This is a genomic window from Microcystis aeruginosa FD4 (assembly GCF_009792235.1).
In the GTDB taxonomy this organism is placed as follows: domain Bacteria; phylum Cyanobacteriota; class Cyanobacteriia; order Cyanobacteriales; family Microcystaceae; genus Microcystis; species Microcystis viridis.
In genome coordinates, this window is sequence record NZ_CP046973.1 from 3,679,323 (window position 1) to 3,736,993 (window position 57,671).

Genomic DNA, 57,671 nt, shown 5'->3' on the forward strand with positions numbered 1-57,671 from the left:
GTAATTAGGGTTTTTTCGATCGATAGTTGATTCATCCATGCCATCATCAAAATAGTTCCATCTTGGTAATCTTGAGCAATGGCAGGAATTAATCCCTGTTCGTTAAATTTTAAAGTTTTTATCCATAAATTATTCATAGTTTGTACTTTTTAATTTTTTGAGAACTAGCCAAGCATTCGTTTAGTTGTGTCACAATTTCCTCTTTATTTAAATTTCTGCCGATAAAAACTAACTGATTCTTAGGAGGTGTATCCCATTCTACCGCTTGCAGATCGTAACGAAGACCGCTCAGTTGAAAAATATGTTTTAAATCGCTTTGTTGAAACCAGAGAATCCCTTTAGCTCGAAAAACATTTATCGGCATTTTTTCCGTGAGAAAAGGCTCAAATTTATCTAGATTAAATGGTTTATCGCTAACAAAGGAGACAAAATTAAAGTCTTCAGGAGATTGGTTATCACTGGAGCTTTGGCGATTTTTTTGAAAGTCTCTAAACTGGTCTTTATACAATTCTTCTTTAGTTAAACCTAAATCTAATAGTAAACCCAAAGCAACCTTACCGTATTGACTTTGTAACAATCTTACCCCTTCTTTTTCTCGACGAATAAACTTTTCCAAGTCATCTAATTTGTTTTGATTAACCCGATCTATTTTATTGAGAATTACCACGTCACCATAACGAATTTGACTAAGGGCAATGTTACTATCAAAATGATCCGCAGTAAAGGTTTCAGAATCAACGAGGGTAATAATAGAATCTAAGCGAGTCAAATATTTTAATTCTGTGGCTAAAAAAGTCAGAATAATTGGTAGAGGATCGGCTAATCCTGTGGTTTCAATAATTAGATAGTCCACCGGAATTTCTTTTTCTAAGACCTGATAGACTGTCTCGATTAAACTATCATTAATCGTGCAACAAATACAGCCATTACTTAATTCTACCATATCTTCATCGATAGAAACAAGTAATTGAGAATCAATATTAATATCCCCAAACTCATTAACTAATACGGCAACTTTTAACCCTTCTTTATTGTCAAGAATATGATTTAGCAGGGTGGTTTTTCCACTACCCAAAAAACCAGTAATGATTGTGACGGGCATTCCCGATTTAGGTAAGCAAGGGAGAGAATCAGAGAGAGGAATTATCAAAGAACTCATGGCAGCTAACCCACTTGTAAGTTAATTAATTGGCAAAAAATAGGCTTTTCTCAACCCTGTTAAATTCGCACGGAAGGGATCGATATCCACTATTTGCTGGTTTATACAAAAGTTTCAGAGATTAGTTTTAGATAGGATCGCTGGTTGCATTTTTTCTAATAAATCTGCCAGCTTCATCGAACCTAAATCACCCCCTTGTCGAGTACGAATGCTTAGAGTTTCACTGCTAACTTCTCGTTTTCCAATCACAGCTAAGATAGGTATTTTTTCTAGTTCTCCTGTACGAATTTGTTTACCTAAACGCTCACCACTTTTATCGATTTCCACTCGATAACCAGCTTGTTTTAACCGCATTGCTACCTCTAAAGCATAATCCTGTTGTTCATCACTAACGGGTAATAAACGGACTTGAATAGGTGCTAACCAGAGAGGAAAATCTCCCGCATAATTCTCGATTAAAATACCAAAAAATCTTTCCAAAGAGCCAAAAATAGCCCGATGAATCATAATCGGTCTTTCCCGAGTACCATCCCTAGCGACATATTCCATATCAAAGCGTTCTGGCAAGTTAAAATCGACCTGAATCGTGGAACATTGCCACATTCTACCGATCGCATCTTGAATTTTTATATCAATTTTTGGACCATAAAAAGCCCCACCTCCCTGATCCTCAATATAATCCCACTTTTTAGCATTTAAGGCCTCAATTAAAGCCGAAGTTGCCAATTCCCATACAGCATCGGTTCCCACTGATTTACTGGGACGAGTCGATAAATTTACCTCATAATTAGTAAAGCCAAAATCGGAGAGAATTTTCTCGGTTAAATTTAAAACTCCTAGAATTTCTGCAGCAATTTGTTCGGGTAAACAAAAAATATGAGCATCATCTTGAGTAAAACCTCTTACCCGCATTAATCCATGTAAAACCCCCGATCGCTCGTAACGATAAACTGTTCCTAATTCTGCCCATCTTAGGGGAAATTCTCGATAGGAATGCAGGTCATTTTGATAGGTTAAAACATGAAAGGGACAATTCATCGGCTTAATTTGATAGCTTTGCTGTTCTAACTCGATCGCCTCAAACATATTGTCGCGATAAAAGTCCCAATGTCCAGAAGTTTTCCACAGATCTAAATTAGCCACATGGGGAGTATAAAGAAATTGATAACCGCTTCTAAATGAGCTTGGCGCCAATAATCTTCGATTAAATAACGCATTGTTGCACCCCGGGGATGCCAAAAAACTAAGCCGCCACCCGCATCTTCTTGGATGCTAAATAATTTTAATTGTTGTCCCAATTTGCGATGATCTCGTCGCTGCGCTTCTTCTTTTTGTTGGAGATAATTTTGTAATTCTGCGGGGGTTTGCCAAGCTGTGCCGTAAATTCGCTGTAATTGCGGCTGTTTTTCATCTCCTTGCCAATAAGCACCCGCTACACTCTCCAAGACGAAAGCATCTGGGTTAATTTCCCCCGTCGAGTTGAGATGGGGTCCCGCGCACAGATCCCACCAAAATTCTTCTGGGGGAGAAACAACCCCATCAATTAACGAGGGTTCTCGATCGCTCCGTCCTGCGTCCGGACTACCGATAAAATAACGGGTAATGGTTTCTTCTGGGGGAATTCTCTCTAAAATTAACTTTTTGTAGGGTTGATTAAGGCGCTCGATTTCTGCCGTAATTTCGCTTCTTTCCAGCACTTCTCGGATAATTGGCAGGTTTTTACCGATAATTCGCCCCATTTCTGCCGCTATTTTCTCCAAATCTTCGGGGGTAAAGGGTGTCGGGCGATCGAAATCGTAGTAGAATCCCGTTTCTGTCCAGGGACCAATAGCAACTTTGGTTTCAGGAAAGAGAGTTTGTACGGCCATCGCTAAGATATGGGCGCAAGTATGGCGTATTTTTACGATTTTTTGCGAATCTTCTTCGATAACGGGGCTTTCTGTCAGAGGATGCCTAATTTGATTGACCATTGCTAGTTACGATGATAATGATTATCATTTTAGCAGAGCAGGGCTGATGTCTGAGAGAAAAATGCACTCAAATCCTCTAGCGGTAAGCTCAATGCTGATAGCCTACCGCTAAAACTGGGCGTTTTGAAGTCTCCCTACTTTAAAAAGCAGGGACTACAGACGATATTCTCGACTTAACAGCCAGAATCAAGGTTATGATGACGATAACCTCCACAATGACCTTTACCTCTCCTGTGTCCTCTCTCGCACTCTGTTTCTTGAGCGAGTAGTGCTTCTATTTCTGCCAACAGTTGACGCACCGGTTGCCATTCTGCGCTATTGTTCTCCTGACATTTAACTTCCCACTCGGCGAGAATTTCTTCTAGGGATAGCGGCAAGTCTCTGGGAAAAAATACCTGTCCTTGGTCTAATTGCTGACTAAGGTTGAGTATTTGGTCTTTAAGAGCAATGGGAACCCGAATAGTCTGAGTTTCTCCATTTTGCCATGCTCTTTTACGTCCTGCGCCACCGCGCCATCCACCTCTTCCTGACATAATTCACGCTCCTTTCTAGATAATTTACCTGACTCCTTTAGCCTAGCACCCTTTTTTGATTTTGTGTCAATATCTATAAGCCATGTATATCAAGGGTTGAGTCCGTAATCATTCCCCCTATTTTTTAGATTAACCATACTCTGTTTAGATATACTCCATAGCCAGTAAAAAGTTGTCGTAATCAAGGGCAGAGAATTAACCCTATTTTCCTGAATTTCTGGCTCAAAATCCCGACAATCGATCGCCTCTTCCGAAAAGGCACGCATTGGATGGACCGCACATTTCAAGCGATAATCCCCAGTACAAAAAACACAGCGACTACAGGGAATCCGATGCAGCTTTTGCAACTGCCGGCACCCTTGGGCAACAGCAAGAAAAAGGGCAGTAAAAAAGAACAGCAGCGTTATCCAGATCGCGATCGGACACAAAAGCGGTATTAGCCTTAACATAAATCTCGATTTTTGTCAATTAAGAAATAATTACAGTTTGCTCAGAAAGAAATTCCTGTCGGATTAGAGATCGCCAGAAACTAAAAATCTCTTGACTGACGCTGTAGGGGTGGGAATAGTGGAAAAAATAACGCCCTTTGGGACAACTCCAAATGCGATCGCCTGACTTTAACCAGGGTTGCCATCCCTGCAATAAATGCCGATCAATTACCGTATCGATATCTCCCCCACAGACTAACAGGGGTACGGGAACTGTCCCGGGGGCGAAATGGGCATTCTGATAGAGATTATGGGGAGAAAGGGACAATAATAAATCCTCTTCCAAGAGATAGCGATATTCTTGGGTTACAGCGCAGGATTGATGACCAAAAAGATTGTGAACCGATTGATTGAGCAGAGTTTGACGGGAACAGGGGAATAATTTTGATAGCACATAATAATGAGCTTGCCAATCGATTGCCGGATAGACTCCCACAGAGAGCAAAGTTAAGGATTTTACCCTTTCTGGATAACGACGCGCGTACAGTAATCCTACTAATCCCCCCGTGCCGTGGCCGACTAAATGCAGCGGTCGATCGCATTGTTTCAGGTAATCTTGTAGTAATACCAAGGCAATATCAAGGGAAGCTGGCTCATCAAGAGATTGACAGTATTGCCAATCAGCGATCGCAACTTCCCGGGCTAAAAAATCCAACACCGGGCGATCAAAACGGCGAAAACTGGGGTTAACATTAATCCAAACTGCATCAGGTAATCGAGACATAAGAATCAAGGGGATGGGGAATGGGGAGATGGGGAAGCGGGGAAGTGGGGAAGTGGGGAGATGGGGAGATGGGAGAAAAAAGCTGTCTCCTGTCTCCTGTCTCCTGTCTCCTGTCTCCTGATGGCCAACTAAACGCCAAATTCGCGCTTAAGTCCCGCGACCCAAGTTTTGATCCGTTGTTCAGTTAAATCGGATTGATTGTCTTCATCCAGGGCTAAACCGACAAATTTGCCATTTTTTAAGGCTTTTGACTCGTTAAAGTCGTAACCGTCTGTGGGCCAATAACCGACGGTTTTACCCCCCAGGGAGGCGATTTTTTCTTCCAGTATCCCCAGAGCATCCTGAAAGTTATCCGCATAACCAATTTGATCTCCCGTCCCAAAGTAAGCGACTTTTTTGGAGGCGAAATCAATGTCATCCAATTCATCGTAAAAACCCTCCCAATCGCTTTGTAATTCGCCGATATTCCAGGTGGGACAACCGATAATCAGGGCATCGTAGGGGGCAAAATCCTCGGTAGATGCGGAGGAGATATCGTGTAATTCTACAATTGCCTCACCTCCAAATTCTTTCTGAATCATTTCCGCCACCGTTTCGGTTTTGCCGGTTTGCGTGCCAAAAAATAAGCCAATTTTTGCCATAAAATTTGTCCTTGTTGCGAAATAAGTGAGTTTAACTCTTAATTATCCTTGATAGGGAATAAAGCCCCTGATTACAGTTTTCTCCCTCTGAAACTGGCATTTCCTGCCGGCAAGAACTACAGTACCAATAAGAGCGAGAGCGTCCAATGTGATGCAGCAATTTGGTGTTACAACAGGCACAGTAAGGCATAAGGGACAGTTAGAAAGATTGATCAGCGGGGAAAATTAGGAAAATCGATAATTTATCCTAATCTTCCTTGAAAAAACTAGGCTTCTATCGCATTTAAGGCTTTTTCTACTCGTTTAAAGTCAAAACCCATCGCGCGTAAAGCGTGCCAGAGATGACCTTGTAAAAAGAAGAAAGCGAGGAAAAAGTGGGCATTAGCTAACCAACAGCGCGCCGTATGCACTCCAAAGGGCAATTTCACCGTGTCGGCAAAGTAGGGAGCAATTCCTAACTTCACTTCTAAAATTGGCCCGTAAAATTCGACTGGATAAGCGAGGGTATTTACCCCACAGAAATAGGCGGCCACGAAACCAGCGAGGGCAATTCCGCCCAAAGAATAGGATAAAATGGCTTCTCCAGAGAAAATCAGCACATTTCTCGCCCATTTGAGCGGGGAACGATAATATGCCAGATACCGCCCCCAATTAACATTAAACCGACGTAGATATGACCACCGACTAAATCTTCGAGATTGTCCACAGTAGCGAAGTGGGTTTGATAGCCATAGATGACCCAAGGATCGAGGGTTGGTTCACTAACGACTCGGACAGCGCCGATAGTTGCGTCGTATAATCCCCCCCAGTACATAGCTTTGGCCACTAATAATAATGCAGCTATACCTAAAAAGAGCAGGTGATGACCGAGAATAACTCCTAATTGTCGGGGTTCACTCCAATCGAAATGGAATTTTTTCCCCAGACCGGAGGAATCTTTCAGGGTTTCTGGGACTCTTAACAGGTGAAATAAGGCTCCTGCTCCCAAAACTGCCGAAGAAATCAGATGAATTGAGCCAATCACGAAAAAGGGATAGATATCGATGATTTGCCCCTTTTCTCCGACTCCAAAGCCTAAAGTGGCCAGGTGCGGCAGTAAAATTAAGCCCTGTTCTGCCATGGCTATATCGGGGCGATACTGGGAAATTTCAAATAAGGTGAAGGCTCCTGCCCAAAAAGCGATTAAAGCAGCTTGGGCAACGTGGGCAACGATAAATAAGCCTGATTTATCGGCAAAACGGGCATTTCCTGCCCACCAGTCGTACTCGATCTGAGGATTATCGTAGGTCTGCATGGCATCTTTTAACGAAAATAGAACCAAGCTTATTGATAATAATCTGCAATAAGCTTTAAATCTTAGTCTAGAATAATTCTCAATAAAGTCAAGTTAAGAATTGTTACAATTGCTCGACATCCTTTAATACATCAGTATTTTTAGACGGGCAAGCCTTTGAAAATCAAGGCTTTTCAGCATGAATCTTGGATCGCAGCTAGAGTAATCGCCTCAGATAATTGAGAATAATTATTAATTAGTTTTGAACGAGGACTAGAGGATAATTAGCTTGTCATCACTTAAACAAGCCTATAATTAGGCATTAAAGAGCATATTTAAGCTTATTTATGCTCTTTATTTCATTTTTAACCTGAAATCTCTTTTTTATTCGATAAAATACCCGCTGGTGCCCCTCGCCTCCCTGTCGGTTGTGGTAAGCTGTACTGAATTTAAACTGCGTCAGAGTCTCTGAGCGCCCATTTATAGGGATTGCCGTCTCTGGAGGTTCCTTTCTCTCCCTCCCCAGTTCTGAAAAGATACTTAATAGAGCCGTAGATTAATAGCATTGCCGTTAAAGTCATGGCCATAATTAGGGGGAGGATTTTGGCTAACCAGAAAGCCACGAAGATTATGCCGATTCCGTTGGCGAGTAAGATGGGTAAACGTGGCACTATGCCATGGTCAATAATTTTTTCTGTGCTTGGCTGCAGTTGAATCTTGGCTAAACAATGGAACCAAATTTGACTAACTAAAACTATTAAAGCTCCCCATCCTATCCAGAGGGCAGCCAGATAAAAGCCCGATAATTCTAAAACAATTGTACTAATTGTGACAATAAAAAAGCGATCGAGGCGAGGATCGCTGGTTTTTTGCTGAAATTGGGCAATTTCTGCCATATCTACTGCTGCCATGCGTGCCTGTTCCATACACATCCCTAGGGTACCTAGGGCAAGAATAGCAGCGGATAGGTTTTCTGGTGAGAAGATTTGGGAGATTATGCCTAAACTAGCCGGAAAAAACAGTAAAAAAAGGATCGTTCGTCTCATCTATTCGCGGTGGGGTCGGATTAAGATAAGAAATGCTCTTGACTTGATCATTTCTGTAATGTCTTGTTTGCCTCCTTTTCAAAATGCTCTCCTTCTCACCCAAGCTTTAACCCATCGTTCCTATGTCAATGAACAGTCGGAATTGACGGAAAATAACGAGCGCCTAGAATTTTTGGGCGATGCGATTTTGGCTTTTTTGGTGGGCGAACTATTGTATCAAAAATATCCCGCCATGAACGAGGCAGAATTAACCCGTTTGCGGTCAAATTTGGTCAAAGAAGAACAATTAGCGCAATTTGGCATTGAAATCGGCCTGGGGGAGTTAATGCGTTTGGGGAAGGGGGCAATTAAAGATCGGGGGCGATCAAATCCTACCCTATTAGCAGACAGTTTTGAAGCGATAATTGGGGCTTATTATCTAGATTCGGGGTTAAATGCGGTTAAAAACTATCTGCACCAGCTTTTTATCCCTGTTGCCTCTCATTTAGTCTCTCAACAATCGGAATCGCCATCTTTTATCGATGCCAAAAATCTCTTTCAACAGTGGGCGCTGGCTAATTTCGCCTCTAATCCAGAATATGCGATCATTGATGTTACAGGACCCCCCCACGCTAGGGAATTTACTGCCGAAGTGCGGGTTAATAACCTTCTCTACGGTACAGGTAAAGGTAAACGGAAACAGGATGCCACCAAAGCGGCTGCCGAAGATGCCTTAAAGCGCTGTCAATGGCAATAATAAATAGGGTTTGCAGCAAAAAGTTTTGCGTGGGGGCAGGGTGTGGGGTGTGGGGTGTGGGGTGTGGGGTGTGGGGTGTAGGGTTTTACCCATTTTCAGGGGGTCAATTACCTAATTTTCAGGGAAAAAGTCCCGGAATTTTCGCCCCGATCACTCCAATGGCTGGTACTTTTTGATGGGAAAAAAGTCTAAAATTCTTATCCAACAAAGTTTTTAGATTTATTGAGCAAATTCCACCTATCTTAGGGGCCACCAATTAACCTTATCTCTGGTGGCACTGTAAACTTCTTTTAAACCCTCGGCATCCAGTACCCGAATTAAATCCCCCGTTGATTCCGAGGCAATTAATCCCACGGTTTGTAATCCTTTTAATACCTGTTCGACGGTGCGTTGATTGAGTTGACAAGCGCGAGCAATCACATCGACGGATAAATCAAAAGTATAGATATTTTCCGTACTAGGTTGACTGCCTAATTCTCTTTCTTGATAGATTAAAGCTCTCAGTAAAGTGGCTACAGCTTGGGGTGGATAGCTACTGCAATTAAGCAAATGATACTCGAATTTTTGCTGTAATTCAAATAAAAAACAGTACCGTTGACGAAAACTTTCGTTATCGTTGTAAATCTTTTCTAGGGACGATAAGGGAATTTTCAGGACGTGGGTAGTTTTATAGGATTCCACCAAACAGGGAAAAGCGCGACTGGCTAAACCATAACTAAAGGGTAAACTCCTCATACCAAAACAGCCACCGGGGTAGGTAATGGCAATAATCCGGTCGAGGGGAGTGCTGCGGACGACGATTACACCCTCATCCAAAATCACATACAAAACATCTAGAAATTCATCGGGGAGAAAAGCCGTATAGACGGGACGATTGGAAAATAGCGTCTCTAACTTGAGATTGTCGGCATCGAGATACTGACTTAACCAAGCTTCCTCTAGTCCGCGAAAGAGAAAACTCTGGTTAATTAGTTGTTGTAGGAGGGTTGTTTTTTTGGCTTTGACGCTCTTGCCCATAGTCTCAAACCTAGATGTAGCACTGATTTTATCTTCTCACAGTTTCCCTTGTTATCGCCTTATTCCCAATTTGTTTTGTAAATGTATTGAAATTTGTTTTTCTATGCTGTAGGATTAAACTACACCTGAAAACAGATACAACCTCAGAGTAAAGCTTAGGAGCGCCGCCGATGCAGTCATCCCAGTCTTGTTTATCCCTACTCATGGCAACTGTCCTGACGGGAGGAATGCTGGTATCTTGCACCCCATCCCCCACCAATAGCGGCAATGACAGCCAAAAACCCGTGACTGTGACACTTGTTTCCTATGCTGTCACCCAAAGTGCCTACGAAAAAATCATTCCCAAATTTGTCGAGGAATGGCAACAAAAAACGGGGCAAAAAGTAACTTTTGAACAGAGTTATGGTGGTTCCGGTTCCCAAACTCGTGCCGTTATCGATGGTTTAGAAGCGGATGTGGTAGCGTTGGCTTTAGCTTTGGATACCAAGAAAATTGAGCAAGCGGGATTAATTCAACCCGGTTGGGAAAAAGAAGCTCCCAATGACTCTATTGTTCATAAATCTGTAGTGGCTTTTGTTCCTCGTGATGCCAATATTAAAATTAATAAATGGTCAGATTTAGCCAAGGATAATATTAAAGTTATTACCGCTAATCCCAAGACTTCTGGCGGAGCGCGCTGGAATTTTCTCGCTCTTTGGGGTTCGGTGACGCAAGCGGAAGGCAGTGAACAAGCGGCGCAAACTTTTGTCGAAAAAGTGTTTAAAAATGCGCCAGTTTTACCTAGAGATGCTCGTGAATCTAGTGATGTATTTTTTAAACAAGGCCAGGGAAATGTGCTAATTAATTACGAAAACGAGATGATTCTCGCTAACCAAAAAGGTGAGAAGTTAGCTTACACTGTTCCCACCGATTACAACATTTCTATTGATAATCCCGTGGCGGTTGTTGATGCCAATGTGGATAAAAAAGGTACGAGAAAAGTAGCCGAGGCTTTTGTGCAGTTTTTATTTACTCCCGCAGCACAAAGAGAATTTGCTCAGGTGGGTTTTCGTCCCGTTGAACCGACGGTAGTTAAAGAGTTTGAGAGTAAATTTCCTCAGATAAAAAATCTCTTTACTGTGCAGGATTTAGGCGGTTGGGATAAGGTACAAAAACAATTCTTTGATGATGGAGGCTTGTTCGATAAAATTCTGACTAAAGCTGGTAAATCTTAAAGGAGAAAAACCATGGATAATCAACCTCAATGGCAAACTATTAATCATCCCCAAAGTGACTTACATCTCGATCAATCTGGACTCGATCGCCCCACTTCCCGACGGATAAAAATTCGGATTCCTAAACAGTATATTAACGAGCCAATCATAGCACGTTTAGGGTCTTTTCCTGGTCTAAAAGTGAATATATTTTCTGCTTTATTAGCTGCCAATAATAATCAAGATGGCTGGTTCGATCTACAACTACAAGGCAACTGCCAAGGGATAGAAAATGCCCTTTCCTATCTGGCAGATTTAGATGTAGAAGTTTGGTATGATTCAGCACAAGTTCTTGAAGAAGCGGACAATTGGTAATCTCTAGCAATAATTAACAATGGCTAACCCACAATTATCTTTATCTCCCAGTCAACCCCACAAAAAAGTTTCTATTCCCTGGGTAATTACCATTAGTTATCTAGTGGTTTTATTGGTTTTACCGGCAGCGGCATTATTTGCTAAATCCCTAACTCTTGGTTTTGCCGAATTTTGGCGTGTTGCCACTTTACCGATTTCTTTATCCGCTTACCAAGTCACTTTTTTTACTTCCCTAATTGCTGGATTAATTGACGGAGTTTTTGGCACTATTATCGCTTGGGTATTGGTGCGTTATCGATTCCCCGGTAAAAAAATTGTCGATGCTTGTGTGGATTTGCCCTTTGCTTTACCCACTTCTGTTGCTGGTTTAGTCCTAGCCACAGTTTATAGTGATAACGGTTGGATCGGTCAATTTTTTGCCCCCTTTGGCATTAAGATATCTTTTACCATTTTAGGGGTTTTTGTGGCGATGTTATTTATCGCTTTACCCTTCGTTGTCCGCACCTTACAGCCAGTTTTACAAGAAATGGAAAAAGAAGTAGAAGAAGCGGCTTTATCCCTCGGCGCTTCCTCTTGGCAAATCTTCTGGCTAGTGATTTTTCCCCCACTACTACCCGCTATTTTAACAGGAATTGCCCTCGGTTTTGCCAGAGCGATCGGTGAATATGGTTCCGTGGTAATTATCTCCTCTAATATCCCTTTTAAGGATTTAATTGCCCCAGTTTTAATCTTCCAAAGACTAGAGGAATATGATTACACAGGGGCGACAGTAATCGGCATGGTTTTATTACTGGTTTCCCTACTGATGTTAGTAGTAATTAATTTCCTGCAGCAATGGGGGCAAAAATACAAAGTTAAGTAACAATTATTATCATTTAATCAGAGACAGAGTAAAAATGCAGAATCCAAAAGCCTTAACTAAACCAAAAGAATGGGATTACAAACCCCTACTAATTATTATCGCCCTTGTCTATCTGGCACTATTATTATTTATTCCAGCAGCGGCAGTATTTTACTATGCTTTTCGCAATGGATTCCAAGCTTTTTTAGAAGCGGCAGCAACTTCTGACTTTATCGAAGCGGTAAGATTAACAGTAATTATTGCCCTAATTACTGTACCTTTAAACACAATTTTTGGACTTTGTGCAGCCTGGGTAATTGCTCGCAATCAATTTCGTGGCAAAACTTTATTAATTAGTTTAATTGACTTACCTTTTGCCGTTTCTCCCGTGGTAGCGGGTTTAATGATTGTACTGCTCTATGGGCGCAATGGTTGGTTAGGTTCTTTTCTAGAACTTTTCAGTATAAAAATACTTTTTGCTTTACCCGGAATGGTATTAGCAACTATATTTGTCACCATGCCTTTTGTCGCTAGAGAAGTTATCCCAGTCTTAGAAGAAATTGGCTTGGAACAAGAGGAAGCGGGGCGCACTTTAGGGGCAAGTGATTGGCAGATTTTCTGGCGTGTAACTTTACCCAATATTCGTTGGGGATTGATGTACGGAGTGCTGTTAACTAATGCCCGGGCGATGGGAGAATTTGGGGCGGTTTCTGTGGTTTCTGGCAGTATTTTAGGCAGAACTGCCACCCTGCCAATTTTCGTAGAACAGGCTTATAAAAACTATCTCACTCCTGCCGCTTTTAGTGCGGCGGCTATCCTAGCTTTACTAGCGGGAGTTACTTTAATTATAAAAGAAATTCTCGAACGTAAAACCGCCCACAAAATTCATACTACATAAATACAATTAACCTAAAAATTATGAGTATTACCATCCACCAAGTTTCCAAACGTTTCGGCAATTTTCAAGCTTTAGATAATATCAATTTAACCATTCCTGAAGGCAAATTAGTCGCCCTTCTTGGACCATCAGGATCGGGAAAATCCACCTTATTACGTTCGATTGCGGGATTAGAAACTCCCGACAATGGCGCAATTATCATTAATGGACAAGATACCACCCATCTGGATACTAGACGGAGAAATATCGGCTTTGTTTTTCAACATTATGCCCTATTTAAACATTTAACTGTTCGTCAAAATATTGCTTTTGGTCTAGAAATTCGCCAGCAAAAATCGCCAGTAATTAAGAAAAGAGTTGAGGAATTATTAGAATTAATTCAATTACAAGGATTAGGCGATCGCTATCCCGCCCAATTATCGGGAGGACAACGGCAGCGAGTAGCTTTAGCGCGCGCTTTAGCCATTCAACCGAATGTATTATTATTAGATGAACCCTTTGGGGCTTTAGATGCAAAAGTTAGAAAAGAATTAAGGGTATGGCTGAGAAATTTACACGAAGAAGTTCACGTTACCAGTGTTTTTGTTACCCACGATCAAGAGGAAGCAATGGAAGTAGCCGATAGGATTGTAGTGATGAATCATGGTAAGATTGAACAGGTGGGTTCTCCCGCCGAAATTTACGATCATCCCGCCACACCTTTTGTGATGCAATTTATTGGGGAAGTGAATATCTTACCTAATCTAGCAGGATTAGGAAATGGGCATCATCAGGGTCATAATTCCACCGTTTTTATCCGTCCCCACGACCTGGAAATTATGCCCGAACAAGATGGGTTGAACAGTTGGGCAGTGGTAAAAAGAATTATTCATTTAGGCTGGGAAATACAGGTAGAATTAATGTTAGCCGATGGGGAAATGGTGGTGGCTTATCTCAATCGTGAGGACTACAAGCAATTACAGTTACAACCAGAACAAACAGTGCATTTAAAACCAAGAAAAGCGACTTTACTCACTGATTTTGACAATAAAAGTGAGAAATTTATCGATTATTCAATTTAAAAACTTTAGGTGTCTTACAGCATTTAGCATAAAGATGCAGTATAGCCTAATTTGGTGTTGAAGCTCTTTTATTAGTTTTGGTAAAAAAATTATAAGCAGCTAGACGCAATTAATTACACAGATCTAACTACCCCTCGCATGAGTACCTTTTACCTCAGATACTTTCTCAGCTAATGTCTTTATCAGACAATTGGGTGAAAATTCTTATCTCTATGACTTTCTGACTATTCCTCAAAAGCTTTTTATCCATAATTTAGCTATTTACCAGAAACCCGCTTTCTGTTCTCATAGGTTTTTTTGGAGAAAGCGGGTTTCTTAACAAAAAAATTTAGCTATTTACCAGACAATTTTCTTCAAGGCAGCGCAGATGGCAGCATCTTGGTAGTAACGTCGTCCTCCTTCTCCCCCCTTACAAGGAATCAGCAGGGGACGGGAGACCTCCTTCGGCTTTTTTCGCTAAAGTGTTCTAATCAATATTCGCTGTTGATATTGACTGATAACTGATAACTCAGCTTAACTAACTATTTTTTGCCTCTAATTTGGTCAAACGACTTTTAAGTTCCTGATTTTCCTGTTTCATTTTTTCTAATTCCTCGCGAATTTCCTGAATTGCTTTCTCGGAACCTAATTTTTTCTGGACTTTTTGTACTGCTTCCTCCGCTACACGACGCACGCGACCATCGGGAGTTCGATCGCTCAAAGCTTGTAAAATAGCGATAGCTTTGGCATTTTCTATCTGTCCTAAAGCGTTACACAGTGCCACTTGCGTCAAGAAAAAAGTTTCCTTGGCAATAGTTTCTAAACGTTCCAAAATTACGGTTAATTTATCCGTTGTTTGTCCCGAAGAAATCGCTCCTAGGGCGCGGATAGCGCCTAATCTTAGGGGTTGAGGCGTGCCTAAAGCCGTGTAGGTCAAAATTGACTCTAAAGCCGCCGGCGAGGTTTTTAACTGGCTTAAACCGCCAATTGCGCCCGCTCTTACTACCTCATTCCACCCCTTTCTTGACTGTAAAATGTGATTGAGCAGCTCAATAATTTCCCCTTCTTGATTTTGCAATTGTCCCACGGCCATAGAGCCTAATCCTCGCGCTGTGGCCGCTTCCACATAATAACTAGCATCTCCGGCTTCTAATCGGGATTTAAGCGCGTTATAACTATCTAAGGTTTTAATTTCACTTAATCCCTCGACAATTGCCCGACGTACTTGTGCTTTTTCGTCGTTTAAACCTTTAATTAAAGCAGTAACTGCCTGATCTAAACCGATAGTTGCTAACTGTTTGGCCACCTCCATACGCACACCCCAAAAAGGCTCATTTTCTAGGGATGTCCCTAAAGCTTCGATCGCTTCTAAACCGCCTTTTTTAGCAATGGCCGTCGCTGCATAAATACGGGAAATCGGATCGGGATCCTGTTGTAATTGCGCTTTTAATTCGGCTATGGGATACTCAAGAGTGACGGTTTTAAGGAAATTATTACCCCGATCGAACTTGACAAAATCGGGCTTTTGTGCTATGGGAAAATAGAAACTTTGTTCTTTTTGGTGAATCCGCAGATTGTAGGTAATATCCTCAGAGTTGAGATAGGCAAAAGCGACGGGAATTTTCAAGTCGAATAGTTCCTTTTCATCCTGGGTTTGGGTGACAGTTAATTGGGCTAAATTATTCTGATTGTCCCAACTGTAGGCCACCTTATAATCGGGATGACCACCGCGATAAACGTACTGATCAAAGAGGAATAATAAATTGTACCCGGTCGCTTTTTCAATCGCCCTTAATAAGTCCACAGTTTCCACGGTTTTATGAGCATTATCCCGCACAAAAGTATGAATCGCTTTTCCGAATAAATCTTCCCCTAAAATAGAGCGAATCATCTGATAAACACAAGCACCTTTTTCGTAGAGATGACGATCATAAAGTTCGATCGCTTCTCGATAAACATGAGTAACAATCGGACGACGATAGCGGGAAGTATCTTCTTCTAAATAACTTCTTGCTTCCCCTAATAAATAATAACTAGCTGCCTCTTTTCCGTATTCCGATTCTGTCCATAAAACCTCAGAATAGGAAGCCATTCCCTCTTTAATCCAAGCGTGAGACCAGTGTTTAATTACCACTAAATCACCGAACCATTGATGAGCTAATTCATGGGCTACTAAACTTTCTGTCCAAGTATGATCGATGCTGGCTCTTTGATCAATTAAACAGCGATCGGTTAAAATTGTGGTGGAAGTATTTTCCATGCCACCAAAAATAAAATCATCTACGCAAACTTGTGCGTATTTAGGATAGGGATAGGGATAACCAAAAGTTTGGCTAAAAAACTCGATCATGCGGGGAGTTTTACCCATACTTCTTTGTCCCTCTTCTTCCCGTCCTTTTTCCACATAATAAGTTACAGGAACACCATTCCATGAGTCGCGTAATTCAGCAAAATCTCCCACCGCAAGAGTCATTAAATAGGTAGGATGAATTTGCTTTTGTGACCAGTGATAAATTCTGTCTTCACCAACGTTTTCCACCGAGATTAATTCCCCGTTAGAAATAGCGATATAGGGTTGGGGAATTTTCACCCGAATTTCGGAAGTGGCTAACTGTCCGGGATAATCAAAACAGGGAAACCAAAAGCGAGAATCTTCATCTTCTCCCTGGGTCCAAACTTGCATCGGTTTATCGGGATAATATTCGTCGGGTTCGATAAAATATAATCCCCGTTGTGGTTGCTTAACCCGATAGTTAATCGTCAGGATAATCGGTTTATCGGTGGTGGGTTGTAGCAGATGAATAGTCAGGAGAGAACGATCATAGTCAAAGGGTTGACTGATACCTTCAATGAACACAGAATTAATATTTAGCTCCACCGCATCCAGAGTTAAACTGCTAATTCCCTGACGAATGGGGGTGAGGGTAATCTGACAGCTGCCCTGAAAACTTTGCTGAGGAATATCAATAATTAAATCGAGAAAAATATGATTAACTTGTCCGGGTCGATCGGGGTTATAATGGGGTTTAGCCCCCGGTAACTCAAAGGGTTGACGCTGATTATTTTCCGTGTCGATGGTGAGATGAGACATATTAGCCCTAACTTGCTGATTTTTGTCCGGTAAACTTAAATTAACACGATCGGTCGTCCCTTTCCTTGCTAATAATAATCCCACCCCTATGAATCTCCCTTCCTTTCTCTGGTTATGGAAAATTGCCGCTTGGTCGATGGGATTTGCTCTCTTTGCCTATTTTTTATTAGCGGTTTCGGGGGTAAACATGGGTTATCGACGACTCGCGGGCCAATCTCGACCGAAATGGTTAAGATCCTTTCATCTGGTCAGCGGCCTGATCATGGTTGCTTTGGTCTTAATGCTGCTGGGAATCGGATTAGTGGGAACAATCGGTCATTATGGCAGTTTAGGCCACTCTTCCCACCTGATAGCGGGTTTATCGGTGGTTTTTCTGGTTTTTGTTTCCGCAATTAGCGGTCTGAACATTGCAACTCGTCCACCTCTAGCGCGGTCTCTCCACATCGGCACTAATCTTTTATTGTTTCTGGGTTTTCTTTTTGTTACCCTAACAGGATGGGATGTGGTCCAAAAATATCTACAATAAAAATAGTCGGCGATCGAGTGGAGACTGTTTGATCGAGAAAAACTAGCTATCTCATCCCGAAAAATCGCTTTTTAGTGACAGAATACTCACCCCCAAATCATTATGCAAACCGTCGAATCACAAGCTATTAACACGATGTCAGTGCAAAAAAGAGGTCTTCCAGTAACAATTATTACTGGGTTTCTTGGTAGTGGTAAAACTACTCTCCTCAATCATATTCTCAGCAATCAACAGGGATTAAAAACTGCTGTTCTTGTCAATGAATTCGGTGAAATCGGTATCGATAACGAACTGATTATCAGCAGTGATGACAGTATGGTAGAATTAAATAATGGCTGTATTTGCTGCACGATTAACGAGGATTTGATTCAAGCAGTTTATAAAGTTCTCGAACGTCCCGAAAAAATCGATTATTTAGTCGTAGAAACCACGGGATTAGCCGATCCTTTACCGGTAGCTTTAACCTTTTTAGGGACGGAATTACGGGAAATGACCCGTTTAGATTCCATTGTCACTATGGTGGATTGTGCCAATTTTAGTCTTGATTTATTCAACTCGCAAGCGGCCTTAAGTCAAATCACCTACGGTGATATTATTGTTCTCAATAAAACCGATCTAGTGGATGAAGCGGATGTGGATTCTTTAGAAATAAGAATCCGGGACATGAAGGAAGGAGCGAGAATTCTTCGTACTAGCAAAAGTCAGGTTCCTTTACCCTTAATTCTCAGCGTCGGACTATTTGAATCGGATAAATATTTCGACACAGAAGAAGAACACCACGACCATGATCACCACGACCACGATCACGACCATTGCGATCATGATCACGACCACGATCATGATCACGATCATCACGACCATTCCAATCATTTAGAGGTGGATGGATTTACTTCTATTTCCTTTGCTAGTGACCAACCTTTTTCGATTCGGAAGTTCCAATATTTCCTCGATAATCAATTACCAGAAAGCGTTTTCCGCGCTAAGGGTATTCTCTGGTTTGATGAAAGTCCTAAACGTCATATTTTCCACCTCAGTGGTAAACGTTTTACTCTCGAAGATGACGAATGGAAAGGTACTCCCAAAAATCAGCTAGTTCTTATCGGTCAAAATCTCGATCATGAAACCATAAAAGAACAGATTAACAGTTGTCTCAGTTTACCTGCTGTCAATCGCGGTAAAGGATTTGGGAAATAAACCCCGCGGGGGTGTTAGCCTAGGGTAACGCACCCCCATCACCTAAATTCCCCACTTCCCCCAATTATTTATTTTTATTTGGGTACTTTTCCCCCTAAAGATTCCACGATCGAGCGAGTATTTTCCCTGAGCATTTTTACATAACTATCCCCCCCAGTACCCACTGCGCCGATCGAATCAGAATATAATTGTTGTGGTGCTAATTTCACCCCCGCTTCTTCGGCTACAGTGGTAATTAAAGCGGGATTAATAGTCGTCTCGGCAAAGATAGCAGGAACCTGGAGATTTTTAATAGCATCGGCTAAATTTTTCACCGTTTGGGCGCTTGGTTGTTCTTCGGTACTAATACCAATTAAAGTTCCCGCCACTTTTAACCCATAGGCATGAGCATAATACTGAAAAGCGTCATGAGTGGTGACTAATTGTCTTTGGGAAGGGGGGATAGTCTCAATAGCTGCAGTAATCCAGAGATCAAGGTTTTCTAATTCCCTGATTAATTGCTCTGCATTTTCAGTAAAAATCTCTTTATCTTCGGGACTTAATTCAATCAATTGATCTCGGATTTTTTCCACCATGATTATACCATTTTTCGCCGAACCCCAAACGTGCGGATCGGGGACTTTCTGCCCCTCTTTTTCCAGTTGTAAAGGCTTGATTGCTTCTCCCACAGCCACTTTTTTAGCTTTAATTCCCGTGGCATTGATCATTTTAATTAACCCCGGTTCGAGATTATAACCGTTATAGAGAATTAAATCAGCCTTTTCTAAAGCCACACTATCGGCGGGAACCGGTTCATAAACGTGAGGATCATCCCCAGGTTTTAAAATGTCTTGATGGTCAATTTCTTCACCGCCCACTCGTGCGGTTAAATCGGCGATAATTGTGCTAGTGGAGATTACCTTTGGTTTTTGGTTATCGGTGGTATTAACCGCAGCATTACAAGCAACCAATCCCAAAAATAAACAGGATAAAATTAGTTTTTTCATCGAGAAATAGAGATGAGGGGTTAGAGGTTAGAGATGAGGGGAAATGGCATTGATATCTATCCTGATTTTTTTCCTGACTAAAGACTCCTTTTACTATTAAAATAGAGAATAGAGAAGGTGTAAATTGAAGAGATATGGATAACCAAGCCCCGATTAAACTACCGAAAACCAGCGAATCCGACCACCTCAAGCGCATTCGTCACACCACCTCCCATGTTATGGCCATGGCGGTGCAGAAATTATTCCCGCAAGCCCAAGTTACTATCGGGCCTTGGACTGAAACTGGATTTTACTACGATTTTGATGTGCCGGAACCTTTTACCGATAAGGATCTCAAGGACATCAAAAAAGAGATGGTCAAAATTATCAATAAAAAACTGCCGGTGATGCGCGAGGAAGTTTCTCGGGAAGAAGCGGAAAAGCGCATTAAAGCGATTAATGAACCCTATAAGCTGGAAATTCTGGCGGGAATTCAAGAACCCATCACCCTCTATCATCTTGGTGACGCTTGGTGGGATTTGTGCGCTGGTCCGCACCTAGATAATACAAGTGAACTAGACACAAAAGCGATCGAATTAGAGACGGTAGCGGGTGCTTATTGGCGCGGGGATGAGAATAAAGCCCAATTACAGCGCATTTACGGCACAGCCTGGGAAAATCCCCAACAATTAGCCGAATACAAGCGCCGTAAGGAAGAGGCACTGAAACGCGACCATCGGAAATTAGGCAAAGAATTAGGTTTATTTATTTTCTCTGATTCTGTCGGGCCGGGGTTGCCTTTATGGACACCCAAAGGAACTTTAATTCGTTCTTTGTTAGAAGATTTCCTCAAAAAAGAACAGTTAAAACGCGGTTATTTACCCGTAGTTACTCCCCATATTGCTCGCGTCGATTTGTTTAAAATTTCTGGTCACTGGCAAAAGTACAAAGAGGATATGTTTCCCATGATGGCAGACGATGAGGAATCTGCTAGTAAGGAAATAGGATTTGTCCTCAAACCGATGAACTGTCCTTTTCATATTCAAATCTATAAAAGTGATTTGAGATCCTATCGGGAATTGCCGATGCGTCTGGCAGAATTCGGTACAGTTTACCGTTACGAACAATCGGGAGAATTGGGAGGATTAACTAGAGTTCGCGGTTTTACCGTCGATGATTCCCATTTGTTTGTCACTCCCGAACAATTAGACAAGGAATTTTTAAGCGTTGTTGATTTAATTTTGACGGTGTTTAAGAGTTTACAATTAAAGAATTTTAAGGCGCGATTGAGTTTTCGTGACCCCGAATCGGATAAGTATATCGGTTCCGATGAAGCTTGGGAAAAGGCACAATCAGCGATTAGAAAAGCGGTGCAAACTTTGGGGATGGATTATTTTGAAGCCCCCGGAGAAGCGGCTTTTTATGGTCCAAAATTAGACTTTATTTTCCAAGATGCCCTCGAAAGAGAATGGCAGTTAGGAACGGTACAGGTAGATTATAATTTACCCGAACGTTTTGAATTAGAATACGTTGCCGAAGATGGTAATCGTAAACGTCCGGTGATGATTCATCGCGCACCTTTTGGTTCTTTGGAACGTTTAATCGGTATTTTAATCGAAGAATACGCAGGCGATTTTCCTCTTTGGTTAGCCCCTGTCCAGATACGATTATTACCAGTTAGTGATAGTCAATTGGATTACGCTAAAGAGGTGACAGCGAAAATGCAGTTGTTAGGAATTCGCGCCGAAACCGATACCAGTGGCGAACGTTTGGGTAAAATGATTCGCAATGCTGAAACCGCAAAAATCCCCGTGATGGCAGTGGTGGGGGCAAAAGAAATGGAAAGTAATAGTTTAAGTATTCGCACCCGTGCCACGGGCGATTTAGGAGTAATTAGCGTTGAGGAAGTGGTGGCAAAATTAGAAAGTGCCATCCAAAATCACGGTAATTTTTAAGCGTTTGCTCATCCAATTCTATGGGGGCAGGAAATATTTCTGTCCAGGCATTTTTGATCAAGCGAGGAGATTTTTCGGGTGCATCTGATATTTGTGACTTTCTCTCACATATTGGTGAACAGCAGCAGTTATTCAAAGAGGGCGAATGCAATTCGCCCCTACAATAGTATTATTGCGCCAATAGTAGGGGCGCAGCGTGGTCAGTGAGTTTATCGAACTGCGTGCGCCCTGTAATATAGATATTTCTCCAAAATTGAGATGCACCCGATTTTTCCTGATTATTCTTTAGGTATCATCATCTTTTTGAAAGGGATTTTCCCCAATACCTAGGCCTTTTTTGCTCTGTTTTAAGTCTTTCCAGAGGGCTTTGATTTTTTCGTAGGCTTCTAGAGAACTGATTTTGCCCCCCGTTTCCAGATTACAAATAAAACTGACTTTTTGGGCAAATTCCTGTAAATTGGCGTTAAATAGCAAGTTTTCTGGCTTAAATTCTCCATAGTAGGGGGCGCGAGGATAGAGAAAATCCTCCTTGCGGCGATCGGGGAGATTCGGGTTATCATCGTTAGGAGGATTCTGGCTCATAAGCTGGCGGCGAGTGATTTTGCGGAATTTCTTTAGATTTTTCGGTAATGGTAATGGGAGATAATATCAGTTGTTGGCTATCATTGAGGATTCAAGTAAAAACTTGGCTGATTCGCCAAAAGTTGACCACTTAAATCGTGACAGTTTTTGGTTATAGGTTAAGGTTCGGTCGCCAAATGTTGGCAGTTATCTTTAAGCAGCAATTATACATTATTTTTCTCAACAATCATCTCCCTGATGAGATATATTTTTTGTCTAGGTTGATCGCCAAAGTTTGCTGCTGCCGCTATCTGATTAACCATCGATTTTCGTTTATCAATTGCCGAGGATGATAACTATGGAAAAACTCTATGAAGGTAAGGCCAAAATTCTCTATCAAACCGATGATCCTGATATTCTCCTCACTTATTACAAAGACGATGCCACCGCTTTTAATGCCCAAAAACGCGGGCAAATTGCCGGTAAAGGGGAAATTAACTGCACTATCTCCACTGCCCTATTTCAATGGTTAGAATCCCTAGGAATACCTACCCATTATATCGATCGCCCTAGTTCTAGGGAAATGCGCGTCAAGGCGATTAAAATCATTCCTTTGGAAGTAGTAGTCAGAAATATTGCCGCCGGGAGTTTGTGCAAGCAAACGGGATTAAAGGAAGGGACAGTTTTACCTTTTCCTCTTGTCGAATTTTACCTCAAGGATGATGCTTTAGGGGATCCTTTGTTAACTCCCGATCGCATAAAAGTAATTGATATTGCCAGCGAGGAGCAAGTCAATCAGTTACGAGATTTAGCCCTGCAAATCAATCAATATTTACAAGAATTTTTTGATAAGTGCCAGATTATTCTCGTCGATTTTAAGTTAGAATTTGGAGTTGATAAAACGGGCAAAATTTATCTAGGTGATGAAATTAGCCCCGATACCTGTCGTCTCTGGGATAAAACCCAAGAGGATACCCAAGCGCGCATTCTCGATAAGGATCGTTTTCGTCGCGATTTAGGAGATGTGGAAACTGCCTATCAACAAGTACAAGCAAGAGTTTTACAACAGATAAAGAGTTTATAACTTTAGGGTGTGTTAGCGAGCGCGTAACGCACCTTAATTGAGATTAGCAATTTAATAATTTATGTCGAGAAGAATTATCGGGTTAACAGGGGGAATAGCTTGTGGTAAATCCACGGTTTCTAATTATTTAGAAAATATCTACAAAATTCCCGTCCTTGATGCGGATATTTATGCCCGGGAAGCAGTGGAAAAAGGTTCGGCAATTTTAGAGAGAATTTTGGCGCGTTATGGCAGAAAAGTTAAAACTGAGGATAATTACCTTGATCGCCAACAGTTAGGAGAGATTATTTTTAATAATCCCGAGGAAAAAATCTGGTTAGAAAGTCAGATTCATCCCTACGTTAGAGAATGTTTTAAGCATCATTTAGAGCAGTTAGAAGCTCCGATAGTTGTTTTTTCTATCCCTTTATTATTGGAAGCCAAATTAACCCATTTAGTCACAGAGATTTGGGTGGTTTCTTGCAGTTTCGAGCAACAAATTCAACGCTTAACGACTAGAAATAACTTAACTAGAGAACAAGCGATCGCTCGGATTAATAATCAAATGCCTTTAGCCGAAAAAATTGCCTTAGCTGATATTGTTTTGGACAATTCTGGGGATTTAGAAGCTTTATATACCCAGATCGATCGAGCTATACAATAGGGATTAATCTTAAAACAACCAGGCAAATTTTCCCACCCCGAATTTTACATAGAGAATGATTGCCAAAACCAATAAAAATAGAAAGCCGATAATTAATAAATAGTCTTTATTGGTTAAGATTGATTCCTGTAAAAATGTGCGATTAGGATCACCAGAGAAAGCTTTAGCTTGTAGAACTACCTCTAATTTTTGCGATTTAGCCATAGCGTTTAAAATTAAAGGTACAGCGATGGAAGCATAAATTTTTCCTTTTTGCAGCCAACCCATTTTTTCTATTGCTAATCCTCGTAATCTTTGAGCAGAAATAATCGATCGAGATTCTTCTACTAGGAGAGGAAATAAACGCAGGGTAGAGGAAAAAATAAAGACTATTTTGTAGGGAATTCTTGCCTTAGTTAAACTCACCATCATCTGATTTATATCGGTGGTAAAAATAGCGAGGGGAATAATTAAAACCATCGTGAGAGTTTTAAAGATCACATTTAAACCGTAGAGGGTTCCCTCCACAGTCATTTTAGTAGAACCGACAGTTAATAAGGGAGTTAATTCAGTTTTTCCCGTTAAAGCTTTTACCTGTTCCACATTAAAAAATCCCATGGTAATTAATAAGAATAGATAAAAGGGAGCCATGAATTTTAAAATGGTGAGGAGATAAGACCATTTTACTCCGGCCCAGAGACAAGCTAAAGCGACAATAAGAGTTAGAAAACCGCCAGCGAGGGGACTTTCCCAAGTAAAAGCGATGAGAGTAACCACGATCATCATGGTTAATTTTGTCCGAAAATCTAGGCGAGTAAAAGGAGAATCTCGATCGACGGTTTGCCAGTTAAATGATTGCATAATCAGGAAAAAAGTTAGTAAGGGAATGAGTTAATTACCCATCCCCATAAATCCCCTAGGAAGGGTTAGAGATTCTGCTCATTTGCTCTTGAATTTCAGGGTTATAAATCTGGAGATAATTCCAATAATTACCAAACACCGATTCTATATAACCCTTAGTTTCTCTGAAGGGAATATTCTCGACAAATTCATCGGGATCGCTAAAATCGAAACGCTGTCTCCATTTGGCAACTGCTCCAGGTCCAGCGTTATAACTAGCCACGGCAAAAAGTGAATTTCCGGCGAATTTGCCATGGGTATAATCCAGATACCATGTTCCCATCATAATGTTATCTTCGGGATTAGTTAAAGAATAACTTTTATTGCCAGTATTACCTGCGATATATTTACCCGTATCGGGCATAATTTGCATTAATCCCACTGCCCCCACGGGAGAACGAATTTCTTTTTCAAAGCGGGATTCTTGCCGAATTAAAGCTGTCACTAGCAGGGGATTTAATTTTCTATCTTTTGACCATTCTAGGATAGTATCGTAGTAGGGAAAAGGGAATAAAGCGTGCCAGTATTTATCATTTTGTCGCAGGACTTTCCATGCTTCCTTTTCCTCTGGGGTATCTCTTTCTCGCAAGCGCCAAATCAGGTTAATTCCTTCTAAATTTTGATTGCGAGAGAGTTTATAGACACCGAGGTTAAATTGTTCGTCAACGGTTAAATGCCAAGGATCGACAATTTCTGCTTGGAAGAGATTCCAAGCGTCTGTATCTTCACCAATTCGATATAATTCCTTGAAAGCTTCCGAACCGGCGGGGGGATCGTTACGAGTGGCGGGTTTGACGGTGGTAGGATTATAGGAGCGGACAGTGGTAAAATCCCCCACGTCCCAACCTAATAAAACCGCCGAGCGCCAAGCATAATAGGAATGGGGATGACGAGAAATAGTGTAGGTAAAAGCTTGTTTTGCTTCTTGGTTTTTGCCGAGTTTTTGCGCCCATTTTCCCACCCAAAAGGCCGCTTTCGGGGCAATTTGACTATCGGGATTATTAACCGCAATTGGCTGCGCCCACTGCCACGCCTTGGCGTAATCACCAGATTTAGCGGCTCTTTGGGCCATTAACCAGCGATAATCGGCGGCTTCGTCGGATTTTGGGTATTTATTTAATAAAGTCTGCCATGTTTGACTAGCGGCCTGGGCATTAGTTGAGTCCAGTAATTTGGCTTTCGCTTCCAAAGCTTCCGGGGCGCGATCGGGAAATTGCTTGACAATGCGATCGAGATATGCTATGGCATCGCGGTTAGGAGAAATTTGGGCGAGTCGCAGTAATCCTAAACCGGTTTCTGGGGCCTGGGGATAGGTTTTAATTAATTTTTGGTAAGCGGTGCGAGCTTCTGGCAGTTTTTTGGCAATTTGTAGCCCGCGGGCGTAACGATAGGCTTGTTCGGGGCTAGGACTGGCTTTAGCGTAGGCTTTATAGGCCTTTTCGTACAATCCCGACTGCCAATAACCGGCCCCAATAATTGCCCAATCCGCCGGAGTTAACTGATTGGCGTAGTCTTTCACCAAACGATCGCGGGCTTGATTGAGGGTAGGATCAAAAGGATTAGCCTTGGCTAACTGCAACCATAAGGGAAATTGATCGGGATTTTCTTGAAGACGTTGGCGAATTAAAGCCAAAGTACGCGGGTGTCGGGGGTATTCCTTAAGCAATTTCTCATGATAACTGGGGTCGTATTTGCCCAAAGAGTAGTAAGCTTCCGCCACTACGGGCGATTGGGGATAGGTTTCCAGTAATTTTTGCCAAATTTCTTGCGCTTTTTCACTATCGTTGGTTAATTCGTGGGCGCGTCCCTGTTTGAGGAGAATCTGGGGAGCGAGGACAGGATATTGTTTTTCTAAGCCTTCTAATTGTTTTAAAGCCGTACCCCCTTCATATTTTCTCAATAAATCCATGGCCAAGAGATAGCGGGCGCGACTACGATCTAAAGAGGGCGCGTTGGCATCAGCCACATCTTTTAACTTGACATCTCGCTCGGTTTGTGGTAGGGAAGCGCTATCAACCACGGCAGAGGGTTGGTTAGGATCTTGACTAGGAAGGGAAGCACTATTGCGATCGAGCCAAGCGAGAATTTTCGGGTGAAAGAGAAAGAGACTGGTGAGAGTAAAAAGCGCAACCCCAGAACCTAGTCCAAGAATGAGCGGGGTGTGAGGGGGGAATTTCTTAAACATTACCTTAATTCAAGACAGTAACTCAACATACATTATCAATGATCGTGGTGACAGGTTGTTTGTTTCAATCAGGTTGGGGGGTTGTTCAGTTATCAGTAAGCAGTAATCAGTAATCAGTGAACTGAAAACTCCCATCTGATAACTGGTAACTGATCACTGATCACTGAGATATGGTACGCTAAACAGGATTTAAGTATTATTAATGATTGCTATGAAACAAGGCGGCGTGACGGTTTGGTTAACGGGATTGAGTGGTGCGGGGAAAAGCACGATTACCGAGGCATTACAGGCAAAATTAATCGCTGAAGGTTATTCCATTGAAGTTCTCGATGGCGATATAGTACGGACGAACCTCACCAAGGGTTTAGGATTTAGCAAAGAGGATCGCGATGAAAATATCCGTCGCATTGGTTTTGTGTCTAATTTGCTCACCCGTCACGGTGTGATTGTCCTAGTTTCGGCTATTTCTCCCTATCGTGAGATTCGCGAGGAAGTACGGGGAAAAATCGGCAATTTTGTCGAAGTTTTCGTGAATGCTCCCTTAAACGTCTGTGAGGCGCGCGATGTGAAAGGATTATATAAAAGAGCGCGTGCTGGCGAAATCAAGTCTTTTACGGGAATTGATGATCCCTATGAACCACCTTTTAACCCAGAAGTGGAATGCCGCACCGATTTAGAGACTTTAGAGGAAAGTGTCGCCAAAGTCTGGAACAAATTGACGGAATTAGGCTACATTAATCAAGCTGTGGCGGTTTGATCACAAAATAACTTTGTATTGTTAGAAAACATCGTAGGGACGTGGACTACAAACGTCTCTACCTCCCGATTAACCCCTTAAGTCCATAAATTATTTTGAAATCTCGCTCTAGTTATTGGAACCTCATTCCCTATCTTCGTCCCCAAACCCAAACAATTATTTTGGCGTTTATCTGTACGATTGGATTTACGGTATTTTGGCCGATTTTAGCTTGGTTAGCTGGACAAATGGCCAGATATATCGGTGAGGGAAATGTGCCAGCATTGGCGACACTTTCGGGGGTGGGGGCAGTGGTTTTTTTACTGCGGGGAATGTCTCAGTATGGGCAAGATTCCCTGATGGCAAAAGCTTCTTTAAAAATTGCCCTAGAATTAAGAAAAAAAGTTTATGCACACCTGCAAACCCTCGGCTTAAATTACTTTGAAACGGCAAAAACTGGTGATTTATCCTATCGTTTAACGGAAGATATTGATCGCATTGGGGAAGTAATTAACAAATTTTTCCATGATTTTATTCCCTCAGCCTTACAGTTAATTGTCGTCTTTGCCTATATGTTTATTGTTAACTGGCAATTGACGATCGCTGTCATTATTATCGCTCCTTTGTTAGGGGTTTTGGTGGGATTTTTTGGTGAAAAATTATTACAATATGCTCGTCGCGCCCAGGCGAAAATATCTAACCTTTCTGCGTTATTAACCGAAGTTTTTAGCGGTATTCGCGTGGTGCAAGCTTTCGCAGCCGAAGATTATCAAACCGAGCTTTTTGCCCAAGAAGCGGAGGAAAATCGCCGCGCTCAATACCTATCAGAATCCACCAAAGCTTTACAATACGTCGTGGTGGGATTCTTACAAGCTCTCGGTGTCATCTTTTTATTCTTTCTCGCTGGTTGGCAAATTTCCCAAAAGAATTTAACTGGAATTGACTTTGTTAGTTATGTGGCAGCGGTGGCAATGTTAATCGATCCTATCGCCCATATTACCAGTAATTATAATCAATTTAAACAGGGTCAAGCCTCCATGGATCGGATTTTTGAATTGTTAGCTATTTTGCCAACAATTACCGAAAAACCGAAGGCGATCGAGTTGCCACCCCATAGCAAAGAAGTTGAATATTGTCAAGTAAATTTTTCTTACAATCAGGACAGACAGGTTTTAAAAAATATTAATTTTACTGCACACGCTGGGGAAATGATTGCTTTAGTGGGAGCATCGGGAGCGGGAAAAACCACTTTAGTTAATCTTTTATTGCGTTTTTATGACCCCACTTCTGGCAAGATTTTAATCGATGGGGTGGATATTCGTGATGTGACTTTAAAAAGTCTCCGGCGACAAATTGGCGTAGTTTTACAGGAAAATATTCTCTTTTCTGGCACTATAGCCCAAAATATCGCTTTTGGCCAGGGAGATTTTAATCTGCAAGAGGTGGAAAAAGCGGCAAAAATTGCCAACGCTCATCAATTTATTAGTGAACTTTCCCAGGGTTACTATACCTATGTGGGGGAAAGGGGTGTTAATTTATCGGGTGGACAAAGACAAAGAATCGCCATCGCGCGAGCGGTTTTATCTAATCCGAGAATTTTAATTTTAGATGAAGCAACTTCGGCGCTCGATTCGGAATCGGAAGCTTTAGTGCAGGAAGCTTTAGAAAGAATTATGACGGAGCGCACGGTATTTGTTATTGCTCACCGATTAGCAACTGTCAGAAAAGCTAACCGTATTTTAGTCTTAGAAAAGGGTGAAATTATCGAGGTGGGTAATCACGAGCAGTTATTAAATCTTAATGGTCGTTACGCTCAATTTCATGCTAGACAATTTCAAGATTAGTCTATGATCAACCTCGGGGAATTCCTCGCAAGGCTAAAACATCATCAAGGGTGGAACAATAGTTTTTTAAACCAAAATCAGCAGGAGTATAGGTTTTAAAGTGGGTGAAGTGACGATAATTCATCGCAAAACGATCCCATGGTTCCATCTGCAAGTTAAAAACTTTGATAAAAAAGTTAGCAATGGTTAAAGATAAAGGAATGCGAAAGTAGATTTTTTTGTTTAAATAAGCGCAGATTTGTTCCACTGCTTGGTTAGCTGTTGTGCGTTGATTGCCTAGAACAATTTTGCTTTCTGGTGCGGGATTTTCGATTAAATAATTCACCACTTGAGCTATATCTTTAGCATGGATAAAATGAAAACTGCCATCAGCTTGAAACCAACGCACTAAACCGATATATTTCAACACATCCGGTAAACCACCATAGATATGGGAATAGGGTTTATTTTCGTCACCACCTAAGACAAAAGTGGGGTATAAAGTGATAATTTTATCGGCAATTTCTAGGTCAGCAAATTTACTATAACAAATATATTTAGTGCGGATATAATTAGTTCCTATCTCCCCAGCTTCTGGTAAAGGTTGATTATTTTGATTGAGAATGCTGGCAGTAGAAAAGTAGAGGACTTTCTCGCAGATTTGAGCATCTAAATAACTAATTAATTCCAGGGTTTTTACCACATTAATCTGATAACTTTCCTCCTCTCCTCCCCAACTGGTAGCGATTAAAACCGCTATATTCATTGTTTTTAAAAGATCGGCATATACCTCAATATTTTCCATATCTCCTAAAAGTATATGAACATTTGATCGCCCTTGGTAAGTAAATTTTAACTTGTCTGGATTACGCAACAAAAAATATAATTCATAGTCGGGATTTTCCAGTAAAATTTCAGCAATATAATGCCCAATACAGCCACTCACACCCGTTAGAAATATCTTTTTCATTACTTTAATTGATACAGCAGAATTTAGGGGACAGTTTGAAAGTAAAAAGTCAAAAAGGGTGTTGTGTGTTAGGGTTTTAGGGTTTTAGGGTTTTAGGGTTTTAGGGTTTTAGGGTTTTGGGGTTTTGGGGTTTTAGGGTTTTGGGGTTTTGGGGTTTTAGGGTTTTAGGGTTTTAGGGTTTTAGGGTTTTGGGGTTTTAGGGTTTTAGGGTTTTAGTTGAATTCCCCCATTTCCCCATTTCCCCATTTCCCCATTCCCCCATTTCCCCATCCCCTGTTCCCTGAGTAACTTTATTGATAACTAAATCCTTTAGCGGTTTCAAAGAAGAAACGCACGTTATCTTCAGGAGTTCCCACCAAAACACCATGACCTAAATTAAGAATATGACCTTGATTACCTGCTTTACGAATAGTATCAATAATCCGCTCGCGAATAAAAGACTGGGAACCGAATAAAACCCCTGGATCGATATTACCTTGAACCATCATCGCTTTACCTAAACGCTGTCTCGCTTCCGCCAGATCCACGGTCCAATCGACGCTAATAATATCAACCCCCGATTGAGCCATTCTTTCCAAAACCCCAGCGCTGCCACTAATGTAGAGAATTAACGGTGTATCGGGATGGGTTTCTTTCACCAAACGAACTACTTTTTGTTGATAGGGTAAGGCAAAAACATCGTAATCTTGGGGAGTTAATTGACCCGCCCAAGAATCGAACATTTGTACTACTTGCGCCCCACAATCAATTTGATAACGGACATAGGTGGCAATCATATCCGCTAATTTATCTAAAAATTGGTGCAGTACCGAGGGTTCCGAAAAAGCCATCCCTTTAATCACAGAATAACTTTTAGAACCTTTCCCTTCCACTGCATAGGCTGCTAAAGTCCAAGGCGCTCCGACAAAACCGAGGACAGTAGATTTATTTCCCACCTCTTGACGCAGGGTTTTTAAAATCGTTTTGATAAAAGGTAAAGACTGATCGGGATCGAGGGGATTAAGTTGGTCCACCTGCGCTTGAGTACGAATGGGAGAATCGATAATCGGCCCCTTACTTTCGATAATATCAAAGGGAATACCGATTCCCGCTAGGGGAGTGAGGATATCGGAGAACATGATCACCCCATCTGGTTGAAAAGCGCGCCAGGGTTGCAGGGAGATTTCGATCGCTAAATCGGCATTTTCCGATCTTTCCCGAAAACTGGGGTATTTATCCCGCAATTCTCGATAAATCTGCATATAACGTCCTGCTTGTCTCATCATCCACACGGGAGGACGAGGTAAGATTTCTCCTTTGGCAGCGCGTAATAAATAAGGTATTTCAGGGGAGTCAGTCATATCACGGTGATTATTCTATTGCCTTTTCTACGGTATCATCCCCCGTACAGCTAATTTTTCTGGTTTTTCCTTAAGAATTGTTAACGAAAATTATCCCCCCACCCTGGGATGAACTCGACGCAATCGTAAAGCATTTGTCACCACGGAAAGGGAACTTAAAACCATGGCAGCACCGGCAATAATCGGATTGAGCAGAAAAGGATAGAGGACTCCGGCAGCGATGGGAATGGCAATCAGGTTATAAATAAAAGCAAAAAAGAGATTTTCTTTGATGTTTCCCATTGTTGCTCGACTTAACTCAATAGCAGTCACAATTCCCTGTAAATCTCCCGAAATTAAGGTTATATCACTGGCAGCGATCGCTACATCGGTCCCCGTGCCAATAGCAATACCTAAGTCCGCTTGCGCCAATGCGATCGCATCATTGATGCCATCGCCAACCATGGCGACTATTTTCCCTTTTTTCTGCAAATATTCGATTTTTTCGGCTTTTTCTTGGGGACGGAGTGCGGCAAAAAAGCGCCGGATACCCAACTCACTGGCGATCGCCGATGCGGTTTCGAGGTTGTCCCCTGTCATCATCATCACCTCTAAGCCCATTTTTTTGAGCTTGGCGACCACTGAGGAAGAAAAAGGTTTTAAAACGTCGGAAATGGCAATCACCCCCTCTAAACCCCCGTTAACCGCTATCCAAACCACGGTTTTTTTCTGCCACTCCCAATCGTGGGCGACTTTTTTAAGAACTTTTGTTTCGATCCCTTGACGTTCTAACCATTGTTGTGTACCGATTTGCACTAGAGCCGACCCGACTTTTCCCTGCACTCCTGACCCAGTTATTGAGTCAAATTCGCTTACTTCTAGGGTTTTAATCTGGTTTAACTGCCCATATTTAACTATTGCTTCTCCTAACGGGTGTTCAGAATGATTCTCCACCGATAGGACTAACTGCAGCAGCGATAATTCCCGTCCATCCCTCACCCCCTCGCGAGTCAAGAAGTCCGTCACCGTTGGTTTACCCTGGGTGAGAGTTCCCGTTTTATCGAGGACAATAGTAGTAATACTATGGGCTAATTCTAAACTTTCGGCATTTTTAATTAAAATTCCCTGTTTTGCTCCCTGTCCTGTTCCCACCATAATCGAGGTGGGTGTAGCTAATCCTAGCGCGCAGGGACAAGCGATAATTAAGACTTCCACCATTGTAATCAAAGCGAGGGTGAGATTACCCGTGCGGAGAATCCAAAATAAGAAAGTTATTACCGCAATAATCATCACCACCGGCACAAAATAAGCGGTCACTCGATCGACTAATCTTTGTATAGGTGCTTTTGATGCTTGTGCGGTTTGCACTAATCGGACAATCTGAGCTAAAACCGTATCTTTTCCTACCCGTAACGCTTGCATTTGTAGGCTACCGGTTTTATTAATTGTCGCACCGATTACCTGTTGATTGACGGTTTTTCGCACGGGTAAACTTTCCCCCGTTACCATCGATTCATCAATGCTAGAACTGCCTTGGATAATTATGCCATCGACGGGAATTTTTTCCCCCGGACGCACTAAAATTATGTCTCCTACTTTCACCTCTTCTATTGGTATATCTAGCGTCTGTTCTTCCCTAATCACCCTAGCAGTTTTGGCCTGTAATCCCATTAATTGTTTAATCGCAGCAGCCGTTTCTTTTCTGGCACGTTTTTCGAGGAAACGACCGAGTAAAATCAGAGTAATGACGATAGCTGATGCTTCGTAGTAAACATGGGAATAAAACCCCTGTTTTTCGATAAAATCACTCTCGAAGGTTAAAAACAGGGAATAAAAATAGGCGGCACTGGTTCCCAAAACTACTAAAGTGTCCATGGTGGCAGTGCGATTTTTAAAAGCTTTCCAAGCATTTTTATAAAAACTTTGACCACACCAAAATTGGACGGGAGTAGCGAGAATTAATTGTAGTAAAGGAGCGTGTAACCAGTGGGGAATAAAAGATAGAGATAAACCCGTCATCATCGGTAAAGAACCGATAAAAAGTATAATACTAATAACAATAGCGATCGATAGTTTAGTGAGTAGTTCTTTTTCTGGCCTGGATTCGAGATTAATTTCCGTTATCGGTGTAGCTTGGAAACCGGCATCCCTAACTTTTGCTTGAATAGTGTTAAGATCGGTACGCTTGGGGTCATAGTCCACATCCACCTGTTCCATGCCAAAATTAACTTGACATCGAATCACTCCGGGGATAGATTTAATTATCCGCTCGATCGAATTAGCACAACCAGCGCAACTCATGCGAGTTTGAGAGTTTGATGGGTCATAATGTTAATAGCAGCGGAAGTCAGCAACAAAATCCCCTGCAGCAGAGTTCTATCTTTAGGATAAAATATTACCCCAGCTGCAGGGTCAAGAATCCTTTGTTAATTTTTCTGAATAGATATGAAGAAATGTCAAAAAGAGTGCTTATATTTTCCTAACACACCCTTAATTTTTATGGACAAATTTCAGTTAACCCCACTCTGTTGCGTATCTTGACCCTGCAAAGCATCGGCAGCGGAAACACCATCACCCTGAAAACCAAAATACCATAAAGTAGCGGCAGCTTCAGCGCGAGTTACTGGTCTTTTTGGCTGAAATAGGGTAGTAAAACCAAAAACTCGCCGAATATTAGCTTGTTCAGCATTTTGAAAATCGGCATAAAGAGCGCGCACCAGCTGCGGGTTAATTTTATTAGTATCCTGAAAACCCCAAGTATTTTTAATCGTATCAAGATTGGCGCTCGGTAAAGCTTTTCTAATATCTAATGGCACTTTCCAAGCGATTAAATCTTCCCGGGTTAAAGGAGCATTGGGACGGAATAAAAGGGCGCTACTATCTCCCGTTAAAGGAGAGGGAATTAACCCCGCTTCTGCTAATCCTTGAATATAAATATAATCGGGATCGTTATTTTTAACATCACTAAAAGCTGGGGAACTATTGGGGGTAGCTAAACGAATTTGTTTACCCGCTACATTAGCATAAATGGCATTATTAGCCTGTAATAACCAGCGAGCAAATTCTCGGCGTGTTATTGTATTATTAGGGTTAAACTGATTGTTATTACCTGTTAATACTCCCAATCTAGCTAAGTCTTGAATGTGGCTTTTTAAGGGATTAGGTAAGGATTCGAGATCGTTAAAACTGGTGGGATTAAGATTTGGTAAGGGGGAAGAAATAGGGGAGGGACTAGGGGAAGCAATTGGGGTTCCTATTGGACGATAATCGAGGCTATATTCGGTATTGGGAGAAGTGGCAGTTATGGTGATAGTTAATTCTAAATTATCTCGACGGGCCGTTAGGGTACTATTAACTCCTTCCCCAGAAAAGGGAGTGATAATTTCCCAATTATTATTAACTAATTCCTGTTGATAAAAAGCCTCGATCGCATTGCTGGGATCGTTGGATTGCCAACGGGTTTTCCCACCAGTATTATCAGGATTTGTCTGCACGGATAATAATTCTGATTGACTATATCGAGGAATTTCTGCGGGAAAATTTGCGGGTAATTGCTTGTTATCAGGAGAGTTTTCTGGTATTGGATTTGTTTGTAGATTAGGATCGGCAGCCAGACGATTTTCTAGGTCAGGATTGCCACTACAGGCTGCTAAAATGCCCAGCAGGGTGATAATTGTACTGTAGCGAATAAACTTACTCACGGTCTTTACCAATATTGTTTCCTTAGCTTTATCTTAGCTTATTTACCCGGGTTTTTGACTAGGAAAAATTCTGCGCCACCATTGACGTAATTTCCCCAGCAGAAATCCTCCTAACCCTTTTGTGTATTTTTCAAATTTGTAGTAAAATAAAATGTCGATTATATCCTGTGTGGAAAGATACTTGAGATAGGATACTCCTTGATCGATACGTGCATCACTATATTCTAAATAAACTTGGCGACTGAGGCGATCGGATAAATTCCATTTTGGTTGAAAATATTCTTGCATCCTCTGTTGATAAGCGGCAAAACTACTCGATTTTCCCTGTAAATATTCTTCCATGTATTGACAAGCAATTTCGGCTCCTTTCATAGCATGGCGAATACCTTCCCCTCCTAAAAAGTTAACCGTAGAAACCGCATCACCAATCGCTATAATATTCGGTTCTTGATAATAAATATCTTGCAGATTGAGCGAATATTCTAAAATAGAGCCATGGCTGTCGATTATCTCATATTTAGAGAGATTCATGTAGGTTTGAATAATTTGTGTAATATAACTTTTTAAAGGCTTAACTTCAGAAATATAAGGATGTTCTCCCTCTAACCAAGCGGCTCCTATTTTTAATTGCTGATTATCCATAGGAAAAATCCAGCCATAACCTTTAGGACTCCATTTATGACCGAGAAAAAATACTAAATTATCTTGATATTTTTGATAATCTTCTTCTGGCACAGCCATTAAATATTCAATACCCACTGCTTTTAAAAAATCAGGTTTTTCTCGTCTATGTTTATACATAACTGCTCTAGCGTATCCCGTGGCATCAACCAATAAACGAGGATTAACTGTCTCGATTTCCTCTCCTTTTGATTTCAAAAAAACGGTTAGCTTATCCTCCATCTGTTGATATTTCAGATAACGACAACCTAAACGAACTTCTCCCCCCCAACGCAGCACTTCTGCGGCTAAAAACTCTCGCAATTTGGCAAAATCAAAAACTACCCCTAAAGGTTGCGGTGATGACCAAGAACGATGTATGCTAGTGGAGATAATTTCGATATTTTTCCAAAACCTAGCCACTACGGTTTCAGGGAGATTGAATTGTTCTAAAATTTCTAGGGGAGAAGCGGCACTAGAAAAGATATTATCTTGCCAACTAGAATGTTGTTCCACTAAAAGAACACGATAACCTTTTTCACTTAATAATCTCCCACAGTGACCTCCCGCCGGTCCACCCCCAATAATTACGACATCATAATCCATGATTTACTCCCTCGTCTAATCTGGCTAACTTGCTTCTATTTTATCCTAAATTGCCCTCTGTTAAACCCCAAACTTATGAAGCTGTTGTCCATCTAAATTTGATACTCTTTTTGACCTGTTCCCTGTTCCCTCATCGAAATGCGGACTAGCTTATGACATTTTTATTATTATTAGTTACTTCCCTATCGCTGATAATTTGGTTATATTTAATCTTAGCTAGGGGTCAATTTTGGCTATCTAACCAAAAAATTAATCCTGTCACTTCTCCCTTAACAAATTATCCAAAAGTCTCGGCAATTATCCCCGCACGAAACGAAGCCGACGTTTTACCTATCAGTTTAACTTCCCTTTTTAACCAAGATTATCAAGGCGAATTTTCGATTATTTTAATTGATGATCAAAGTAGTGATAGTACGGGAAAAGTTGCTCAAAAAATTGCGGATAAATCTCATAAATCTGACCAGATAACTATTATTTCTGGACAACCTTTAGAGATAGGATGGACGGGTAAATTATGGGCAATGAAACAGGGAATAAAAGAGGCTACCGATAAATTCGCACCCGATTATTTTCTGTTTACCGATGCCGATATTGCCCACGCACCAAATAATTTAACCCAATTAGTTACTAAAGCAGTACAAGAAAAACAAGCTTTAGTTTCCCTGATGGTGTGGCTAAACTGTGACAGTTTTTGGGAAAAATTTCTCATTCCTGCCTTTGTTTTTTTCTTCGAGAAACTCTATCCTTTTGCCCTAGTTAATAACCCTAATTCCCCGATAGCTGCCGCTGCTGGAGGTTGCATTTTAATTCGCCGAGATATACTCGAAAAAATTGGCGGCATTGAGATTCTTAAACAAGCTTTAATTGATGATTGTTCCTTGGCGACCGCGGTTAAAAAATATCTGCAAAATCACCCTGAAAATACCGAGAAATCCATCTGGTTAGGATTAACAGAAACCACCTATAGTCTCCGTCCCTATCCCGATTTAGCCAGCATTTGGAATATGGTAGCCCGCACCGCCTTTACACAACTAAATTACTCAACACTTTGGTTAATCGGGACAATTTTCGGGATGTTTTTAACCTATTTAGCCGCCCCCTTGGGATTAATCTGGGGATTGGTATTAGCAGAAACATCAATTATTATAATTAGTGCCGTCACCTTATTACTAATGGCCCTCTCCTATAGCCCGACTTTAAGACTATATAAATTATCCCCTCTGCGGGCTTTAACTTTACCCCTAATTGCCCTCCTTTATAGTTTAATGACCGTCGATTCTGCCCTGCGTTATTGGCGCGGCCAAGGGGGAGGTTGGAAAGGGCGAGTTTATCCTAATTAGCTAGAGCAAGCCTCAAGAATTCCTAGCAAATTAACTAAGGGATTATCTTAAAAGTGAGGTACAAAATTTTCGTTTTGGCGAGTCGGTCGTCGATAGCAAATTAGGTTACACTTGATCTTTACGAGAAAAGCTATAGTAGATTGACAAAAATGAGATGTAGCGGATTACAGGCTGCATCTCATAAAAGAGGGCGAATGCAATTCGCCCCTACAATAATATTATTATTGCGCCAATAGTAGGGGCGCACCGCGTGCGCCCAAAATCTAATATAGATATTTCTCCAAAATTGAGATGCAGCTGCGATTACATCTCAGAAATAGAAAAAATCCGATAATTATAGATAAGCTTAATTTTCTTCCTCCGCTTCTGGGGTTGGTTTTGGTAAACGAGCGATAAAATCTTTCATTTTAGGATGATTAAACATTTTCTCCGTGTCTTGCAGAAGACGTTGACCCCAGAGATTTTCCCCTAAAAATTCTAGACTGACATAACGACTATCGCTAGTGAGAGCGGCCTGAGCTAATTTGATGCCCTCCTCAGTTTTTCCTTGACTATAAATAGCCACCGCAATAGCTAACTGAGGTTCTGGCTGTTTAGGATCGATTTTCAAAGCGGCCCGCCAATCTTTAAGAGCCGCTTCCTTGTCACCCTGTTCGTATTTAACTAAACCAATATTATTAATAGCGGGCCAAAAATTTTTATCTTGACTAACAGCTTTTTCGTAAGCTGCGATCGCATCTGGATATTGTGCTAACTTGAGATAGGAATTACCGAGATCAAAAAGAGCGGGGGAGATATCGGGTTTCATTTGCAAACCCGCTTCAATCTGGGCAATAGCAGACTGGTAATCTTGATTCTGAAAATAGGCACTACCGAGGGAAAATTTAATATTAGCGTGGGCATCGGCGGGAGCAAGGGCCAAAGATTGATTTAATGCCTCAATGCCGGGTTGCACCTGATCGTCTTGCAGATATAAACTACCGAGAATAAACCAAGTTTGATAGAGATGGGGGGCTAACTGCACCGCTAACTTAGCCCGTGCGAGGGCTGCATCGGTACGGCGAAAACGAGCTAATTGGATGGCATCTTCGGCCATTTCAATTCCCGCTTGTTCCATCTGTTCTAACTCCGGTTCGATGGCGTAGGGGAGTAGCGCTTGGGAAAAAGCCGGCGGGCTGCCAGCGACGAAAAAAATGAGCAAAGAAATGATTAATTGAAGTTTTGGCACAGTTTACCCCCGCAATAAGCCTTTTTAAATCAGTCTATCTCGCTTGGGAGTTGTTGGCGAAAGAAACAACAAAGGCAACTCTAGAGACGTTAGTATATAACCAATTAACTTTTGGCTGATCGATGGCAATAACCGTGTTGGGAAAATCAAATCGCCCCCTATTTTGGATATTCGGACTCATGGCTAGTGGTTTTCTGGCGGTGGGAGTGGTTTCTTATCGTTTGCTGCAAACACCTCCTCCTAGCCTAGAATTGGCGAAAATGACCGTTCCTGCTCAACGAGAAACCCTCGCTGTGGAAATTAAAGCTAGTGGTAGGGTGGAACCAATCCAAAGTGTCAACATTAGCCCGAAAAACCCTGGCCGATTAGTGCGATTATTGGTGGATCAGGGCATGATCGTTAAAAGGGGACAAACCCTCGCCGTCATGGATAATTTAGAGGTGTATGCCAGGGGAATGCAGTCAGAAGCGCGTCTGCGGGAAGCTCTAGCCAATCTGGAACAGGCTAAACGCAGTATTCCCGAAGATATCCGGCAATTACAAGCCCGATTTTATCAGGCCCAGGCCAGTTATAAGCAATTAGAAGCCCGTTTAGCTCAGGCCAAAGAAAGAATTCCCAAAGATTTAGACCAACTGCAAGCTCAGGTACAAGCAGCCCAATCCCGTTTTCGACTAGCAGAAAATCGGGTTAAACGCAATGAAAATTTAGTCCGGGAAGGAGCGATCGCTCAAGACCAATTTGATGCCGTCCTCAATGAATATCTCAATGCTAAAGCCAATTTAGACGAATCGATCCGCCGTTTGGAACAAGCAGATAAAACCGCTTCCCCAGAAGTGGCGGGAATTGAGCAGGAAATGATCCGAGCAGCAGCAGGGATCGCAGAAGCCAAATTTGCCCTCGAACAACGCCAAAAAACCCAAGAAACGGAGCTTGCTCGACTAGAATCAGCTGTAGCGGCTGCTAGGGCCGATTTAGAGCAAATCAAGATTCAATACCGCGATACAGTCATTACTGCTCCCTTTGATGGCATCGTCACCCAAAAATACGCCACCGAGGGTTCTTTTGTCACTCCCACCACTTCGGCCTCTAGTACCGCTTCCGCCACTTCCACCTCGATTATCGCCCTAGCATCGGGATTGGAAGTGATTGCTAAAGTGCCGGAAGTAGATGTGGGTTTATTACAGCGCGGCCAACCCGTGCGAATTGTCGCCGATGCTTTTCCTGAAGAAGTCTTTGAAGGTCGAGTTATTCTCGTGGCTCCCGAAGCAATTATCGAGGATAATGTCACTTCTTTTGAGGTCAGAATCGGTTTGGTGACGGGACGGGACAAACTCAAATCGAAAATGAATGTGGATGTAACTTTTGTCGGCCAGCAGTTAGATAATGCCCTGGTGGTGCCGACTGTCGCCATTGTCACCCGGGAAGGCAAGTCAGGGGTTTTAGTTCCCGATGCCGAAAATAAACCCAGTTTTAAACCCGTTTCGATCGGTTTGGTCTTAGACGATAAAACCCAAATTTTATCAGGTTTGGAAGCCGGAGAAAAGGTCTTTATCGATCTCCCCCAAGGGGCCGAAGATACCTCGAAAACTAAAATCAGTAATCAGTAAACAGTGACCAGTAATCAGTGAAAGATACTAAATTTATTGAAAATTGAAAACTTAAACCTAAGGCTTTTCGGTTTGTGTTATGCAATGGACGGGGGTTATAAGGGATGGAACCCTTATATAGAAAGGCATTTAGCGATTTTGTCAATTGTTTTTGCTCTAGAGCGAACTAATCAATTAAGTCTCTTGCCGGATAAGGATTTAGTCGATTTATGCCCCCCTATCGAACCATACCAAGTAACGAAGAACCAAACCTAATAACTTAAACCTAATAACTTAAAAATTAAACCTGATAACTGATAACTGATAACTGATAACTGATAACTGATAACTGATAACTGATAACTGATAACTGATATGTTGATCATCGAAAGTTTAAAAATGGCCGTCGCCACCCTAGGGGCCAATAAAGTGCGTAGCGGCCTGACCATGTTAGGGATTATCATCGGTAACGCTTCAGTAGTGGCCATGATCGGTATTGGCCAAGGGGCGCAAACCCTAGCCAATGACCAGTTTGCTAACTTGGGACCCAATACCATTTTTGTGGTGCCGGGGTCGCGACAAGCACGCAATACCACCGTTAATTTTCCGAAAACCTTAGTTTTAGCCGATGCTCTGGCGATCGCCGAACAGGTTCCCACAGTCGCTGAAGTCGCCCCGGAAATAAACGCTCGTTTCCTGATTTCCTATCGTAATCGCAACATGACGGCTCTAGTGACGGGAAGCACCCCAGAATACGCTTCTGTCCGCAATTTTACCCTAGAAAAAGGTCGTTTGATCAACAATATCGATCTAGTCCGCAACAAACGGGTAACGGTAATCGGCCGTGAAGTGGCAGCGCAACTTTTCCCTACCCAAAATCCCCTCGGTCAACAGCTGCGGATCAAAAATCTCAGTTTTGAGGTGATCGGGATTTTAGAGGCGAAAGGCTCCTTTTTTGGCAATAATCAGGATGAAATGCTGATTATTCCCCTTAGCACTATGAACTCGCAACTGGTGGGCAAAACCGGACCCTACGGTGTCGAGTTGAGTTGGATTAGTCTCACCGCGCGATTCGGGGGAGGAAATACGCGCCGCTAAGTTCCAAATCGAGAATCTCCTGCGTTTACGTCATAAAATCGTCGCTGAGGATGATTTTCGCGTCGAAACTGCTAAACAAATGATCGAAATCTTCGGCACGATTACCAAGGGTCTAACCCTACTTTTGGCTCTAATCGCTGGTATTTCCCTGATTGTCGGTGGTATCGGGGTGATGAATATTATGCTCGTTTCGGTTTCGGAAAGAACCGGGGAAATCGGACTAAGAAAAGCGATCGGAGCCAGAGAACAGGATATTCTCTTACAATTCCTGATTGAATCAACTCTCGTTTCCATCGCCGGCGGTGCGCTTGGTATTCTCGTCGGTGCAGGAGCGATCGTTCTCGTCTCCAGTTTCTCTCCCCTGGCTGCCACTGTTTCCGCCACCGCCGTCGCCCTGTCTTTGAGTGTTTCCACGGGTATTGGTCTCTTTTTTGGCGTTTTTCCCGCCTATCGTGCCTCTAAATTGGAGCCGATTGTCGCCCTCAGAAGTGTCTAATTTTTTAACTTCTTTTCGGAGATGTTTTTGCCAAGGATTGCTTTTATAGCTAAGTTAGGGTCTAATGTGTGGGACGGATTTTATAGTCCCGATAACGACGATAATCATTGAGAATGCGATCGTGATCAAAGCATAAAGGTTGGGGGAATTCCCAGAGATGAAAAATCCCGACTTTTTTGGCATCATCAGCAGCGATCGGTTTTCCTGTTGCCGTGGCGATAAAAACGATACTAATGGTGTGTTGACGTGGATCGCGGTTAGGATCGGAATAGACGTGAAATTGCTCGATTAACTGCACCTGCAAACTGATTTCCTCGTAAGCTTCCCGAATTGCCGCCGTTTCCACCGATTCACCGTAGTCCACGAATCCCCCCGGAATTGCCCAGCCAAAGGGCGGATTTTTTCTCTCAATTAGTACGATCGGACGGTGGGGCGAGTCGATCAGTTCGATGATAATATCAACAGTGGGGGCAGGATTGCGATAGGTTGTCATTTTTTTCAGTTATCAGTGTAGGGTGGGTTAGGCAACGGCAAGTTCTGCTATTGATTAATACTTGCCAATTTGCCGTAATCCACCAATGATAAGGAGGGGAATAAAAGTTGCTAGAAAATGCCAAGAAAATTACGGTTATAGGTGGGGGAATTTGGGGACAAACTCTCGCTAATTTGGCCAGACGTAATCAGTTAACTGTTAGGGTTTGGTCGCGTCATAGTGGGGAAGATTTAGGAGCTATTATAGCAGATACTGACGTAATTATTTCGGCAGTTTCGATTAAAGGAGTTGTTCCCACGATCGAAAAATTACAGCAATTACCATTAAATTCTCGCACCATTATCGTCACCGCTACTAAAGGATTAGACCCAATCACCACTCGTACACCTTTTCATCTGTGGAATCAAGCTTTTCCCGCTCATCCCCTTGTGGTTCTTTCCGGTCCCAATTTAGCTAAAGAAATTAATCAAGGTTTACCCGCTGCGACGGTGGTAGCAAGTTATCAGCAAAAAGCAGCAATATTGTTACAAAAATTATTATCTGGGGAATCTTTTCGGGTTTATCTGAATAGCGATCCCTTGGGGACTGAGTTAGGTGGCACTCTCAAAAATGTCATGGCGATCGCTTCTGGGGTTTGTGATGGTTTACAGTTAGGAACTAATGCCAAATCTGCCCTGTTAACTCGCGCTTTACCGGAAATAATTCGGGTGGGAACTTATCTAGGAGGTTGTCAAGAAACTTTCTTCGGTTTATCGGGTTTAGGGGATTTATTAGCCACCTGTAATAGTCCTTTATCCCGCAATTATCAAGTGGGTTATCAATTAGCTTTAGGTTTATCTTTGCCAGAAATTTTAGCGAAATTAGAGGGAACTGCCGAGGGAATAAATACCACAGAAGTTTTGATGAGAATTGCCCAAGAAAAAAATTTGTATGTACCGATTACCTGTCAAGTTGATCGTCTTTTGCGCGGGGAAATTTCTCCCCAAGTTGCCGTTTATGAATTAATGCGTCGGGATCTAAAAGCAGAATTTGATTAAGAGACAAGAGATTTTTCAGTAAACAGTAAAAAGTAATCCGTGAAGGGTTAGGGAGTGGGGAAATGATGCCAAATCTGGTTATACTTCATATTTATGAGAAACGCTCCATATTCATTTCAATCAGTCCGAAATAACTAAATAAACTTCTAATCCTTCTTGACCTTCTTTGTCAAATTTTAAGCCTATTTCAGAATCTTTTATCTCTCTTATTGAAATTCTTCGGCGAGGGGTATTTTTGCCATTTTTATTAATTTGAATACTTTCAATAATAGCATTTTGACATATTTTTTTCTTTTCACTGACTAAAAAAACTTTTTTACCGACTTCTAGTCTTTTATTGGATTCCTGTGGCTCATCTAATATTTTAACAGCGCAAACTTGTGGCTGTTGATACCACTTGACAACTTTACCGATCTTTTGAAGCTTTCCTATCTCGATCTTCCTATAAACAAAGTAATAAAGAACTAATTCACTTATAGCTTGACATATAGCTTCGACAAAATCACATAATTTTAGTAAATCATTGGCATTGAGAACGGTATCTACTTTACCATGAGCAGAATTATTACGAAGTTCGATAAAATTCTTTAATTCCTTTTCCACACTACGCTTATCATTATTGTCAATAAAAATCTTAACTTTTTTATGATTTTCTATCCACTGCCAAGAATCAGTTGCCGATATGCCAGCATTGGCTAAAAGTTTGGTTAATTGCTCTTTTCTAAGATTCGCTTCATGTAACAAAAAAGCAGCTGATGTGAGATTATATCTGCTTGTATTTTCGTATTCAGTATCAAATAAATTTTTGATAATGTCCCTCTCTGAAAGAGAATCGAAGCGATTTCTTTTATATTCATTACCCAGTAATGTAGCACAACCTGTCTTATGCTGATTTCTTACAGATTCGGGTAAATCTTGATAGCAGCTATATAATTGAGGCAGCAAAATAATCCAATCTCCCACTAGATTTTCGACAAAATTTTCGTAAAGAGCATATAACCTTGTGATAGATGAACAATGATCGTTAACTAGCCACTTGTCTCCTAAAGGAGCATTTGCTTGAATATATTTTAAATCTTCTGTGTTGAGTTGTGAAGAATTATCCGCAATAATTTCTCTAAGTTTTTCACTGATATTAATTATTGATCGAATGGTGTTTATATCATCATTTAGGTTATTTAAAAGTCCTTCAAACATTCTCAAATACTCTGCTTAAGAACTCGTTGAATCAGAGAATTAAAAATTTGAATACGAGCTTTAAAATCATCTTTAGTGCTTCCTTCTCCAGTGAAAAGTCCTTTTTTAAATGTTTTACCTTCATGAGTAATTCCCCAGGAATCTTGAGTACATAAGTTGATAGTTTCCTCAATTATCGCTGATTTTTTAGTAATTAATTCTTGACGATAAGATAAATGGTTACTGAAACTGATCATCACTGCATCATAGTAAACTTTATAAGCTCGCGATTTATACTTTTTGGCTTTACTATCGAAAGGCTTAAATAATTGATCCTGATAAATGCTAGATACTAACTCTATAGTCTGGTTAAATATTTGCTTGAAATCTTTGATGTTTTCGTCGGAAAAATCAAGACTTTTTTTCATCATATAATTATCCAAATATTTAGATAAGTTACCTGTATATTTGTCAATATCCCTTAGGGCAAAAAAACGGAGGATTAATTCTACATCTTCCATATTTTTATAAAATCCATTTTTTTTAAGTTCTTCTTGATTATCAATAGGAATATCCCAAGCTTTAGCAAAAATAGGATTCTCGGAAAGCTTGAATAAAAGTTCATTGAATTTCCCAGAGTAAATACAGTTTCTTATTTCTTGGCGACTCAAAGATACACCTCCTGTATTGAGGCGTTCAAAAACCAGTTGTTTTAAAGATAAAGCCTCCTCTGCATCCGATAGAGACTCGGTAATAACAACTATAGTTGAAATGGCGCGCCGATTGATACCATCTTTGATTTTTGCAGGAAGACTTTCGTAGTTTCTTCCTTCTAATTCAGGCCAGATCTCTAACCCTGTTAATTTTAATTTGTTGTTATAAAAATTCTGAATTGCTGTAATTCGTTGTTGACCATCCATTACTTCATAGGAGTTATAGGAAGCTTCGTAGAGAATCAGGGGAGGCACAGGAATATTCATCAAAAAAGATTCAATCAGTCTTGATTGTTTTTGTTCGTCCCAGCGATCTCGTCTCTGATAGAAAGGACGCGTTTCCATATAGTTAGGTTTCTTTAAAGACTCAGCAAAACTAGGCAATTTTTCTCGATTCATTTCTAATAATATTCTTCGTTCACCTTGTTCATATTTTTCATTAATTTCATTATCTGATAATTTTTTAACATCCTTTCGGGAACGTTTTTGCCAAGGATTTGTTTTAGTTCGTGAGATTGTCATAATTTCCCACCAGAGGGGTACAAATTGATATGACCGGACTTCCCTCATTCATTTTTAAGCATAGACTGAGGATATATACGAGAATTAAGAGTTATTGGTAATCTTCCCCGATAACTCTCAAAAGTTAATTCTCTTAAATTGGTAACTGGTCACTGATAACTGGTAACTGGTAACTGATTAGGATTTTTGGCTGAAATAGGCCTCTAGCGCCTCATTGATGATTTGATTCATCGGCCGTTTTTCCGTTTCCGAAGCTTCCTTGAGACGGACAAACATATCATCGGGGACGCTGACACGGTTTTGATTTTTACGCACGCGTTTGGGTTTTGATTCAGTGGTAGTAGTTTCGGTCATTTTAGGTGTGTAGGTGGCTGAAAATGCTTGTAAAGCAGGGAAATTGACTCGGTGACAGAATTCTCCGAAGGTCTCGTTATTTTGTTGATCCTGTTGGAAGTAAACGAAAATCGGTTCTAAGACCTTTTCTAGATCATCGATCGCCATTTTATCCAAATAGGGACGCGCTAGTCGAGTTTGATCGGCCGTTCCCCCTAACCAGAGTTGGTAGGAATTGGGAGCGCTACCCACAAATCCTAATTCTGCCATATAGGGACGCGCGCAGCCATTGGGACATCCTGTCATGCGGATGACAAATTCCTCTTTGGATAATCCTACGCGATTAAGCAGAGTGCGAATGCGTTCAATCACGCTGGGTAAAATTCTTTCTGACTCGGTAATCGCTAATCCACAGGTGGGCCAAGCGGGACAGGCCATGGAATAACGGGTTAAAGGGTCAATTTCGGCGGGATTGGTGATAATTCCCTGTTCTTTCAGGATCGCCTCGATCGCCTCCTGATCCTTGGGTTCAATTTCGTAGAGAATGATATTATGGTTAGCCGTCAAGCGCATCGGCAGCTGAAAACGCTCGATAATCACTTTTAAGGCGGTTTTTAGCTGAAAACTGCCCTCATTTTTGACCCGGCCATTTTCTACATGAAGACCATAAAATAATTTTCCGTCTCCCTGTTCATTCCATCCCAAAAAGTCTTGATATTTCCAATCGGGGAGGGGTTGGTAGGGGGCGATTTTTTGGCCGAAATAACCCTCAACAGTGCTGCGGAATTTTTCTACTCCCCATTCTTCGAGGATATATTTCATTCTCGCATGACGACGATCGCCGCGATCTCCGTAATCCCTTTGGGTTGCCACGATCGCTTTTACCAGATCGTACACCTCTTCTTTGTCCACATAACCGATCGCATCGGCCATTCTGGGGAAAGTTTCCTCCTTATTGTGGGTTCTTCCCAGTCCACCCCCCGCAAGGATGTTAAAACCCTGTAATTCCCCGTTTGCGTCGGTAATCACCACCAAACCGAGGTCATTGGTGTAGATATCGATGGAGTTGTCTCCCGGCACAGTGACACCGATCTTGAACTTACGGGGCATATAATGTTGACCGTAGATCGGTTCGATCGGATCGTTTTTGTTAATGCCATTTGTATCTTTTTGTCTCGAGGCCTTGACTTCTGGCGCTTCTTCTGCACTGATAACTTTTTCGCCATCGAGCCAAATTTCGTAGTAGGCTCCAGTTTGGGGAGTGAGCAAATCGGCGATATTATTGGCATATTCCCAAGCATAGCCGTATTCGGGGCGATTTTTGTAGGGGGCTGGCGGTGCGGTGACATTGCGGTTAACATCACCACAGGCCGCTAAAGTGGATCCCATACTGCGGATAATTTCCCCGAGGGTTGCTTTGAGATTTTTCTTTAAAATGCCGTGTAATTGGAAGCCTTGGCGGGTTGTCACCCGTAAAGTGCCGTTACCGTAGCGATCGGACAAACTATCGAGGGTAAGATATAGTTGCGCGGGAATAAAACCCCCCGGACTGCGGGTACGCAACATCATTTGATAGTCTTTTTCTTGACCTTTGGCTCTATTGTCGCGATTATCCTGTTGATAGGAACCGTGAAATTTGAGAATCTGTACCGCCGCATCGGTAAAATGGGTTGTATCTTCGAGGAGTTCACTGGCCAAAGGTTCTCGTAGATAATTACTGCGTTCTTTGATACCTTCGACTTTAGAAACCTTGGCGGTAGGAGAAATAGGAGTTGTAACCATCGTCTAACAGCACGATAACGGCGTGGATAGGTCTTAGGAATAGGAATTTAGACAAGCTCGATCGATCCTAAGAAGTTTTACTAAGATGATCTCTAGAGTTCGTTCCAGACTCTGAGGTTAACAGTAGCGATCGAGACATTAATTCTATCTTAACTTCTTACCGTCCCCCGCGAACGCCATCTACCGATCGAGTTTTTATGACCAATTCTCCCAACATTAAAACGGTTATTAGTCAAGAACCCTACATTATTCTTAACAATCAGGGAGAAATTCTCCCTTCTATTAATCTGAGTCGTCCTAATTATAAATTGGGACGGGATGGTCAACAGGTGGATTTAGTTGTTCCCCAACACTGGACGGTGGTGAGTCGAGTCCAAGCTTGTTTTCGTCGTCAGGGAGATGATTACTATATCTACGATGGAGACGGGACTAATCCTAGTTCCAATCAACTTTTTATCAACAATCGCGTAATTACTCCCAAAGAGGGCTATCTTTTACAAAATGGAGATGAGATTAATATCGGTCAAGATGTCAAAAATTGGGTCAAGATTACCTATTATCATCCTAACCAACCGGTAAAAAGCCCACCTTTAGCTTTTAAATCGGTTTCCCTAAGCAATCGCAGTGTAGTTTTAGGACGAGATAATGCTGCGACTGTGGTTTTAGACGCTCCGACAATTTCCCGACAACACGCGATTATCGACAGCGATAACCAAAATCGTTATATTCTCCACGACAAAAGCACCAATGGAGTCTTTATCGACGGACAAAAAGTATCGGGTAGTGCCATTTTAACTAATGGTTGTACGGTGAGAATCGGCCCCTATAGTTTTCGGTTGCAGGGAGATGACTTAGTTTTATTAGATACGGGGGATAATATCCGTCTGGATGCAGAAGATATCGTCAGGATGGTGCGGGATAAAAAGAAACAACCTTTGATAATTCTCAATCATATCTCCCTACCGATCGAACCGAGTCAATTAGTGGCGATTGTCGGGGGAAGTGGTGCGGGAAAATCGACTTTATTAAAGACTTTATTAGGAATTGAACCTACCACCTCGGGAACTGTTTATCTGAATGGGGAAGAGCTGCGCCAGAATTTTAATATCTATCGCACCCAAATCGGTTATGTTCCCCAATACGATATCGTCCACAGGGATTTAACCGTGGGAGAAGTGTTATATTATGCTTCTAAATTAAGGCTACCTCCCGATCTTAATTGCCAAGAATTGATCGAGAAAACCCTGCAGCAGGTGGAATTATCAGAAAGAAGAAATACTTTAGTCAGAGACTTAAGCGGTGGTCAATTAAAAAGGGTGAGTATTGCGGTAGAATTATTAGCCAATCCCAAATTATTCTTTTTAGATGAACCCACCTCGGGATTAGACCCCGGTTTAGATAAAAAGATGATGGAATTGCTGGCAAAATTGGCCAAAGAAGGCAGAACAATTCTCCTAGTCACCCATGCTACTAATAATATCAATCTCTGCGATCGATTAGTTTTTCTTGGTCAAGGGGGCAATTTATGTTATTTTGGTTCTCCGGGGGAGGCCTTAAATTTTTTCTCTTTACCTCAGGGGGATTTTGCCGATATTTATATTCATCTGGAAACTAGGGAAAAAGTTGAGCAAGAATGCCAACGTTTCCAAAAATCCGACTACTACAAAAATAATATTGAAGCAAGAATCGGTAAAATATTTCAGCAAAATAATAGTAGGCCGCAACAGGTTCAACAATCTTTTTGGCAACAACTACATATTTTATGTCAACGCTATAGCCAGTTAATTATCCGCGATCAAGTTAGTTTAATTTTATACCTATTAACCGCCCCGATCGGAATTTTCTTAATGGCCATGGTTTTAGGGGACGAAAATCCTTTATTTTTGGGAGATAATCCTAGTTTTGAGCAGGCTATCCAATCCGCACCTTTAGCCTTAAAAACTCTCTTTGTTTTTACCTGCGCGCAATTGTGGGTAGGTTTTGCCTGTTCCCTACAGGAAATTGTTAAAGAATCAGCAATTTATCAGCGAGAAAGATTAGTTAATCTGGGATTATTACCCTATTTACTGTCAAAAATTCTGGTTTTAGCAGCCTTAGCTTTTCTGCAAACAATTGTAATTACCTGCGTGATATTTTGGGGATTTACTGACCCGCAACCGGAATTAATGACCTGGTTAATTGGCTGTTTTATTACCACATTTTTAACTATATTTACGGCAATTAATCTCGGTTTATTAATTTCTGCTGGGGTTAGTAATATCACCCAAGCAAATAGCGCCTTACCTTTAATTTTAATTCCTCAGATTATCTTTGCTGGGGTATTATTTAACTTAGAAGGTCTAGGAAAATATCTATCATGGTTGATGATTAGTCGCTGGTCGATTGCTGCCTACGGGGTATTAGTAGAGGTGGAAGACATGATTGCAGAAGCGAAAGAACAAAATACTTTTAATTTCCCTTTACCCTTTGAGGATGTCAATCAAGTTTATCAATTATCTATCAATAATTTGTTATTGAATTGGGGAGTATTAATTCTTCATTCCCTTATTTATTTTCTCCTTACCTATTGGTTGCAAAAAAGAAAAGATATTTTATGATCTGAATTATGAATGATAACTGATAACTGATAACTGATAACTAATAACTGATAACTGATAACTGATAACTAACCCTACTTAATTTAACTTCAGATCAAGAGCGATCGGACATTCCACTTTCGTTCCCCCTAAACCGCAGTAACCGCCGGGGTTTTTCGCTAAATACTGCTGATGATAAACTTCAGCATAATAAAATTCAGGTGCGTCGATAATTTCCGTGGTAATTTGACTATGGCCCGCTTTATTGAGAGCTTCTTGATAGATCGATCGAGATTTTTCCGCTAATTGCCTTTGCTGGGGATTATAAGTATAGATACCCGATCGATACTGAGTTCCCGTATCATTACCCTGACGCATTCCTTGGGTGGGATTATGATTTTCCCAAAAGACTTTTAGAAGTTGTTCGTAGGAAATCACCCTGGGATCATAGACCACTAAGACCACTTCATTATGCCCAGTCATGCCGGTACACACTTCCTGATAGGTGGGATTGGGGGTGATACCAGCCGCATAACCTACGGCCGTGGTGTAAACTCCTTCTAACTGCCAAAATTTCCGCTCTGCTCCCCAAAAACAGCCTAAACCAAACATTGCGGTTTCCATGCTGGTGGGAAAGGGGGGCTGCAAAGGATGACCGTTAACGTAGTGGGTGCTAGGTACGGGCATTTTTTCCGATCGCCCGGGTAGTGCTTCCCTTACTGTGGGCAAAGTTAATTTTTTTCCGAATCCGAATAACACCATAATAAAAATTTGTCCAGAAAGTTTTACCTTACTTTACATTATCGCTTAATTTTAGGGATTTCAGTGATCGGTGATCAGAACTGAGGTTGCAGCTCAATTTTTGTCAATCTACTGAGTTGGGATTTTTAAAGGGAAACTCTCTGCTAAAACTGGGCGTTATTTCCGATTTTATCACTCAATCCCAACCCCAGAGCGTATTAGTTTTTCGGTGGGATGCTTACAGGCAGTTGTTCATACACTTGTACCAGTTGAGGCGTTGCTGAATCAAGGTATGAATGCAAACTTTGCATCAGATGCAAAAGTTAGTTTGGCTCTAGGTTTTAAAAATACCAGAAAAGAAGATTCAGATCTCAAATCAGCAACGCCCAAATTGTTTTGGATGTCAGGCTATCATCAGATGAAATTAGTGATGGGTGTAGATGCTAAAACTGGTTCTAAGTAGGGAGGCACAATTATTTGTAGGATGGGTTAGCGCACTTCGTAACCCATGCGGGCGTTGGGTTTCATGCTTCAACCCAACATTCATTTTATATTTAATTCCACCCACCCACTTATATTAATCGTATATTTGATTTTACAGCTTAGGCAAATTCCTCAAATAATGGGGATACTTTACTTAATAAACTGCGCTATGTTAACTTAATTTGATCCCAAGAGGGAAATTTAATCTCTCTAAACGAACGCCTGTTCCCGTCAGCTTGTATGTAAAGTTTTATGTACGGATTCAACATTTCTGCTACAGCTAATTCAGTATTTTTGCTTATTGATTTGGCGCAGGCGAATGATTAAGCTATGGTGTATGAAGCGTTCAAAACTTTTACCACTATGCCTCTTACACCATTGAATTTGTTGTGGTCTCAAAACCTATTAATGGTTCAAGACAATAAAGATAACTTTCTCTATGAAAATGCAAAAACTGCATTTTCACCACTCTGGTCTCCTAACTTCAGATCTCGCTTTAAAGATATACTTTTCTCAGCTACTTGGACGACCAATACACCTTACACACCGATCGCAGGCAATTCACCTGGTGGCGTTAACTCCGTTGCCCCATATACTGCTTCCGTAAACGATACCGTTATTAGAACTCTTGATTCCACAGAAAAAGGGTTACTTATACACACATCACAAAATGGCTCCGGCTCAGTGAACCCAAATCTCTGGGAACCAACAGATATAGCCAATACCAGTCCATTTCCTCCTTCACCTAGCTTAAACCCTAGTGCATTGACCTTTGCAAATACGCTAGGAAATGCAAGTTTTGGCAACCTATCTCTAAGCTATTTTCTGGCAGAAGATACATTCCGGGGCATATCGGTAAACCTGGGCAGGATGTCTCGCCGTCCCAGTTCATCTGCTAAAGTTACCTTGGTCTGGACGGGAACACCTAGCACTACTGATACAGACGCTAACTTGGATCTTTTTTTACAAGGAACGACTACAGGTATTATTTACACTCCGTTTAATGTCGGTGTTGGTAACAGCTTTGTAGGAACAGACAACACTATTGGTGGCGCTGGCGTGGATTTGATCAATGGTGCTGGTGCTTTTGAATACATTGAACAAATTTATCTTCCAGCATTCTTTTCTCCACTAGATACCAGTTTTAATGTTTTTGTTAATGGTACACTCGGCTCTGTTCCGGTTTCTACAGGTCAAGATTTCTCGATCTTTTTTACCTCCCGCCCGGTAGTTGGTCAAGGCCACGGTTGGGGTGATGTGCATCTTTATACCTTTGATGGCAAACCCTATGATTTGCAAGCAGTTGGAACGTTCATTTATGTCGAGTCTCTAACTGATGATTTTCAAGTGCAAACCGTTCAAAAACCCTGGTATACAGGTGCCCAAGTTTCTGTTAATACAGCGTTTGCGATCAGACTAGACGGCCAAACTTTTGTTTATGATTCAGAGCTTGCCATTGGTCAAGAATTAACAGTTAATGGAGTAACATATAATCTAGGCAGTGGCAGCAGCGCATTCTTTGGTAATAACACGAAAATCCAGCGTTCAGGGAATCAGTACACCTTCACCTATGCCGGACTAGACGGTAATTTCTCCACAGCCGAGGACAACGATGTCGTGATCGCCGCGGACAATGGGAGCTACGTTGATGTTTTTGTCAATCCATCTGATGATCGCGCTGGCTCACTACAAGGGCTTTTAGGGAATGGCGATGGTGATAGCAGCAATGATTTTGCTCTGCGTGATGGCACAGACTTAGGTCCTAATCCCTCTGTTCAAACAATACATACAAAGTTTGCCGACAGTTGGCGAGTTGGCAAGGGCGAATCTCTGTTTCAAACAACCACATTTTTGACTACATTGACCAAGTCCACAACTGTATCACCTATAGATGATGTTATAGACCCTACACCCGATCCCGAGCCTATACCTTTTCCCAAGGAGTTTATTTCCTTAGAAACTTTAGCGAAACAAGATGCCAACGCAGTCGCAGACGCTTTCAAAACAGCACGAGAATTTGGTATTGCGGAAGGTGCTTTTTTAAATGGGGCGGCTTTTGATTTTCTGGTGACGGGGGATAAAACCTTCTTGTTAGGAGCAAAGCAGGCAGCGAACTTGGCACTGCAAAGTGAATTTCAAAATGGAGACACAGCAACTCCACTTGGAAGCATCGAAGGCAGTAAATGGGAAGATTTAAATGCCAATGGCATCTGGGAGGCAGGTGAAAAAGCCCTAGCCGGTTGGACAATTTACATTGATAGTGTTGCCAATGGAACACTTGATCCTTGGGAACTTTCCACAGTTACTGACGCTAACGGCACATACAGCTTTACCAACTTGGGACCGGGAGAATATGCCATCCGAGAAGTGAATCAAACAGGCTGGCTCCAAACCTCCCCTAGCACCCCCTATGCCCTAAACTTGAAAGCAGGGGAAAAATTGACTGATGTTAATTTTGGCAACTATCAATTACCCACGATTAATCTTAGTCCCAATAATCAGACTATTGTTGAAGGTTTAACCAGTCCTCAAAACGTCGCCTACACCGTTACTCTTTCCAGTGTCAGCACAGTACCCGTCAGCGTTAACTATGCCACTTCTAACGCTACAGCAACCGCGGGATCGGATTACACGGCCACCATTGGAACTCTAACCTTTGCCCCTGGTGTTACTACTCAAGTCCTCAACATTCCCATTCTCAATGATTCCCTTAATGAAGCAGATGAGACCTTTACTTTAACTCTGTCTTCTCCTACTAATGCTGCTCTTGGTACGCAGACGGCAGCTACCACGACGATAACCGATACTCTCACGGCCGCTGTCACCACGACTTTAGCGGCAAATGTGGAAAATTTGACCCTGACAGGAACAGCCGCCATTAACGGTACGGGTAATGCGGGCAATAACGTGATCACGGGCAACACGGCCAATAACCTTCTCAACGGTTCTGGGGGCAATGATACCCTTAATGGTGGCTTGGGTGTGGATTCTCTCACTGGTGGTGCTGGAAACGATTTCTTCTGGCTCGACAACGTAGCGAACCGTGATCTGATCACCGACTTCTCTGTACCCGCTGACACGATCATTCTGGCGAACAGTCTTGACAGCACTTTGACCGGCTTCATTAATCCGGGGATCAAGGGTCTGAGCTTTATTAGTGGTAACGTGAACGGAAGTGTCCTTAGCGCTGGCCAGTTCTTCAAGGGAGCGGGGTTGACTGGGGGAGCATTGGAAAACCTCTCCGGCATCTACGTCAACACTAGCAACGGCGACATCTGGTATAACGATTCTACCGTCCTCGGTAGTTACCTAATTGCCAATGTTGTGGCTAGTGCCGCAGCTGGCATGACTAATGCTGACTTCGTTTACGGGGTGTAAGTCTTAGCTAGGCATCACAGGAAAACTATGCCATATCCCCCGCCTTTAGCGGGGGGGTTTTTATCGGCATCCTCTTCGCTTTTTCAATCGAATTAATACGTTTTCTCCCAAGTATTGTTTCGCTCAAACCAACCTACGAGGCTGCTCCCTAATTAGATTTAATTGGGCTAACCTACTTCCAAATTGTGTTAGCATCAGAGATAAGTATAAAACCGCCGAACGATTAAAGCGGGACTATTGGCTCTATAGGGTGTTTAACTGTGGGATGATGTCGGAAGTTTATGTCATTCGAGATGCGGTTACGCTAGGACGGCAAGCTGTTACAAGCATTGAACATTATCAGCTTGGACTAGAGGCAATTCTACGGCAGGATGAACGGGAATGAAGATCAGCAAAATTCAGATTAAAAATTTTAAGTCTTTTCAAGATGTTACCGTAGATCTAGATCCTGATTTTAATGTCTTTACTGGGGTTAATAATTCAGGAAAAACCAATTTGCTAGAGGCGATCGCTCTTTGGCATGAGTGCTTTAACTTCTTGTTATACCAAGCAATCCGTGCTAAACCTGAACGTTATCGAGCGGGGGATTATGTTTTTAAAGATACTCAGTATTTACTTTACACAGATATAAAAACGGTTCGTAGTTCTAATATTGATGACTTATTTTATCAGTGCGATAAAAGTCAAAAAATTGAATTAATTTTTATCTTTCAAGATATATCTTCTGAGCAAAGAGCAAACCCATTATTAAAGATTGGTTTTTCAATTACAAATTCCCATGGCAACAGCTACAAGCTAGAATTTTTAAATCGTCAAGATTTTGATTTTTTTCAGTTTAACCAAATATTTCATAATTTCCCTAAAGCAATTGCCTGTTCTTTCGCTTCTCCTGTTGCTACGATTAGAGCGGATGAGAGGTTTTTGACTACTCCACAAGTGCTAGAAGCAATTCAAAAACGAGAATCGGTTGAAGTCATTCGTAATCGTCTATACACTCTTCATAGTGATCAAGCAGCTCCTCAATTGTATGAGACATTTAAGCGCGATTTGTCGTATATTCTCTTTGATAGCTCTAGTACACAAATCAGCTTTTTTACTTCCAGTGATTTTCGGGATGATGTCAAAGTTATTATTAATTACAAAATTGATAATCGTGATATAGAAAAAGATATTTCTTTACTGGGAAGTGGCACAATACAGATTATTGTAATTTTATTAAATTTATATTCTTTTGGGCAAAGAAATGATCTCAATTTGATTCTTTTTGATGAGCCTGATAGTCATATTCATCGTGACATACAGATTCGGCTAATCAATACACTGCTTAGATTCTCTGAGACAACACAAATTTTTTTAACAACTCATAATGAAAGTTTAATTCGACAGGTTTCTTTACATCAATTATTTCATCTGGAAAATAGACCTCAATATAATTATAATGCTTTATCTCGACAAGAACTTTTAGTAGAGCCACGCTTTAAAGGAATTTATCCCTCTGCGCTAAATCCTATTATTAGTTCTTTAGGGAATAGCAATGGTTTAGATTTTATTAATGCAGTTGAAGCGGATAAAATCATTTTTGTCGAAGGTCAGGATGATGCAAAAGCAATTTATACGTTATTACAAAAGAATACTATTGGTATAAATACAAAAAAATATTCTTTCTGGGTGATGGGTGGAGTCTCTCAAATTTTTAAGGATTTACCTAGTTATAAAAAGATCTTTCAGTTAATTAGAAATCAGCAGAATTTATGGCAAAAATCTGTGTTAATTTTTGATAGAGATTTCTTAAATGACGACCATAAAAATCTAATTCTAAGTAATTTAGATAATCGGTTTGGTTTGCCAACGTATATC

Annotated in this window: 43 protein-coding genes and 5 pseudogenes (2 of these 48 cut by a window edge); 21 read left to right on the top strand and 27 right to left on the bottom strand. The window is 41.5% G+C overall.

Annotated elements, in window-relative coordinates:
• The 9 genes and pseudogenes from hisI to GQR42_RS18490 form a co-directional block, all read right to left on the bottom strand.
• A pseudogene (gene hisI, locus GQR42_RS18450) lies at window positions 1-137 on the bottom strand (phosphoribosyl-AMP cyclohydrolase) (its annotated part extends 181 nt beyond the left edge of the window); the annotation flags it as partial.
• Complete coding sequence (locus tag GQR42_RS18455; protein ID WP_158201068.1) at window positions 134-1,159, bottom strand: CobW family GTP-binding protein; 1,026 nt, start codon at window positions 1,157-1,159, stop codon at window positions 134-136. The gene GQR42_RS18455 and the pseudogene hisI, both read right to left, overlap by 4 nt.
• Before the next feature lie 114 nt (window positions 1,160-1,273).
• Window positions 1,274-3,129 (bottom strand): annotated as a pseudogene (gene thrS, locus GQR42_RS18460) (threonine--tRNA ligase).
• 173 nt (window positions 3,130-3,302) lie between these two features.
• A complete protein-coding gene (locus GQR42_RS18465) occupies window positions 3,303-3,662 on the bottom strand; it encodes a hypothetical protein (RefSeq protein ID WP_158201069.1) in 360 nt (119 codons plus the stop codon).
• An 89-nt stretch (window positions 3,663-3,751) separates the two neighbouring features.
• Complete coding sequence (locus GQR42_RS28965) at window positions 3,752-3,928, bottom strand: hypothetical protein (RefSeq protein ID WP_233271064.1); 177 nt, start codon at window positions 3,926-3,928, stop codon at window positions 3,752-3,754.
• Between the two features lie 202 nt (window positions 3,929-4,130).
• Window positions 4,131-4,874, bottom strand: coding sequence for an alpha/beta fold hydrolase (locus GQR42_RS18475; protein WP_158201071.1), 744 nt, complete (start codon window positions 4,872-4,874; stop codon window positions 4,131-4,133).
• Window positions 4,875-5,002: 128 nt separating this feature from the next.
• Window positions 5,003-5,515, bottom strand: coding sequence for a flavodoxin FldA (gene fldA / locus GQR42_RS18480; protein ID WP_158201072.1), 513 nt, complete (start codon window positions 5,513-5,515; stop codon window positions 5,003-5,005).
• Between the two features lie 266 nt (window positions 5,516-5,781).
• Window positions 5,782-6,809: pseudogene (locus GQR42_RS18485) on the bottom strand (chlorophyll a/b binding light-harvesting protein).
• Window positions 6,810-7,237: 428 nt separating this feature from the next.
• Window positions 7,238-7,834 (bottom strand): hypothetical protein, encoded by a 597-nt coding sequence (locus GQR42_RS18490; RefSeq protein ID WP_233271065.1) that lies wholly within the window; start codon window positions 7,832-7,834, stop codon window positions 7,238-7,240.
• Between the two features lie 58 nt (window positions 7,835-7,892).
• Here GQR42_RS18490 and rnc point away from each other — a divergent pair, with 58 nt between their 5' ends.
• Window positions 7,893-8,570, top strand: a complete 678-nt coding sequence (gene rnc / locus GQR42_RS18495) for a ribonuclease III (RefSeq protein WP_158201073.1) — start codon at window positions 7,893-7,895, stop codon at window positions 8,568-8,570.
• A 237-nt stretch (window positions 8,571-8,807) separates the two neighbouring features.
• On the opposite strand, the gene GQR42_RS18500 is transcribed toward rnc, so the two are convergent.
• Window positions 8,808-9,587, bottom strand: coding sequence for a Crp/Fnr family transcriptional regulator (locus GQR42_RS18500; RefSeq protein ID WP_158201074.1), 780 nt, complete (start codon window positions 9,585-9,587; stop codon window positions 8,808-8,810).
• A 170-nt stretch (window positions 9,588-9,757) separates the two neighbouring features.
• Between GQR42_RS18500 and GQR42_RS18505 the strand changes: the two genes are divergently transcribed.
• Genes GQR42_RS18505 through GQR42_RS18525 form a run of 5 tightly spaced genes read left to right on the top strand, consistent with a single transcriptional unit; the run spans window position 9,758 to window position 13,955 of the window.
• Window positions 9,758-10,801 (top strand): sulfate ABC transporter substrate-binding protein, encoded by a 1,044-nt coding sequence (locus GQR42_RS18505; RefSeq protein ID WP_158201075.1) that lies wholly within the window; start codon window positions 9,758-9,760, stop codon window positions 10,799-10,801.
• A 12-nt stretch (window positions 10,802-10,813) separates the two neighbouring features.
• The gene (locus tag GQR42_RS18510) at window positions 10,814-11,155 is read left to right on the top strand and encodes an NIL domain-containing protein (protein WP_158201076.1); all 342 of its coding nucleotides are present in this window, start codon (window positions 10,814-10,816) and stop codon (window positions 11,153-11,155) included.
• A 19-nt stretch (window positions 11,156-11,174) separates the two neighbouring features.
• Window positions 11,175-12,017: a sulfate ABC transporter permease subunit CysT gene (gene cysT, locus GQR42_RS18515; protein ID WP_158201077.1), complete on the top strand. Its 843-nt coding sequence runs from the start codon at window positions 11,175-11,177 to the stop codon at window positions 12,015-12,017.
• A 34-nt stretch (window positions 12,018-12,051) separates the two neighbouring features.
• Window positions 12,052-12,894, top strand: a complete 843-nt coding sequence (gene cysW, locus GQR42_RS18520) for a sulfate ABC transporter permease subunit CysW (protein ID WP_158201078.1) — start codon at window positions 12,052-12,054, stop codon at window positions 12,892-12,894.
• 20 nt (window positions 12,895-12,914) lie between these two features.
• Entirely contained in the window at window positions 12,915-13,955 is a 1,041-nt protein-coding gene (locus GQR42_RS18525) for a sulfate/molybdate ABC transporter ATP-binding protein (RefSeq protein ID WP_158201079.1), read from the top strand.
• 517 nt (window positions 13,956-14,472) lie between these two features.
• Here the strand turns inward: GQR42_RS18525 and GQR42_RS18530 are convergent.
• Window positions 14,473-17,109, bottom strand: a complete 2,637-nt coding sequence (locus GQR42_RS18530) for a M1 family metallopeptidase (protein WP_158201080.1) — start codon at window positions 17,107-17,109, stop codon at window positions 14,473-14,475.
• Window positions 17,110-17,113: 4 nt separating this feature from the next.
• Between GQR42_RS18530 and GQR42_RS18535 the strand changes: the two genes are divergently transcribed.
• Both GQR42_RS18535 and GQR42_RS18540 read left to right on the top strand, forming a co-directional pair.
• Window positions 17,114-17,551, top strand: a complete 438-nt coding sequence (locus GQR42_RS18535) for a DUF4079 domain-containing protein (protein WP_158201081.1) — start codon at window positions 17,114-17,116, stop codon at window positions 17,549-17,551.
• A 102-nt stretch (window positions 17,552-17,653) separates the two neighbouring features.
• Window positions 17,654-18,745 carry a CobW family GTP-binding protein gene (locus tag GQR42_RS18540; protein ID WP_158201082.1) on the top strand — a complete coding sequence of 364 codons (1,092 nt, stop codon included), beginning with the start codon at window positions 17,654-17,656 and terminating at the stop codon, window positions 18,743-18,745.
• Between the two features lie 74 nt (window positions 18,746-18,819).
• Here the strand turns inward: GQR42_RS18540 and GQR42_RS18545 are convergent, their stop codons facing one another.
• On the bottom strand, window positions 18,820-19,731 hold the full coding sequence (locus tag GQR42_RS18545; protein ID WP_158201083.1) for a metal ABC transporter solute-binding protein, Zn/Mn family: 912 nt from the start codon (window positions 19,729-19,731) through the stop codon (window positions 18,820-18,822).
• 134 nt (window positions 19,732-19,865) lie between these two features.
• Between GQR42_RS18545 and thrS (GQR42_RS18550) the strand changes: the two genes are divergently transcribed.
• Window positions 19,866-21,665 carry a threonine--tRNA ligase gene (gene thrS / locus GQR42_RS18550; protein ID WP_158201084.1) on the top strand — a complete coding sequence of 600 codons (1,800 nt, stop codon included), beginning with the start codon at window positions 19,866-19,868 and terminating at the stop codon, window positions 21,663-21,665.
• Window positions 21,666-21,950: 285 nt separating this feature from the next.
• Here the strand turns inward: thrS (GQR42_RS18550) and GQR42_RS18555 are convergent, their stop codons facing one another.
• On the bottom strand, window positions 21,951-22,247 hold the full coding sequence (locus GQR42_RS18555) for a DUF7219 family protein (protein WP_158201085.1): 297 nt from the start codon (window positions 22,245-22,247) through the stop codon (window positions 21,951-21,953).
• Window positions 22,248-22,584: 337 nt separating this feature from the next.
• Between GQR42_RS18555 and purC the strand changes: the two genes are divergently transcribed.
• Window positions 22,585-23,310, top strand: a complete 726-nt coding sequence (gene purC, locus GQR42_RS18560; RefSeq protein WP_271974917.1) for a phosphoribosylaminoimidazolesuccinocarboxamide synthase — start codon at window positions 22,585-22,587, stop codon at window positions 23,308-23,310.
• Between the two features lie 61 nt (window positions 23,311-23,371).
• The gene (coaE, locus tag GQR42_RS18565) at window positions 23,372-23,953 is read left to right on the top strand and encodes a dephospho-CoA kinase (protein WP_158201087.1); all 582 of its coding nucleotides are present in this window, start codon (window positions 23,372-23,374) and stop codon (window positions 23,951-23,953) included.
• A 9-nt stretch (window positions 23,954-23,962) separates the two neighbouring features.
• Here the strand turns inward: coaE and GQR42_RS18570 are convergent, their stop codons facing one another.
• Both GQR42_RS18570 and GQR42_RS18575 read right to left on the bottom strand, forming a co-directional pair.
• On the bottom strand, window positions 23,963-24,793 hold the full coding sequence (locus tag GQR42_RS18570) for an energy-coupling factor transporter transmembrane component T family protein (RefSeq protein WP_158201088.1): 831 nt from the start codon (window positions 24,791-24,793) through the stop codon (window positions 23,963-23,965).
• Window positions 24,794-24,848: 55 nt separating this feature from the next.
• A complete protein-coding gene (locus GQR42_RS18575) occupies window positions 24,849-27,017 on the bottom strand; it encodes a transglycosylase SLT domain-containing protein (protein WP_158201089.1) in 2,169 nt (722 codons plus the stop codon).
• A 211-nt stretch (window positions 27,018-27,228) separates the two neighbouring features.
• Here GQR42_RS18575 and cysC point away from each other — a divergent pair, with 211 nt between their 5' ends.
• Entirely contained in the window at window positions 27,229-27,774 is a 546-nt protein-coding gene (gene cysC / locus GQR42_RS18580) for an adenylyl-sulfate kinase (RefSeq protein ID WP_158201090.1), read from the top strand.
• 95 nt (window positions 27,775-27,869) lie between these two features.
• Window positions 27,870-29,597: an ABC transporter ATP-binding protein gene (locus tag GQR42_RS18585; protein WP_158201091.1), complete on the top strand. Its 1,728-nt coding sequence runs from the start codon at window positions 27,870-27,872 to the stop codon at window positions 29,595-29,597.
• 7 nt (window positions 29,598-29,604) lie between these two features.
• On the opposite strand, the gene GQR42_RS18590 is transcribed toward GQR42_RS18585, so the two are convergent.
• The 5 genes and pseudogenes from GQR42_RS18590 to GQR42_RS18610 form a co-directional block, all read right to left on the bottom strand.
• Window positions 29,605-30,546, bottom strand: a complete 942-nt coding sequence (locus GQR42_RS18590; RefSeq protein ID WP_158201092.1) for an NAD-dependent epimerase/dehydratase family protein — start codon at window positions 30,544-30,546, stop codon at window positions 29,605-29,607.
• A gap of 290 nt (window positions 30,547-30,836) precedes the next feature.
• Window positions 30,837-31,886, bottom strand: a complete 1,050-nt coding sequence (gene hemE / locus GQR42_RS18595; protein WP_158201093.1) for a uroporphyrinogen decarboxylase — start codon at window positions 31,884-31,886, stop codon at window positions 30,837-30,839.
• A gap of 90 nt (window positions 31,887-31,976) precedes the next feature.
• Window positions 31,977-34,192 (bottom strand): annotated as a pseudogene (locus tag GQR42_RS18600) (heavy metal translocating P-type ATPase).
• Window positions 34,193-34,375: 183 nt separating this feature from the next.
• Complete coding sequence (locus GQR42_RS18605) at window positions 34,376-35,578, bottom strand: S-layer homology domain-containing protein (RefSeq protein ID WP_158201094.1); 1,203 nt, start codon at window positions 35,576-35,578, stop codon at window positions 34,376-34,378.
• A 30-nt stretch (window positions 35,579-35,608) separates the two neighbouring features.
• On the bottom strand, window positions 35,609-36,832 hold the full coding sequence (locus GQR42_RS18610; protein WP_158201095.1) for an NAD(P)/FAD-dependent oxidoreductase: 1,224 nt from the start codon (window positions 36,830-36,832) through the stop codon (window positions 35,609-35,611).
• Window positions 36,833-36,984: 152 nt separating this feature from the next.
• Between GQR42_RS18610 and GQR42_RS18615 the strand changes: the two genes are divergently transcribed.
• On the top strand, window positions 36,985-38,172 hold the full coding sequence (locus GQR42_RS18615; protein ID WP_158201096.1) for a glycosyltransferase: 1,188 nt from the start codon (window positions 36,985-36,987) through the stop codon (window positions 38,170-38,172).
• A 346-nt stretch (window positions 38,173-38,518) separates the two neighbouring features.
• On the opposite strand, the gene GQR42_RS18620 is transcribed toward GQR42_RS18615, so the two are convergent.
• Together GQR42_RS18620 and GQR42_RS27905 are read right to left on the bottom strand one after the other, a co-directional pair.
• On the bottom strand, window positions 38,519-39,400 hold the full coding sequence (locus GQR42_RS18620) for a tetratricopeptide repeat protein (RefSeq protein WP_158201097.1): 882 nt from the start codon (window positions 39,398-39,400) through the stop codon (window positions 38,519-38,521).
• A 34-nt stretch (window positions 39,401-39,434) separates the two neighbouring features.
• Window positions 39,435-39,581 carry a hypothetical protein gene (locus GQR42_RS27905; RefSeq protein WP_174236436.1) on the bottom strand — a complete coding sequence of 49 codons (147 nt, stop codon included), beginning with the start codon at window positions 39,579-39,581 and terminating at the stop codon, window positions 39,435-39,437.
• On the opposite strand from GQR42_RS27905, the gene GQR42_RS18625 reads away from it, so the two are divergent.
• Both GQR42_RS18625 and GQR42_RS18630 read left to right on the top strand, forming a co-directional pair.
• Window positions 39,523-41,007 (top strand): efflux RND transporter periplasmic adaptor subunit, encoded by a 1,485-nt coding sequence (locus GQR42_RS18625; RefSeq protein ID WP_158201098.1) that lies wholly within the window; start codon window positions 39,523-39,525, stop codon window positions 41,005-41,007. The two genes, GQR42_RS27905 and GQR42_RS18625, sit on opposite strands and share 59 nt — an antisense overlap.
• A 354-nt stretch (window positions 41,008-41,361) precedes the next feature.
• A pseudogene (locus GQR42_RS18630) lies at window positions 41,362-42,580 on the top strand (ABC transporter permease).
• A 61-nt stretch (window positions 42,581-42,641) separates the two neighbouring features.
• Here the strand turns inward: GQR42_RS18630 and GQR42_RS18635 are convergent.
• Window positions 42,642-43,073 carry an NUDIX domain-containing protein gene (locus GQR42_RS18635; protein WP_158201099.1) on the bottom strand — a complete coding sequence of 144 codons (432 nt, stop codon included), beginning with the start codon at window positions 43,071-43,073 and terminating at the stop codon, window positions 42,642-42,644.
• A gap of 107 nt (window positions 43,074-43,180) precedes the next feature.
• On the opposite strand from GQR42_RS18635, the gene GQR42_RS18640 reads away from it, so the two are divergent.
• Complete coding sequence (locus GQR42_RS18640) at window positions 43,181-44,110, top strand: NAD(P)H-dependent glycerol-3-phosphate dehydrogenase (protein ID WP_158201100.1); 930 nt, start codon at window positions 43,181-43,183, stop codon at window positions 44,108-44,110.
• Window positions 44,111-44,230: 120 nt separating this feature from the next.
• On the opposite strand, the gene GQR42_RS18645 is transcribed toward GQR42_RS18640, so the two are convergent.
• The 3 genes from GQR42_RS18645 to sir all read right to left on the bottom strand — a co-directional run bounded on the left by GQR42_RS18645 (window position 44,231) and on the right by sir (window position 48,636).
• Window positions 44,231-45,307 carry an MAE_28990/MAE_18760 family HEPN-like nuclease gene (locus GQR42_RS18645; protein WP_158201101.1) on the bottom strand — a complete coding sequence of 359 codons (1,077 nt, stop codon included), beginning with the start codon at window positions 45,305-45,307 and terminating at the stop codon, window positions 44,231-44,233.
• Window positions 45,308-45,309: 2 nt separating this feature from the next.
• Window positions 45,310-46,569 carry a DUF262 domain-containing protein gene (locus GQR42_RS18650; protein WP_158201102.1) on the bottom strand — a complete coding sequence of 420 codons (1,260 nt, stop codon included), beginning with the start codon at window positions 46,567-46,569 and terminating at the stop codon, window positions 45,310-45,312.
• Window positions 46,570-46,698: 129 nt separating this feature from the next.
• Window positions 46,699-48,636, bottom strand: a complete 1,938-nt coding sequence (gene sir / locus GQR42_RS18655; RefSeq protein ID WP_158201103.1) for a sulfite reductase, ferredoxin dependent — start codon at window positions 48,634-48,636, stop codon at window positions 46,699-46,701.
• 197 nt (window positions 48,637-48,833) lie between these two features.
• Between sir and GQR42_RS18660 the strand changes: the two genes are divergently transcribed.
• Window positions 48,834-51,233, top strand: a complete 2,400-nt coding sequence (locus GQR42_RS18660) for an ATP-binding cassette domain-containing protein (protein WP_158201104.1) — start codon at window positions 48,834-48,836, stop codon at window positions 51,231-51,233.
• 78 nt (window positions 51,234-51,311) lie between these two features.
• On the opposite strand, the gene msrA is transcribed toward GQR42_RS18660, so the two are convergent.
• Complete coding sequence (gene msrA, locus GQR42_RS18665; RefSeq protein ID WP_158201105.1) at window positions 51,312-51,974, bottom strand: peptide-methionine (S)-S-oxide reductase MsrA; 663 nt, start codon at window positions 51,972-51,974, stop codon at window positions 51,312-51,314.
• 271 nt (window positions 51,975-52,245) lie between these two features.
• On the opposite strand from msrA, the gene GQR42_RS18670 reads away from it, so the two are divergent.
• The 3 genes from GQR42_RS18670 to GQR42_RS18680 form a co-directional block, all read left to right on the top strand.
• Window positions 52,246-52,416, top strand: a complete 171-nt coding sequence (locus GQR42_RS18670; RefSeq protein ID WP_233271067.1) for a hypothetical protein — start codon at window positions 52,246-52,248, stop codon at window positions 52,414-52,416.
• A gap of 350 nt (window positions 52,417-52,766) precedes the next feature.
• Window positions 52,767-55,814, top strand: a complete 3,048-nt coding sequence (locus GQR42_RS18675) for a Calx-beta domain-containing protein (protein WP_158201107.1) — start codon at window positions 52,767-52,769, stop codon at window positions 55,812-55,814.
• A gap of 381 nt (window positions 55,815-56,195) precedes the next feature.
• A protein-coding gene (locus tag GQR42_RS18680; RefSeq protein ID WP_158201108.1) for an ATP-dependent nuclease crosses the window boundary here: on the top strand, window positions 56,196-57,671 show its 5' portion. Its footprint extends 507 nt past the window's final position; the window shows 1,476 of its 1,983 coding nt (coding positions 1-1,476); its start codon is at window positions 56,196-56,198; its stop codon lies beyond the right edge, outside the window.

Excerpts from the sequence above, each read along its gene's own strand:
- GQR42_RS18455 (WP_158201068.1), bottom strand. The coding sequence starts at position 1,159 with ATGAGTTCTTTGATAATTCCTCTCTCTGATTCTCTCCCTTGCTTACCT.
- GQR42_RS18465 (WP_158201069.1), bottom strand. The coding sequence starts at position 3,662 with ATGTCAGGAAGAGGTGGATGGCGCGGTGGCGCAGGACGTAAAAGAGCA.
- GQR42_RS28965 (WP_233271064.1), bottom strand. The coding sequence starts at position 3,928 with ATGCGTGCCTTTTCGGAAGAGGCGATCGATTGTCGGGATTTTGAGCCA.
- GQR42_RS18475 (WP_158201071.1), bottom strand. The coding sequence starts at position 4,874 with ATGTCTCGATTACCTGATGCAGTTTGGATTAATGTTAACCCCAGTTTT.
- fldA (WP_158201072.1), bottom strand. The coding sequence starts at position 5,515 with ATGGCAAAAATTGGCTTATTTTTTGGCACGCAAACCGGCAAAACCGAA.
- GQR42_RS18490 (WP_233271065.1), bottom strand. The coding sequence starts at position 7,834 with ATGAGACGAACGATCCTTTTTTTACTGTTTTTTCCGGCTAGTTTAGGC.
- rnc (WP_158201073.1), top strand. The coding sequence starts at position 7,893 with ATGTCTTGTTTGCCTCCTTTTCAAAATGCTCTCCTTCTCACCCAAGCT.
- GQR42_RS18500 (WP_158201074.1), bottom strand. The coding sequence starts at position 9,587 with ATGGGCAAGAGCGTCAAAGCCAAAAAAACAACCCTCCTACAACAACTA.
- GQR42_RS18505 (WP_158201075.1), top strand. The coding sequence starts at position 9,758 with ATGCAGTCATCCCAGTCTTGTTTATCCCTACTCATGGCAACTGTCCTG.
- GQR42_RS18510 (WP_158201076.1), top strand. The coding sequence starts at position 10,814 with ATGGATAATCAACCTCAATGGCAAACTATTAATCATCCCCAAAGTGAC.
- cysT (WP_158201077.1), top strand. The coding sequence starts at position 11,175 with ATGGCTAACCCACAATTATCTTTATCTCCCAGTCAACCCCACAAAAAA.
- cysW (WP_158201078.1), top strand. The coding sequence starts at position 12,052 with ATGCAGAATCCAAAAGCCTTAACTAAACCAAAAGAATGGGATTACAAA.
- GQR42_RS18525 (WP_158201079.1), top strand. The coding sequence starts at position 12,915 with ATGAGTATTACCATCCACCAAGTTTCCAAACGTTTCGGCAATTTTCAA.
- GQR42_RS18535 (WP_158201081.1), top strand. The coding sequence starts at position 17,114 with ATGAATCTCCCTTCCTTTCTCTGGTTATGGAAAATTGCCGCTTGGTCG.
- GQR42_RS18540 (WP_158201082.1), top strand. The coding sequence starts at position 17,654 with ATGCAAACCGTCGAATCACAAGCTATTAACACGATGTCAGTGCAAAAA.
- GQR42_RS18545 (WP_158201083.1), bottom strand. The coding sequence starts at position 19,731 with ATGAAAAAACTAATTTTATCCTGTTTATTTTTGGGATTGGTTGCTTGT.
- thrS (WP_158201084.1), top strand. The coding sequence starts at position 19,866 with ATGGATAACCAAGCCCCGATTAAACTACCGAAAACCAGCGAATCCGAC.
- GQR42_RS18555 (WP_158201085.1), bottom strand. The coding sequence starts at position 22,247 with ATGAGCCAGAATCCTCCTAACGATGATAACCCGAATCTCCCCGATCGC.
- purC (WP_271974917.1), top strand. The coding sequence starts at position 22,585 with ATGGAAAAACTCTATGAAGGTAAGGCCAAAATTCTCTATCAAACCGAT.
- coaE (WP_158201087.1), top strand. The coding sequence starts at position 23,372 with ATGTCGAGAAGAATTATCGGGTTAACAGGGGGAATAGCTTGTGGTAAA.
- GQR42_RS18570 (WP_158201088.1), bottom strand. The coding sequence starts at position 24,793 with ATGCAATCATTTAACTGGCAAACCGTCGATCGAGATTCTCCTTTTACT.
- GQR42_RS18575 (WP_158201089.1), bottom strand. The coding sequence starts at position 27,017 with ATGTTTAAGAAATTCCCCCCTCACACCCCGCTCATTCTTGGACTAGGT.
- cysC (WP_158201090.1), top strand. The coding sequence starts at position 27,229 with ATGAAACAAGGCGGCGTGACGGTTTGGTTAACGGGATTGAGTGGTGCG.
- GQR42_RS18590 (WP_158201092.1), bottom strand. The coding sequence starts at position 30,546 with ATGAAAAAGATATTTCTAACGGGTGTGAGTGGCTGTATTGGGCATTAT.
- hemE (WP_158201093.1), bottom strand. The coding sequence starts at position 31,886 with ATGACTGACTCCCCTGAAATACCTTATTTATTACGCGCTGCCAAAGGA.
- GQR42_RS18610 (WP_158201095.1), bottom strand. The coding sequence starts at position 36,832 with ATGGATTATGATGTCGTAATTATTGGGGGTGGACCGGCGGGAGGTCAC.
- GQR42_RS18615 (WP_158201096.1), top strand. The coding sequence starts at position 36,985 with ATGACATTTTTATTATTATTAGTTACTTCCCTATCGCTGATAATTTGG.
- GQR42_RS18625 (WP_158201098.1), top strand. The coding sequence starts at position 39,523 with ATGGCAATAACCGTGTTGGGAAAATCAAATCGCCCCCTATTTTGGATA.
- GQR42_RS27905 (WP_174236436.1), bottom strand. The coding sequence starts at position 39,581 with ATGAGTCCGAATATCCAAAATAGGGGGCGATTTGATTTTCCCAACACG.
- GQR42_RS18635 (WP_158201099.1), bottom strand. The coding sequence starts at position 43,073 with ATGACAACCTATCGCAATCCTGCCCCCACTGTTGATATTATCATCGAA.
- GQR42_RS18645 (WP_158201101.1), bottom strand. The coding sequence starts at position 45,307 with ATGTTTGAAGGACTTTTAAATAACCTAAATGATGATATAAACACCATT.
- GQR42_RS18650 (WP_158201102.1), bottom strand. The coding sequence starts at position 46,569 with ATGAGGGAAGTCCGGTCATATCAATTTGTACCCCTCTGGTGGGAAATT.
- sir (WP_158201103.1), bottom strand. The coding sequence starts at position 48,636 with ATGGTTACAACTCCTATTTCTCCTACCGCCAAGGTTTCTAAAGTCGAA.
- GQR42_RS18660 (WP_158201104.1), top strand. The coding sequence starts at position 48,834 with ATGACCAATTCTCCCAACATTAAAACGGTTATTAGTCAAGAACCCTAC.
- msrA (WP_158201105.1), bottom strand. The coding sequence starts at position 51,974 with ATGGTGTTATTCGGATTCGGAAAAAAATTAACTTTGCCCACAGTAAGG.
- GQR42_RS18670 (WP_233271067.1), top strand. The coding sequence starts at position 52,246 with ATGAATGCAAACTTTGCATCAGATGCAAAAGTTAGTTTGGCTCTAGGT.
- GQR42_RS18675 (WP_158201107.1), top strand. The coding sequence starts at position 52,767 with ATGGTGTATGAAGCGTTCAAAACTTTTACCACTATGCCTCTTACACCA.